The 55,912-nt window shown below is 69.3% G+C and carries 51 protein-coding genes (2 of these 51 cut by a window edge); 27 read left to right on the forward strand and 24 right to left on the reverse strand.

Annotation, left to right across the window (positions count from 1 at the left end):
• The 8 genes from ftsW to lpxC all read left to right on the forward strand — a co-directional run.
• Nucleotides 1–153 carry the final stretch of a putative lipid II flippase FtsW gene (gene ftsW / locus QMK61_RS11860; protein ID WP_302072420.1) on the forward strand. 1,098 nt of this gene lie to the left of the window's left edge, so only the last 153 of its 1,251 coding nucleotides appear in the window; the start codon falls outside the window, past its left edge; it ends in the stop codon at nt 151–153.
• Nucleotides 153–1,226, forward strand: a complete 1,074-nt coding sequence (gene murG / locus QMK61_RS11865; protein ID WP_302072421.1) for an undecaprenyldiphospho-muramoylpentapeptide beta-N-acetylglucosaminyltransferase — start codon at nt 153–155, stop codon at nt 1,224–1,226. The genes ftsW and murG overlap by 1 nt, the downstream gene beginning before the upstream one ends.
• A complete protein-coding gene (murC, locus tag QMK61_RS11870) occupies nt 1,223–2,665 on the forward strand; it encodes a UDP-N-acetylmuramate--L-alanine ligase (protein ID WP_302072422.1) in 1,443 nt (480 codons plus the stop codon). Before murG ends, murC begins: the two co-directional genes overlap by 4 nt.
• Entirely contained in the window at nt 2,662–3,612 is a 951-nt protein-coding gene (locus QMK61_RS11875; protein ID WP_302072423.1) for a D-alanine--D-alanine ligase, read from the forward strand. Before murC ends, QMK61_RS11875 begins: the two co-directional genes overlap by 4 nt.
• Nucleotides 3,609–4,343, forward strand: a complete 735-nt coding sequence (locus tag QMK61_RS11880; protein WP_302072424.1) for a cell division protein FtsQ/DivIB — start codon at nt 3,609–3,611, stop codon at nt 4,341–4,343. Before QMK61_RS11875 ends, QMK61_RS11880 begins: the two co-directional genes overlap by 4 nt.
• A gap of 10 nt (nt 4,344–4,353) precedes the next feature.
• On the forward strand, nt 4,354–5,589 hold the full coding sequence (gene ftsA, locus QMK61_RS11885) for a cell division protein FtsA (protein WP_302072425.1): 1,236 nt from the start codon (nt 4,354–4,356) through the stop codon (nt 5,587–5,589).
• 145 nt (nt 5,590–5,734) lie between these two features.
• Entirely contained in the window at nt 5,735–6,916 is a 1,182-nt protein-coding gene (gene ftsZ / locus QMK61_RS11890; protein WP_302072426.1) for a cell division protein FtsZ, read from the forward strand.
• A 468-nt stretch (nt 6,917–7,384) separates the two neighbouring features.
• On the forward strand, nt 7,385–8,299 hold the full coding sequence (lpxC, locus tag QMK61_RS11895) for a UDP-3-O-acyl-N-acetylglucosamine deacetylase (RefSeq protein WP_302072427.1): 915 nt from the start codon (nt 7,385–7,387) through the stop codon (nt 8,297–8,299).
• Between the two features lie 200 nt (nt 8,300–8,499).
• Here lpxC and QMK61_RS11900 read toward each other — a convergent pair whose 3' ends face one another.
• Nucleotides 8,500–8,982, reverse strand: coding sequence for a DciA family protein (locus tag QMK61_RS11900; RefSeq protein ID WP_302072428.1), 483 nt, complete (start codon nt 8,980–8,982; stop codon nt 8,500–8,502).
• A 27-nt stretch (nt 8,983–9,009) separates the two neighbouring features.
• Between QMK61_RS11900 and QMK61_RS11905 the strand changes: the two genes are divergently transcribed.
• Together QMK61_RS11905 and secA are read left to right on the forward strand one after the other, a co-directional pair.
• Entirely contained in the window at nt 9,010–9,942 is a 933-nt protein-coding gene (locus QMK61_RS11905) for a M23 family metallopeptidase (RefSeq protein WP_302072429.1), read from the forward strand.
• A 198-nt stretch (nt 9,943–10,140) separates the two neighbouring features.
• Nucleotides 10,141–12,867 carry a preprotein translocase subunit SecA gene (secA, locus tag QMK61_RS11910; protein ID WP_302072430.1) on the forward strand — a complete coding sequence of 909 codons (2,727 nt, stop codon included), beginning with the start codon at nt 10,141–10,143 and terminating at the stop codon, nt 12,865–12,867.
• Between the two features lie 73 nt (nt 12,868–12,940).
• Here secA and QMK61_RS11915 read toward each other — a convergent pair whose 3' ends face one another.
• The 7 genes from QMK61_RS11915 to lptD all read right to left on the reverse strand — a co-directional run bounded on the left by QMK61_RS11915 (nt 12,941) and on the right by lptD (nt 20,948).
• Nucleotides 12,941–13,726 (reverse strand): class I SAM-dependent methyltransferase, encoded by a 786-nt coding sequence (locus QMK61_RS11915; RefSeq protein WP_302072431.1) that lies wholly within the window; start codon nt 13,724–13,726, stop codon nt 12,941–12,943.
• A 229-nt stretch (nt 13,727–13,955) separates the two neighbouring features.
• The gene (locus QMK61_RS11920; RefSeq protein ID WP_302072432.1) at nt 13,956–14,804 is read right to left on the reverse strand and encodes a symmetrical bis(5'-nucleosyl)-tetraphosphatase; all 849 of its coding nucleotides are present in this window, start codon (nt 14,802–14,804) and stop codon (nt 13,956–13,958) included.
• A 15-nt stretch (nt 14,805–14,819) separates the two neighbouring features.
• A complete protein-coding gene (gene apaG, locus QMK61_RS11925) occupies nt 14,820–15,203 on the reverse strand; it encodes a Co2+/Mg2+ efflux protein ApaG (protein WP_302072433.1) in 384 nt (127 codons plus the stop codon).
• Nucleotides 15,204–15,259: 56 nt separating this feature from the next.
• Nucleotides 15,260–16,048, reverse strand: coding sequence for a 16S rRNA (adenine(1518)-N(6)/adenine(1519)-N(6))-dimethyltransferase RsmA (rsmA, locus tag QMK61_RS11930; RefSeq protein WP_302072434.1), 789 nt, complete (start codon nt 16,046–16,048; stop codon nt 15,260–15,262).
• 24 nt (nt 16,049–16,072) lie between these two features.
• Nucleotides 16,073–17,101: a 4-hydroxythreonine-4-phosphate dehydrogenase PdxA gene (gene pdxA, locus QMK61_RS11935; protein WP_302072435.1), complete on the reverse strand. Its 1,029-nt coding sequence runs from the start codon at nt 17,099–17,101 to the stop codon at nt 16,073–16,075.
• A gap of 25 nt (nt 17,102–17,126) precedes the next feature.
• Entirely contained in the window at nt 17,127–18,494 is a 1,368-nt protein-coding gene (locus QMK61_RS11940; protein WP_302072436.1) for a peptidylprolyl isomerase, read from the reverse strand.
• A 33-nt stretch (nt 18,495–18,527) separates the two neighbouring features.
• Nucleotides 18,528–20,948 carry an LPS assembly protein LptD gene (lptD, locus tag QMK61_RS11945; RefSeq protein WP_302072437.1) on the reverse strand — a complete coding sequence of 807 codons (2,421 nt, stop codon included), beginning with the start codon at nt 20,946–20,948 and terminating at the stop codon, nt 18,528–18,530.
• A 197-nt stretch (nt 20,949–21,145) separates the two neighbouring features.
• Between lptD and msrB the strand changes: the two genes are divergently transcribed.
• Nucleotides 21,146–21,568, forward strand: coding sequence for a peptide-methionine (R)-S-oxide reductase MsrB (msrB, locus tag QMK61_RS11950; RefSeq protein ID WP_302072438.1), 423 nt, complete (start codon nt 21,146–21,148; stop codon nt 21,566–21,568).
• 3 nt (nt 21,569–21,571) lie between these two features.
• Here the strand turns inward: msrB and QMK61_RS11955 are convergent, their stop codons facing one another.
• Genes QMK61_RS11955 through QMK61_RS11965 form a run of 3 tightly spaced genes read right to left on the reverse strand, consistent with a single transcriptional unit; the run spans nt 21,572 to nt 23,671 of the window.
• Nucleotides 21,572–22,492 (reverse strand): histone deacetylase family protein, encoded by a 921-nt coding sequence (locus QMK61_RS11955; protein ID WP_302072439.1) that lies wholly within the window; start codon nt 22,490–22,492, stop codon nt 21,572–21,574.
• Between the two features lie 11 nt (nt 22,493–22,503).
• A complete protein-coding gene (locus QMK61_RS11960; RefSeq protein ID WP_302072440.1) occupies nt 22,504–23,070 on the reverse strand; it encodes a cob(I)yrinic acid a,c-diamide adenosyltransferase in 567 nt (188 codons plus the stop codon).
• Between the two features lies 1 nt (nt 23,071).
• Nucleotides 23,072–23,671: a hypothetical protein gene (locus tag QMK61_RS11965; protein WP_302072441.1), complete on the reverse strand. Its 600-nt coding sequence runs from the start codon at nt 23,669–23,671 to the stop codon at nt 23,072–23,074.
• A 99-nt stretch (nt 23,672–23,770) separates the two neighbouring features.
• Between QMK61_RS11965 and ubiH the strand changes: the two genes are divergently transcribed.
• The 3 genes from ubiH to QMK61_RS11980 all read left to right on the forward strand — a co-directional run bounded on the left by ubiH (nt 23,771) and on the right by QMK61_RS11980 (nt 27,125).
• Nucleotides 23,771–24,997: a 2-octaprenyl-6-methoxyphenyl hydroxylase gene (gene ubiH, locus QMK61_RS11970; protein ID WP_302072442.1), complete on the forward strand. Its 1,227-nt coding sequence runs from the start codon at nt 23,771–23,773 to the stop codon at nt 24,995–24,997.
• Nucleotides 24,994–26,193 carry a UbiH/UbiF/VisC/COQ6 family ubiquinone biosynthesis hydroxylase gene (locus QMK61_RS11975; protein ID WP_302072443.1) on the forward strand — a complete coding sequence of 400 codons (1,200 nt, stop codon included), beginning with the start codon at nt 24,994–24,996 and terminating at the stop codon, nt 26,191–26,193. The genes ubiH and QMK61_RS11975 overlap by 4 nt, the downstream gene beginning before the upstream one ends.
• Nucleotides 26,194–26,330: 137 nt before the next feature.
• Entirely contained in the window at nt 26,331–27,125 is a 795-nt protein-coding gene (locus QMK61_RS11980; protein ID WP_302072444.1) for a dienelactone hydrolase family protein, read from the forward strand.
• 307 nt (nt 27,126–27,432) lie between these two features.
• Here the strand turns inward: QMK61_RS11980 and QMK61_RS11985 are convergent, their stop codons facing one another.
• Complete coding sequence (locus tag QMK61_RS11985; RefSeq protein ID WP_302072445.1) at nt 27,433–28,437, reverse strand: polyprenyl synthetase family protein; 1,005 nt, start codon at nt 28,435–28,437, stop codon at nt 27,433–27,435.
• 171 nt (nt 28,438–28,608) lie between these two features.
• On the opposite strand from QMK61_RS11985, the gene ssb reads away from it, so the two are divergent.
• The 6 genes from ssb to QMK61_RS12015 all read left to right on the forward strand — a co-directional run bounded on the left by ssb (nt 28,609) and on the right by QMK61_RS12015 (nt 35,597).
• A complete protein-coding gene (gene ssb, locus QMK61_RS11990) occupies nt 28,609–29,133 on the forward strand; it encodes a single-stranded DNA-binding protein (protein ID WP_302072446.1) in 525 nt (174 codons plus the stop codon).
• A 242-nt stretch (nt 29,134–29,375) separates the two neighbouring features.
• Nucleotides 29,376–30,485 (forward strand): enolase C-terminal domain-like protein, encoded by a 1,110-nt coding sequence (locus QMK61_RS11995; protein ID WP_302072447.1) that lies wholly within the window; start codon nt 29,376–29,378, stop codon nt 30,483–30,485.
• A 1-nt stretch (nt 30,486) separates the two neighbouring features.
• Nucleotides 30,487–31,410 (forward strand): hypothetical protein, encoded by a 924-nt coding sequence (locus QMK61_RS12000; protein WP_302072448.1) that lies wholly within the window; start codon nt 30,487–30,489, stop codon nt 31,408–31,410.
• Nucleotides 31,407–32,057: a gluconate 2-dehydrogenase subunit 3 family protein gene (locus QMK61_RS12005; protein WP_302072449.1), complete on the forward strand. Its 651-nt coding sequence runs from the start codon at nt 31,407–31,409 to the stop codon at nt 32,055–32,057. Before QMK61_RS12000 ends, QMK61_RS12005 begins: the two co-directional genes overlap by 4 nt.
• On the forward strand, nt 32,047–33,690 hold the full coding sequence (locus QMK61_RS12010) for a GMC family oxidoreductase (RefSeq protein WP_302072450.1): 1,644 nt from the start codon (nt 32,047–32,049) through the stop codon (nt 33,688–33,690). Before QMK61_RS12005 ends, QMK61_RS12010 begins: the two co-directional genes overlap by 11 nt.
• Complete coding sequence (locus tag QMK61_RS12015) at nt 33,687–35,597, forward strand: glycoside hydrolase family 15 protein (RefSeq protein ID WP_302072451.1); 1,911 nt, start codon at nt 33,687–33,689, stop codon at nt 35,595–35,597. Before QMK61_RS12010 ends, QMK61_RS12015 begins: the two co-directional genes overlap by 4 nt.
• A gap of 130 nt (nt 35,598–35,727) precedes the next feature.
• Here the strand turns inward: QMK61_RS12015 and QMK61_RS12020 are convergent, their stop codons facing one another.
• Nucleotides 35,728–36,744, reverse strand: coding sequence for an SDR family oxidoreductase (locus QMK61_RS12020; protein ID WP_302072452.1), 1,017 nt, complete (start codon nt 36,742–36,744; stop codon nt 35,728–35,730).
• Nucleotides 36,741–37,133 (reverse strand): sensory rhodopsin transducer, encoded by a 393-nt coding sequence (locus tag QMK61_RS12025; RefSeq protein ID WP_302072453.1) that lies wholly within the window; start codon nt 37,131–37,133, stop codon nt 36,741–36,743. The genes QMK61_RS12020 and QMK61_RS12025 overlap by 4 nt, the downstream gene beginning before the upstream one ends.
• Nucleotides 37,134–37,309: 176 nt before the next feature.
• Between QMK61_RS12025 and QMK61_RS12030 the strand changes: the two genes are divergently transcribed.
• Nucleotides 37,310–39,898, forward strand: a complete 2,589-nt coding sequence (locus tag QMK61_RS12030; protein WP_302072454.1) for a glycoside hydrolase family 3 C-terminal domain-containing protein — start codon at nt 37,310–37,312, stop codon at nt 39,896–39,898.
• 149 nt (nt 39,899–40,047) lie between these two features.
• The gene (locus tag QMK61_RS12035) at nt 40,048–41,670 is read left to right on the forward strand and encodes a carboxylesterase family protein (RefSeq protein WP_302072455.1); all 1,623 of its coding nucleotides are present in this window, start codon (nt 40,048–40,050) and stop codon (nt 41,668–41,670) included.
• Nucleotides 41,671–41,826: 156 nt separating this feature from the next.
• Here QMK61_RS12035 and QMK61_RS12040 read toward each other — a convergent pair whose 3' ends face one another.
• From QMK61_RS12040 to QMK61_RS12055, 4 genes are all read right to left on the reverse strand, one after another.
• Entirely contained in the window at nt 41,827–42,939 is a 1,113-nt protein-coding gene (locus tag QMK61_RS12040; protein ID WP_302072456.1) for a macro domain-containing protein, read from the reverse strand.
• A gap of 13 nt (nt 42,940–42,952) precedes the next feature.
• Nucleotides 42,953–43,567, reverse strand: a complete 615-nt coding sequence (locus tag QMK61_RS12045; protein ID WP_302072457.1) for a DUF4433 domain-containing protein — start codon at nt 43,565–43,567, stop codon at nt 42,953–42,955.
• A 207-nt stretch (nt 43,568–43,774) separates the two neighbouring features.
• The gene (locus QMK61_RS12050) at nt 43,775–44,059 is read right to left on the reverse strand and encodes a helix-turn-helix transcriptional regulator (RefSeq protein ID WP_302072458.1); all 285 of its coding nucleotides are present in this window, start codon (nt 44,057–44,059) and stop codon (nt 43,775–43,777) included.
• A 255-nt stretch (nt 44,060–44,314) separates the two neighbouring features.
• Nucleotides 44,315–44,635, reverse strand: a complete 321-nt coding sequence (locus QMK61_RS12055; protein ID WP_302072459.1) for a helix-turn-helix transcriptional regulator — start codon at nt 44,633–44,635, stop codon at nt 44,315–44,317.
• Between the two features lie 282 nt (nt 44,636–44,917).
• Between QMK61_RS12055 and QMK61_RS12060 the strand changes: the two genes are divergently transcribed.
• The gene (locus tag QMK61_RS12060; protein WP_302072460.1) at nt 44,918–47,332 is read left to right on the forward strand and encodes a TonB-dependent receptor; all 2,415 of its coding nucleotides are present in this window, start codon (nt 44,918–44,920) and stop codon (nt 47,330–47,332) included.
• 54 nt (nt 47,333–47,386) lie between these two features.
• Nucleotides 47,387–49,471, forward strand: coding sequence for an Atxe2 family lasso peptide isopeptidase (locus tag QMK61_RS12065; protein WP_302072461.1), 2,085 nt, complete (start codon nt 47,387–47,389; stop codon nt 49,469–49,471).
• Nucleotides 49,472–49,479: 8 nt separating this feature from the next.
• On the opposite strand, the gene QMK61_RS12070 is transcribed toward QMK61_RS12065, so the two are convergent.
• The 5 genes from QMK61_RS12070 to QMK61_RS12090 form a co-directional block, all read right to left on the reverse strand.
• Nucleotides 49,480–51,228, reverse strand: a complete 1,749-nt coding sequence (locus QMK61_RS12070) for an asparagine synthase C-terminal domain-containing protein (RefSeq protein WP_302072462.1) — start codon at nt 51,226–51,228, stop codon at nt 49,480–49,482.
• On the reverse strand, nt 51,228–51,953 hold the full coding sequence (locus QMK61_RS12075; RefSeq protein ID WP_302072463.1) for a lasso peptide biosynthesis B2 protein: 726 nt from the start codon (nt 51,951–51,953) through the stop codon (nt 51,228–51,230). The genes QMK61_RS12070 and QMK61_RS12075 overlap by 1 nt, the downstream gene beginning before the upstream one ends.
• Nucleotides 51,946–52,086 carry a benenodin family lasso peptide gene (locus QMK61_RS12080; protein WP_302072464.1) on the reverse strand — a complete coding sequence of 47 codons (141 nt, stop codon included), beginning with the start codon at nt 52,084–52,086 and terminating at the stop codon, nt 51,946–51,948. Before QMK61_RS12080 ends, QMK61_RS12075 begins: the two co-directional genes overlap by 8 nt.
• Nucleotides 52,087–52,233: 147 nt before the next feature.
• Nucleotides 52,234–52,995, reverse strand: coding sequence for a glucose 1-dehydrogenase (locus QMK61_RS12085; RefSeq protein ID WP_302072465.1), 762 nt, complete (start codon nt 52,993–52,995; stop codon nt 52,234–52,236).
• A 144-nt stretch (nt 52,996–53,139) separates the two neighbouring features.
• Nucleotides 53,140–53,769 carry a GntR family transcriptional regulator gene (locus QMK61_RS12090; protein ID WP_302072466.1) on the reverse strand — a complete coding sequence of 210 codons (630 nt, stop codon included), beginning with the start codon at nt 53,767–53,769 and terminating at the stop codon, nt 53,140–53,142.
• 306 nt (nt 53,770–54,075) lie between these two features.
• Here QMK61_RS12090 and QMK61_RS12095 point away from each other — a divergent pair, with 306 nt between their 5' ends.
• From QMK61_RS12095 to QMK61_RS12105, 3 genes are all read left to right on the forward strand, one after another.
• The gene (locus QMK61_RS12095) at nt 54,076–54,249 is read left to right on the forward strand and encodes a hypothetical protein (protein ID WP_302072467.1); all 174 of its coding nucleotides are present in this window, start codon (nt 54,076–54,078) and stop codon (nt 54,247–54,249) included.
• Between the two features lie 114 nt (nt 54,250–54,363).
• Entirely contained in the window at nt 54,364–54,510 is a 147-nt protein-coding gene (locus QMK61_RS12100) for a hypothetical protein (RefSeq protein ID WP_302072468.1), read from the forward strand.
• Nucleotides 54,511–54,533: 23 nt separating this feature from the next.
• The gene (locus QMK61_RS12105) at nt 54,534–55,646 is read left to right on the forward strand and encodes a DUF6624 domain-containing protein (protein WP_302072469.1); all 1,113 of its coding nucleotides are present in this window, start codon (nt 54,534–54,536) and stop codon (nt 55,644–55,646) included.
• 144 nt (nt 55,647–55,790) lie between these two features.
• Here QMK61_RS12105 and QMK61_RS12110 read toward each other — a convergent pair whose 3' ends face one another.
• Nucleotides 55,791–55,912, reverse strand: partial view of a GNAT family N-acetyltransferase gene (locus QMK61_RS12110; protein ID WP_302072470.1) — the end only. It continues 370 nt past the right edge of the window; only the last 122 of its 492 coding nucleotides appear in the window; its start codon lies beyond the right edge, outside the window; the stop codon is at nt 55,791–55,793.

Below are 55,912 nucleotides of genomic sequence, written 5' to 3' on the forward strand. Positions count from 1 at the left end.
ATGGCCGGCGTGCTGCTGCGCGCCACCTTCGAGATCAACCGCGCGCTGGACGCGCGGCAGGGCACCCAGCGCGTGGCGGTGTCGCTGGCGGCCGAGGCAGGCCCGGTCGCCGCCACGGCGCCGGCGCCCGAGCGCGAAATGGAGGTGGCGTGATGGCCGACGTCCGCCCCGTCGTGATCATGGCCGGCGGCACCGGCGGCCACATCTTCCCCGGCCTGGCCGTGGCCGACGAGTTGCGCGCGCGCGGCGTGCCGGTGGCGTGGCTGGGCGCGGTCGGCGGCATGGAAACGAAGGTGGTGCCGGCGCACGGCATCGAGCTGCACACCGTGGCGGTGGGCGGCCTGCGCGGCAAGAACCTGAAGACCCGGCTGCTGGCGCCGTTGATGCTGGCGCGCGCGCTGCTGTCCTCGCTGGCCGTGCTGCGCCGGCTGAAGCCGCGCAGCGTGCTGTCGATGGGCGGCTACGCGGCCGGCCCCGGCGGGGTGGCCGCGCGCCTGCTCGGCCGTCCGCTGCTGGTGCACGAGCAGAACGGCGTGGCCGGCTACACCAACCGCAAGCTGGCCGCGCACGCCAGGCGCGTGCTCGCCGGTTTCGCCGGCACGCTGCCGGATGCACAGTGGGTGGGCAACCCGGTGCGCGCCGCGATCGCCGCGCTGCCGCCGCCGGCCGAGCGCATGGCCGGCCGCGACGGTGCGCCGCGCCTGCTGGTGCTCGGCGGCAGCCTCGGCGCGCGAGCGCTGAACCTGGCCCTGCCACAGGCGCTGGCGCTGCTGCCACCGGAGCGTCGCCCCGTGGTGCGCCACCAGTGCGGCACGCGCGGCCTCGACGAGGCGCGCGCGGCCTATGCGCAGGCGGGCGTCGCCGCCGAGGTGACGGCTTTCGTCGACGACATGGCCGGCGCCTACGCCTGGGCCGACCTCGCCGTGTGCCGCGCCGGCGCACTCACCGTGGCCGAACTCGCCGCGGCCGGGCTGGGCGCGGTGCTGGTGCCGTTCCCGCACGCGGTGGACGACCACCAGACCCGCAACGGCGAGGCGCTGGTCGCCACCGGCGCTGCCGAACTGATCCAGGAACGCGATTTGGACATCACCCGACTGGCGCAGCGCCTCGACGCGCTGCTGCACGACCGCGCGCGCCTGCGCTCCATGGCCGCGGCCGCCCGCACGCTGGCCAAGCCCGACGCGGCGGCGACCATCGCCGACGCCTGCCTGGAGGTGGCCGCATGACGCCCCGCAGGTTGCTCGCGCACGAGGACTTGATGAGCACCTTCCGCCGCGTGCACTTCATCGGCATCGGCGGCGTGGGCATGAGCGGCATCGCCGAGGTGCTGCACAACCTGGGCTATGCGGTGTCCGGCTCGGACAAGGCCAACTCGCCCACCGCGCAGCGGCTGGCCAAGCTGGGCATCGACGTGCACGTCGGCCACGCGGCCGCGCACGTGGACGGCGCCGACGTGGTGGTCACCTCCAGCGCGATCAAGGCGGACAACCCGGAACTGGTCGCCGCGCGCGCCGCGCGCATCCCGCTGATCCCGCGCGCGGAGATGCTGGGCGAGCTGATGCGCTTCCGCCGCGGCATCGCCATCGCCGGCACGCACGGCAAGACCACCACCACCAGCCTGGTCGCCAGCGTGCTGGCCGAGGCCGGCTACGACCCCACCTTCGTGATCGGCGGCCAGCTCAACGCCGCCGGCGCCAACGCGCGGCTGGGCACCGGGCAGTACCTCGTGGCCGAGGCGGACGAATCGGACGGTTCCTTCCTGCTGCTGTCGCCGGTGATCGCTGCGGTCACCAACATCGACGCCGACCACCTGGAGAACTACCACGGCGACTTCGCCGAGGTGAAGAAGGCCTTCGCCGACTTCCTGCACCGCCTGCCGTTCTACGGCCTGGCCGTGCTGTGCGTGGACGACCCGGAGACGGCGAAGCTGGCGAAGGATACCGCGCGCCGCATCGCCACCTACGGCATCGCGTCGAAGGACGCCGACGTGCGCGCCTCCAACGTGGAGCAGCGCGGCTTCGAAATGCATTTCGACCTGCATTTGCCCGGCCGCGACGGCGCCTTGCCGGTGACGCTGAACCTGCCCGGCCGGCACAACGTGCTGAACGCGCTCGCCGCGGCCAGCATCGGCTGGCAGCTCGGCGTGGAGCCGGTGGCGATCGCCCGCGCGCTGGCCAACTTCCAGGGCGTGGGCCGGCGTTTCCACCGCCGCGGCGAACTGGCGCTGGACCGGGGCAGCGCGCTGCTGGTGGACGACTACGGCCACCATCCGCGCGAGATCGCCGCGGTGTTCGACGCGGTGCGCGGTGGCTGGCCGGAGCGTCGCCTGGTGGTGGGCTTCCAGCCGCACCGCTACAGCCGCACGCGCGACCTGATGGACGACTTCGCCAACGTGCTGGCCGAGGCCGACGTGCTGGTGCTCACCGACGTCTACCCCGCCGGCGAGGCGCCGATCGCCGGCGCCGACGGCCGCGCGCTGGCCCGCGCCGTGCGCGCGCGCGGCAAGGTCGATCCGGTGCTGGTGAAGCATCCGCGCGACCTCAAGCACACCCTGCCGGCGCTGCTGCGCGACGGCGACCTGCTGCTGCTGCTCGGCGCCGGCGACATCGGCGCAGCGGCGGTGGAGCTGGCGCAAGCCGGCGAACTGAGGACGGAACAGGCATGAGCACGATGATCACGGACCCTGCACAGTTCGGCCGCGTCGCCGTGGCGATGGGCGGCAGCTCGGCCGAGCGCGAGGTATCGCTGGATTCCGGCCGCAACGTGCTGGCGGCGCTGAAGGCGCGCGGCGTCGACGCGCACGCCATCGACGGCATCCCGGCGCTGCTCGACGCGCTGCGCGCGGGCCACTTCGCGCGCGTGTTCAACATCCTGCACGGCCAGCATGGTGGCGGCGAGGACGGCGTGCTGCAGGGCGCGCTGGAATCGCTCAACGTGCCGTACACCGGCTCGGGCGTGCTCGGCTCGGCGCTGTCGATGGACAAGGTGCGCTCCAAGCGCGTGTGGCAGTCGCTGGGCCTGCCGACGCCGGAGTTCGTGGCGCTGCCGCGCGGGGCGGGCGCCGCGGCCGTGCACGGGGCCGCGCGCACGATCGGCTTCCCGCTGATCGTGAAGCCGGCCTGCGAGGGTTCCAGCGTGGGCGTGACCCGCGTGTTCGAGGAAGCGCAACTGGATAGCGCCGTCGAGCTGGCCGCGAAATACCCGGGCGACCTGCTGATGGAAACCCTGGTCGAGGGCGACGAGATGACCGTGGCCATCCTCGGCCGCCAGGTGCTGCCCTCGATCCACATCGTGCCCAGGGGCGCGTTCTACGACTACAACGCCAAGTACGTGGCCGAGGACACCCGGTATCTCTGCCCGGGCCTCGAGGGCGCCGCCGAGGACGCGCTGCGCGCGCTGGCGCTGCAGGCCTTCGACGCGCTCGGTTGCCACGGCTGGGGGCGTGTCGACGTGATGCGCGACCGCCAGGGCCGCAACTGGCTGCTGGAGGCGAACACCGCGCCGGGCATGACCTCGCATTCGCTGGTCCCCAAGGCCGCTGCCGCCGCCGGCATCGACTACCAGGAACTGTGCTGGCGCGTGCTGGAAACCAGCTTCCGGGAGGGCCCATGAGGGGAAGCTTCCGCCTCGCCGCCTGGTGCCTGGCCATTGCGCTGGTCGCGCTGCCGATCGTCGGCGTGCTGAACGGCTGGTTCGCCGCCGGACGCTGGCCGGTGACCCGGCTGACGGTGCAGGCCGCGTTCCGGCACGTCAGCGCGGAACAGCTGCGCGCCGCGGTGCTGCCGCATCTCGGCAAGGGCTTCTTCGCGATGGACTTGGACGAGGTGCAGCGCGCGGTGGCGGCACTGCCGTGGGTGGGCGCGGTGGAGGCCAGCAAGCGCTGGCCCGACACCCTGCTGCTGCGGGTGACCGAGCGCCAGCCGTTCGCGCGCTGGAACGACGACCGCCTGATCGGCCGCCAGGGCGAGGTGTTCAAGGTGCCCGAGGCGGCGTCCTACACCGCGCTGCCCGGCCTGCGCGGCCCGGACGACCAGCTGTCCGACGTGATCGCCTTCTACGTCGACGCGCAGAAGGCCTTCAACCCCCTGCGCCTGCGGGTGGCGGGCGTCACCCTGACCGACCGCGGCAGCTGGGTGCTGGCCACCGGCAACGGTGCGCAGATCGTGCTGGGCGACCGCGCCCAGGCCGGCGCGCGGCTGCGCCGCTTCATCGACGCCTATCCGCAGGTGATGGCGGGCCACGCCGACGGCTTCGTCTATGCCGACCTCCGCTACACCAACGGCTTCGCGGTGAAGTGGCCGACGCCCGCCCCCGCCGCTCCCGCCGGCAACCCGCGCACATGAGCCTTTTCCTATGAAACCGCGCAACGACAAACAATTGGTGGTGGGCCTGGACATCGGCACCTCGAAGGTGGTGGCGATCGTGGGCGAGTACGAGCCGGGCGAACCGATCGAGGTGATCGGCATCGGCACGCACGTCTCGCGCGGCCTGAAGCGCGGCTCGGTGGTGGACATCGAATCCACCGTGCACTCGATCCAGCGGGCGGTGGAGGAAGCCGAGCTGATGGCCGGCTGCGACATCCGCTCGGTCTACGCCTCGATCTCCGGCAGCCACCTGGAGACGCGCAACTCGCACGGCACCGCGGCGATCCGCGACCGCGAGGTCACCCCCGGCGACCTGGAGCAGGTGCTGGAGGCGGCCAGCGCGGTGGCGATCCCGGCCGATCGCAAGGTGCTCTACAAGGAGTCGCAGGAATACCGCATCGACGGCCAGGACGGCATCCGCTCGCCGGTGGGCATGAGCGGCGTGCGGCTGGAGGCCACCGTGCATCTGGTCACCGGCGCGGCGGCGGCGGTGCAGAACATCACCAAGTGCATCCAGCGCTGCGGCCTGTCGGTGGACGAGCTAGTGCCCTCGGCGGTGGCCAGCAGCAAGTCGGTGCTCACCGACGACGAGCGCGAGCTGGGCGTGTGCCTGGTCGACATCGGCGCCGGCACCACCGACATCGCCATCTACACCCAGGGCTCGATCCGCCACACCAAGTCGCTGCCGGTCGGCGGTGACCAGGTGACCAACGACATCGCCTACGGCGTGCACACGCCGACCGCGCATGCCGAGGAGATCAAGATCAAGTACGCCTGCGCGCTGGCCCAGCTCGCCCACGCCGAGGAAACCATCCAGGTGCCCAGCGTGGGCGACCGCCCGCCGCGCCGGCTGGCGCGGCAGTCGCTGGCGCAGAGCGTGCAGGCGCGCTACGAGGAAATCTTCGAGATGGTGCAGGACGAGCTGCGCCGCTCCGGCTACGACAGCCTGGTCGCCGCGGGCGTGGTGCTCACCGGCGGCGCCGCCCGGATGGAAGGCGCGCTGGAGCTGGCCGAGGAGATCTTCCACAAGATGGTCCGCCTGGGCGTGCCGCAGCACGTCAGCGGGCTGGGCGAGGTGGTGAGCAATCCCCTGCATTCCACCGGCGTGGGCCTGCTGCTGCACGGCGCGCGCTCCGGCGGCATGCGCACCAGCGTGCCGACGATGGTCGGCAGCATGGGCGGCGTGGTGGGTCGCCTGCGCGACTGGATCACGCGGAATTTCTGACCGGGCGGGGCGCAGGCCCCGGCCGGCAAGGGCATGGGCGGCGCAGGAGGCGCCGCCACGGGCGAAGGGACGCGCCCACCACCGTGGGCCGACAGGAGTCGTCCCGCGGCTACAACGACAACGAAAGCTCTACGGAGGACGGGAAATGTTCGAACTGGTCGAAAAAATCGCACCGAACGCAGTCATCAAGGTCATCGGCGTGGGCGGCGGCGGCGGCAACGCCGTGGCGCACATGCTCAACGCCAATGTCGAGGGCGTCGACTTCGTCGTCGCCAACACCGATGCGCAGGCCATGAAGGGCTGCGGCGGCCGCATGCACCTGCAGCTGGGCGCCAACGTCACCAAGGGCCTGGGCGCGGGCGCCAATCCGGAGGTCGGCCGCCAGGCCGCGCTGGAGGACCGCGAGCGCATCGAGGAAATGCTGGAAGGCGCCGACATGGTGTTCATCACCGCCGGCATGGGTGGCGGCACCGGCACCGGCGCGGCGCCGGTGGTGGCGCAGCTGGCCAAGGAGAAGGGCATCCTCACCGTGGCGGTGGTCACCAAGCCGTTCCCGTTCGAGGGGCGCCGGCGCATGCAGGTGGCGCTGAAGGGCATCGAGGACCTCAGCCAGCACGTGGATTCGCTGATCACCGTGCCGAACGAGAAGCTGCTCTCCGTGCTGGGCCGCGAGGTCACCCTGCTGAACGCGTTCAAGGCCGCCAACGACGTGCTGCTGGGCGCCGTGCAGGGCATCGCCGACCTGATCACCGCCCCGGGCCTGATCAACGTGGACTTCGCCGACGTGCGCACGGTGATGAGCGAGATGGGCCTGTCGATGATGGGTTCAGGCACCGCCCGCGGCGACGACCGCGCCCAGGCCGCGGCCGAGGCGGCGATCAACAACCCGCTGCTGGAGGACGTCAACCTCAACGGCGCCTGCGGCATCCTGGTCAACGTCACCGCCGGCCCGAACCTCACCATGCGCGAGTTCGACGAGATCGGCCGGGTGATCCACGACTTCGCCAGCGAGGACGCCACCGTGGTGATCGGCACCTCGCTCGACCCGGAGCTGCAGGACGACGTGCGCGTCACCGTGGTCGCCACCGGCCTCAACCGCGCCGCGGCCCGCCAGCCGGTGCGCCCGGTCGCCACCCAGCAGGAGGTGGAGATGCGCGCCCGCCCGCGGCCGATGGTGCTGCGCACCGGCACCGGCAACGAGGTGGTGGACTACGCCCAGCCCGAGGCGGTGCCCAGCACCGCGCGCAGCGAGGCGCCGGCCAAGTCTGCCGACCCGAACTTCGACTACCTCGACATCCCGGCCTTCCTGCGCCGGCAGGCCGACTGAACGGAGGAGAATCACGCTTATTGAACGATTGCCGGATCGATCGGTCTCTGGAAACCAGTGCGTCGCGCTCCGGCGACGGCGCGTGGAGGCTTCGCGCCGCGGCTGGGCCGCGGCGGGGCACGGGTTTCCCGCGGCGACGGGCCGGTCTGCATCGATGGTGTGAATGCGACTAGACGGTGCGCCTGGATGGCGCAGGACAGGGGGACCGGGCATGGATCAGCCGCCCGGTCCGTCCGAGGCCCCGCTGCCGGCTTTCCCGTCCCGGCACGGGGCCTCGCGTCGACTCGCAAGTGCTTGGCTGGACTATGGTACTTGCCCGGATCGGAATGCGAATGGATCGCATTCTTCGATGAAAGGAAAATGAAGGCTTCAACAGACTGTACGGTACGGTTTGCTTTCTCACAGGTTAAGACTGTGTTAGCATCCGACCCCTGATTGGCTGCTGCCTCTCCATAGGTACCAACAAAAATGATCAAGCAGCGTACGCTCAAGAACATCATCCGGGCCACCGGCGTCGGCCTGCATACCGGCGACAAGGTCTACATGACCCTGCGCCCGGCCGCGCCGAACACCGGCATCGTGTTCCGTCGCACCGACCTCAATCCGCCGGTGGACATCTACGCGCGCCCGGACAACGTGGGCGATACGCGGCTTTCCACCACGCTGGTGAACGGCGACGTGCGCGTCTCCACCGTCGAGCACCTGCTCTCGGCGATGGCGGGCCTGGGCATCGACAACGCCTACGTCGACCTGTCGGCGCCGGAAGTGCCGATCATGGACGGCAGCGCGGGCCCGTTCGTGTTCCTGCTGCAGTCCGCGGGCATCGAGGAACAGCCTGCCGCCAAGCGCTTCATCCGCATCAAGAAGCCGGTGAAGGTGCAGGAAGGCGACAAGTGGGCGCGCTTCGAGCCGTTCGAGGGCTTCAAGGTGGGCTTCTCGATCGAGTTCAACCATCCGATCATCTCCAAGCGCACCTCCAAGGCCGAGATCGATTTCTCCACCACCTCCTTCGTGAAGGAAGTGAGCCGGGCGCGCACCTTCGGCTTCATGCGCGACATCGAGATGCTGCGCGAGCACAACCTGGCGCTGGGCGGCTCGATGGACAACGCCGTGGTGCTGGACGACTACCGCGTGCTGAACGAGGACGGCCTGCGCTACGAGGACGAGTTCGTGAAGCACAAGATCCTCGACGCCATCGGCGACCTCTACCTGCTCGGCCACAGTCTGGTGGGCGCGTATTACGCCCACAAGTCGGGCCACGAGCTGAACAACAAGCTGCTGCGCACCCTGATGGCCGACGCCAGCGCCTGGGAAGAGGTCAGCTACCAGGACGACCCGGCTACCGCGCCCATTTCCTACGCGCATCCCGCCCAGGCCATCTGAGGCCGGACAGACCCCTGCCATCGGACGCCGCGCTCCCAGCGCGGCGTTTTCATTTTGTGATGTCCATCACATTTTGATGGCGGGGCGGTTCACGCCCCGGCGACGCCCCGGGGCGTGACTCCGGCCGGGGCATGGTATAAACCCACGGTCCCGACCCGGCGGCGCGATCGCCGGGCGGTCATGCCGGCACGCCATCCAGGTCAGGAAGCGTCGCCGGGCTGGACCCAAGCAGTCTCGGCGACGGACGCCAGCTGAAGGAACAGTGCCCGCAGTTCGGGGTCTTGGATCGAAGTCGCGGCGGCCTTCAGGTGAAGCGCGGCCGCGGCCGAAAGCGGTTTGGATTGCTCCGGTGCGTTTGCCGCCGGAGGAAGGGGGGCCACTTTCACGACGATCGAGCCGGCCTGCACGCCGATGGCGTGGGCTGCGGCCAGTATCTGCGCCTGCTGCAGGCGCAGGCGCGAGGCCCAGGCTGGCGAGGTGGCCAGGAAAACGAGGCGCTCGCCGCGCCGTTGCGCGAATCTCACCTGTTCGCGCAGGGGCGAAGGCAACGTCTGGCGCAGGGCGCGGTCCAACGCATCCAGCACGCCGGCCTTCCGGGCCAGCGCGGCGAAGGAACCGCAGTCGGCGACGGGCCTGGGTCCGTGGCCGGCGCGGCGGGAGGCGGGGGCGTCGTCGTGCTGCAAGGGGGCAGACAACCGATGTGGAAAGACATGCAAATCATACTCGTCTCCCGTGCCAGGAAGGTGCCGAAAACACTGGACCTGGCCGACCGGCGGCTGCGTTGGCGGCTGCTGGGCATCGCCGCCGCGGCGGTGCTGGGATGCGCGGGCCTGGGCGCCGGCGTGGCGCTGGCCATGGCCAGTCCGCGCAGCCGGGCGCTGGGCGAGATCGACCACCTGCGCCAGCAGGTGAAGCAACAGGACGGCCAGCTCGCCGACATGCGCAAGGACGCCCAGCGCCAGCTCGACGCGCTGGCGGTGAAGCTGGGCCAGTTGCAGGCGCAATCGACCCGCCTCAACGCGCTGGGCGAGCGGCTGGCCCAGGCCGGCAAGCTCGACAACGGCGAGTTCGACTTCGACCAGCCGCCGCCGGTAGGCGGCGTCGAGGATGTCAGCGGCGGCGGCTACATGCTGCCGCAGGCGCTGGGCGCCAGCATCGACCAGCTGGCCAGCCAGTTCGACACCCAGCAGGCGCAGCTCTCGGCGCTGCAGAGCCTGCTGCTCAACGCGCGCATCGATTCCAACCTGAAGCCCGCCGGGATGCCGGTGGCGGGCGGTTACATCTCGTCCTACTTCGGCGTGCGGCCGGATCCGTTCAATGGCCGCATGGCGCGGCATACCGGGCTGGACATCGCGGTGCCGTTCGGCACCCCGGTGCATGCCGTGGCCGAGGGCATGGTGACCTATGCCGGCGTGCGCAGCGGCTACGGCAAGGTGGTGGAGATCGACCACGGCAACGGCTACATGACCCGCTACGCCCACAACAGCCGGCTGCTGGTGCATCCGGGCGAGCGGGTGCGGGTGGGGCAGGCGATCTCGGACGCCGGCTCCACCGGACGTTCCACCGGTTCGCACGTGCACTTCGAGGTCTGGTACAAGGGCCGCGTGGTCAACCCGCTGGCCTACGTGCGCAACCACCGCTGAGCGCACGCGGCACGCCCGGCGCCGGGTCTTGAAACCGCGCCGGCGCGACGCCATCCCCTGACCGGCAGGGCGCCGATGCGGGGGATCGCCGCCGGCGCCCTCGCGTTTGGGATCGCCGGTCGACCCTAGTATCATCACCCCTTTGTCCCGGCTGGGATTTTCCCCGGCCGTGCCTCTTTCTCCTGATCCGGAAGATCGATGTTCAATCGTGCCCTGACGAGCGTTTTTGGCAGCCGCAACGACCGCGTGCTGCGGCAGCTCTCCAAGATCGTCGCGCGCATCAACGCGCTCGAGCCCGAATTCGAGAAGCTGAGCGACGACGCGCTGCGCGGCAAGACCGAGGAGTTCAAGCAGCGCGTCGCCGGCGGCGAGTCGCTGGACAAGGTCCTTCCGGAGGCCTTCGCGGTGGTGCGCGAGGGCGCCAAGCGCGTGCTCGGCATGCGCCACTACGACGTGCAGCTGATCGGCGGCATGGTGCTGCACCAGGGCAAGATCGCGGAAATGCGCACCGGCGAGGGCAAGACCCTGGTGGCGACGCTGCCGGTGTACCTCAACGCGCTGGAAGGCAAGGGCGTGCACGTGGTCACCGTGAACGACTACCTGGCCCGCCGCGACGCCGCCCAGATGGGCAAGCTGTACGGCTTCCTCGGCCTCAGCACCGACGTGGTATGGCCGGGCATGGACCACGCCGACAAGCACAAGGCCTATGCCGCCGACATTACCTACGGCACCAACAACGAGTTCGGCTTCGACTACCTGCGCGACAACATGGCGCTGTCGAAGGACCAGCGCTACCAGCGCGGCCTCAACTACGCCATCGTCGACGAGGTGGACTCGATCCTGATCGACGAGGCGCGCACGCCGCTGATCATCTCCGGTCCGGCCGAGGATTCGCCGCAGCTCTACCTCGCGGTGAACAAGATCGTGCCGCGGCTGGTGCGCCAGAAGGAAGAGGAAGGCGAGGGCGACTACTGGGTCGACGAGAAGCAGAAGCAGGTCCACCTGTCCGAGGCGGGCATGCAGCACGCCGACGAGCTGCTGCGCCAGGCCGGCGTGATCGACCCGGACAGCGGCCTGTACGACTCCAAGAACCTGGCCATCGTGCACCACCTCAACGCCGCGCTGCGCGCCAACGCGATCTACCAGCGCGACGTGGACTACATCGTGCGCGACGGCGAGGTGATCATCGTCGACGAGTTCACCGGCCGCACCCTGGCCGGCCGCCGCTGGTCCGACGGCCTGCACCAGGCGGTGGAGGCGAAGGAAGGCGTGCCGATCCAGCGCGAGAACCAGACGCTGGCCACGGTGACGTTCCAGAACCTGTTCCGCATGTACAAGAAGCTGGCCGGCATGACCGGCACGGCCGACACCGAGGCGTTCGAGTTCCAGAGCATCTACGGCCTGGAGGTGGTGGTGATCCCCACCCACAAGCCGATGATCCGCGTGGACAACCCGGACATGGTGTTCCTCGGCCAGGAGCAGAAGTACAAGGCGGTGATCGCCGACATCAAGGACTGCCACAAGCGCGGTCAGCCGGTGCTGGTGGGCACCGCCTCGATCGACGTGTCCGAGTTGCTGTCGGGCCTGCTGGCGAAGGAAAAGATCCCGCACGAGGTGCTGAACGCCAAGCAGCACGAGCGCGAGGCGGCGATCGTGGCGCAGGCCGGCATGCCCGGCGCGGTGACCATCGCCACCAACATGGCCGGCCGCGGCACCGACATCGTGCTGGGCGGCAGCCTGGACGCGGCGCTGGCCGCGCTGCCCGAGGACGCCACCGACGTCGACCGCGCACGGGTCAAGTCCGAATGGAAGAAGCGCCACGAGCAGGTGCTGGCTTCCGGCGGCCTGCACATCGTGGGCACCGAGCGGCACGAGTCGCGCCGCATCGACAACCAGCTGCGCGGCCGCTCCGGCCGCCAGGGCGACCCGGGTTCCTCGCGCTTCTACCTGTCGCTGCAGGACAACCTGCTGCGCATCTTCGGCGGCGAAGGCCTGGTGCGCTGGATGAAGCGCTTCGGCATGAAGGACGAGGACGCGCTGGAAGACCGCATGATCAGCCGCCAGATCGAGAAGGCGCAGCGCAAGGTCGAGCAGCACAACTTCGACATCCGCAAGAACCTGCTCGAGTACGACGACGTCGCCAACGACCAGCGCAAGGTGATCTACAACCAGCGCGACGAGCTGCTGGAGGAGGAGGACGTCTCCGCCACCGTGGCCGACATCCGCGAGGACGTGGTCGCCCAGCTGGTGCGCAGCTACGTGCCGGCCGACAGCATCGACGATCAGTGGGACATCGCCGGGCTGGACCGCGCGCTGGAGGGCGAATACGGCATCTCCGCCGACCTCAAGCACTGGGTCGAGCAGCAGGCCGAGGTCGACGCCGAGGGCATCCTCGAGCACGTGCGCGGCCTGTTCGACGGGCTGTTCCGCGCCAAGGAGGAACAGATCGGCAGCGAGACCATGCGCCAGCTCGAGAAGCACATCATGCTGAGCGTGGTCGACAACGCCTGGAAGGAGCACCTGGCCAGCATGGACTACCTGCGCCAGGGCATCTACCTGCGCGGCTACGCCCAGGTCGACCCGAAGCAGGCGTTCAAGAACGAGTCGTTCGAGCTGTTCTCGCAGATGCTCGACCGCATCAAGCACGAGCTGATCCAGATGCTGGCGCGCATCCGCATCCGCAGCGAGGAGGAAGTCGCCGCGATGGAGGCCGAGCAGCAGCGCATGGCCGAGCGGCTGCAGCGCCAGATGCAGGCCACCGGCGGCGGCGCCCCGGTCGGCGCGCTGGGCGGGGACGCGGAAGCGCAGGCCGCCGCCGGCATGGCGCCGGCGCCGGTGGTCAACGCGCCCAAGATCGGCCGCAACGACCCCTGCCCCTGCGGTTCCGGCAAGAAGTACAAGCACTGCCACGGCCAGCTCGCCTGATCCCTGGCGAGGCGCGCAAGCGAAAACGGCCGGGTTTCCCGGCCGTTTTCGTTCCGGACGGGCGGCCGTGCGATCAGCCGATGCGGTTCGCCTTCCGGGCGATGAACATCGCCGATTCGAGCTTGAAGTCCAGCGTCGCCGGGTCGACGCGGTAGTAGTCGCGCACCTCGCGCGGCGCGTGCGCCAGCAACTGGCGGATCGCCGCTTCCAGCACGGACGGCGTGCGCATGCGCGCCAGCCAGCCGGAGAATTCGATGTCCAGCCGCCAGTCCTGCTCGTCGAGCCGTTCGAACCCGGCGGCGTCGAGCATGGCGCGCCATTCGCCGCGGCCGTAATCGCGCACGTGCGAGACGTCGCGCAGCAGTTCCAGCGCCTGCAGGTGGGTGTCGAGCAGCGCCGCATGCGGGCCCTGCGGGCCGACCACGTCGATCAGGCACAGCGTTCCGCCGGGCGCGAGCACGCGCGCCGCCTCGGCCAGCGCGGCCGCCGGGTCGTCCCAGTGATGCGCGCTGTAGCGGCTGGCCACGAGGGCGAAGGTGCCGTCGGCGAACGGCAGCCGCTCGGCCGGCCCCTGCCGGGTGCGGATCGAGGCCAGGCCACGCTCGGCCGCGGCCTGCGCCACCGTCGCGAGCATGTCGGCGGACAGGTCGTAGGCCACCACCTCGGCGGCGTGCGGCGCCAGCGCGAAGCCGGCGTGGCCGGCGCCGCAGCCGAGGTCGAGCACGGCGGCGCCGGCGGCCACCCGCGCGGCGAGCCCGGTCAGCTGGCCGAGGTCGCGGCCCTGCGCGTGGACCGCGCTCGACAGGTAGGCCTGGGCCTGCGGCCCGAACTGCTGCGCGACGGTGCCCTGGTGTTCCATGTGCGGCTCCTGGGGTGGGGAACCGTCAAGCTAGCATGGGCGCCGGAGGTCGGCTCGTTCCGAAACGCCATAAGGGCCTGTTGGCCCGCATCCCCGCGTCATCGCTCCGTCGTGGACGGACGCCCACGCCTCCGCTCTTCCTTGGTCTGCGCGCAAACAGCTCCCGGCGCGGGCCACGGGGAGATTTTGAACACTCAAAGACAGGGAAGGCCCGGCGCTTCCGCGGTGCTCAGTCGCCGCCGGGCAGGCGCTTGCGGTGCGGTTCGGCGTCGACCGTGACGTAGGAGGGCTCGTCGGTATCCAGGCGCAGCGCGGTGAGCTTGCCGCCCCATACGCAGCCGGTGTCGATGGCGTACACGCCGAGACCGGCGAAGCGGCCCAGCGCCGACCAGTGGCCGCACACGATGCGGGTGTCGCGCCGGCGCATGCCGGGCACCTCGAACCACGGGTACATGCCAGGCTTCTGCGTGCCCGGCATGCCCTTGCCCTCGAAGTCGATGCGGCCGTTGACGTCGCAGTAGCGCATGCGGGTCAGCGTGTTGATCGCGGCGCGCAGGCGCTCGACGCCCTGCAGGCGGTTGGTCCAGGCCGCAGGGCGGTTGCCGAAGAGGTTGCGCAGCAGCCGGCCGCGCTGCGGGCCGGACAGCTCGCGCTCCACTTCCAGCGCGCAGCGCTGCGCCTGCTTCAGCGTCCAGAACGGGGACAGGCCGGCGTGCACCATGGTCCAGCCGAGCGACTCGTCGTGGTGCAGCAGCTTCTGGCCGCGCAGCCATTCGAACAGCACCGGCGCGTCCTCGGCGAACAGCACCTCGCGCAGCTCGGGATTCACCCGTGCCTGTGCGTCGGGTTTGCGCTCGGCGATGGCGAGCAGGCTGAGGTCGTGGTTGCCCAGCGTCACCACGCTCTGCTCGCGCAGGCCGTGGATCAGGCGCAGGGTGTCCAGCGAGCGGCCGCCGCGGTTGACCAGGTCGCCGCAGAACCAGAGCCGGTCCGCGGCGGGGTCGAAGCGCAGCTTGTCCAGCAGCCGGCGCAGTTCCGGATAGCAGCCCTGGACGTCGCCGATCGCGTAGGTCGCCATGTCAGCCGCGCGCCATCAATGCAGGGTCCGCGGAATGGACAGGGTGAAGCGCGGGATCGCCGCCTCGAAGCGGGTGCCGTCGTCGGCCAGCATCTGGTAGCTGCCGCCCATGGTGCCCACGGGCGTCTCCAGCACCGCGCCGGAGGTGTACTCGTAGTCGTCGCCGGGGCGCATCCACGGCTGCTCGCCGACCACGCCGTCGCCGCGCACCTCTTCCACCTTGCCGTTGGCGTCGGTGATCACCCAATGCCGCGACAGCAGCTGCGCCGGCACGCTGCCCGCGTTGCGCAGGGTCACGGTGTAGGCGAACACGTAGCGGTTGTCGCCGGGCTTGGACTGGTCGGGCACGAAACGGCTTACGACCTGCACGTCGATCGTGTAGGAAGCTTTCTCGGTCATGGGCGGATTGTACGGGTTGCCGCCATGCATGGGCAGCGCGTGCGGCGGCGCGGCGTTCAGGCCACCTTGGCCAGGCGCACGAAGTCGGCTGGCGCCAACGTCTCGGCGCGGGCCTTCGGGTCGATGTCGGCGCGGCGGATGGCGTCGGCGTCCAGCAACTGGCCCAGCGCGTTGCCCAGGGTCTTGCGCCGCTGCGCGAAGGCCGCCTTGACCACGGCGTGCAGCCGCGCCGGATCGGCGTCGTGGCGTTGCGCGGGCTCCAGCGGCACCAGCCGCACCACCGCGGAGTCCACCTTCGGCGGCGGCCGGAACGCGCCGGGCGGCACGGTGAACAGCGGCTCGACCCGGCAGGCCAGCTGCAGCATCACCGACAGCCGCCCGTAGACCTTGCTGCCCGGCTCGGCGGCCATGCGGTCCACCACTTCCTTCTGCAGCATGAAGTGCATGTCGGCGATCGCCGCCGCGTGCTCGACGCAGTGGAACAGGATCGGGCTGGAGATGTAGTAGGGCAGGTTGCCGGCCAGGCGCAGGCGTTCCACGCCGTGGCGGTGCGCCAGCGCGCTGAAGTCCACCTTCAGCACGTCGGCGTGGATGATCGACAGCTCGCCCACCCCGGCGGCGCGCGCCTGCAGCGAGGGGATCAGGTCGGTGTCCAGCTCGATCGCGGTGAGCCGGCCGGCGGCGGCCAGCAGCGGCAGGGTGAGCGCGCCCTCGCCGGGGCCGATCTCCACCACGAAATCGTCCGCGCGCGGCGCCACCGCCGCCACGATGCGCTCGATGTAGCGGCGTTCGCGCAGGAAGTGCTGGCCGAAGCTTTTCTTGGGGCGGGCGGGGGAATGGTTCATGGGGACTGTCGCAAGGTTGGCCCTTCACCCCTTGCCCTCTCCCCGCAGGGGAGAGGGAGAGAGGGCGGCGCTGCGCGCCACGAGGCTCATGGCCAGCCTGGTCGCAGCGACCAGGCTGGCGGGGTCGGCGCGGCCGGTGCCGGCCAGGTCGAGCGCGGTGCCGTGGTCGACCGAGGTGCGGATGAAGGGCAGCCCGAGGGTGAGGTTGACGGTGCGGTCGAAGGCTTCGCTCTTCAGCACCGGCAGCGCCTGGTCGTGGTACATCGCCAGTACCGCGTCGTAGCGCGCACGCTGCGCGGGCACGAAGGCGGTGTCGGCGGGCAGCGGGCCGAGCAGCTGCAGGCCTTCGGCGCGCAGCGCGTCGAGCAGCGGGACGACCACGTTCAGTTCCTCGCGGCCCAGGTGGCCGTTCTCGCCGGCGTGCGGGTTGAGGCCGAGCACGGCGATGCGCGGTTCGGCGATGCCGAACTTCGCGCGCAGCTCGGCGTGCACGATGCGCAGCACGCGCTCCAGCGCCTCGCGGGTGATCGCGGCAGGCACGGCGGCCAGCGGCAGGTGCGTGGTGGCCAGCGCCACGCGCAGCTCGGGGCTGGCCAGCATCATCACCACGTCCGCGCCGGCGCGCCGGGCGAAGAATTCGGTGTGGCCGCTGAAGGGGATGCCGGCCTCGTTGATCGAGGCCTTCTGCAGCGGCGCGGTAACCACGGCGGCGTAGCGGCCGGCCATGCAACCGTCGGCAGCCTCGGCCAGGGTGGCCAGCACGTGGGAGGCGTTGCGCGGGTCCGGTTGCCCTGGCGCTTCGGGTACGCCCAGCGGCACGTGGCGCACGCGCAGGGTGCCGGGCGGCCGTTCGGCGATGCCGTGGCCGTCGTCCTCGTGCAGCGCGATGGCGAGCCCGCAGCGCGCGGCGGCGCGGGCCAGCAGGTCGCGGTCGGTGACGGCGACGAGGTCGGCCGCCAGCGGCGTGGCGGCCAGGCGCGCCAGCAGCTCGGGACCGACGCCCGCGGGCTCGCCCGCGGTGACGGCGAGCCGGGGCAGGGCCGGGGCGTTCACGGCTGCGGCAGGGCGGCCGCCGGCGTCACGGGGACGCCTTGGCGTCGGCGCTGTCCGGATCGGCCAGCGCGGGCACCAGGATCTTCACGTAGGAACTGGAGCGCAGCTGGCGCAGGTAGTCGTCGTAGGCCTGGTCGGCCTTGCGGTTGCCGATCGCCTGGCGCGCCTGGTCGCGCGCGGCCTTCTCGGTGACGTCGCTCTGGCGCTCGCCCAGGCGCTGCAGCAGGTGCCAGCCTTCGGCGGTCTGGAACGGCTGCGAGACCTGGCCGTCCTTGAGCCCGGCGATCTGTTGTCCGATCGCGCTGCCCCAGGCGTCCTGCTGGAACCAGCCCATGTCGCCGCCCTCGTTGGCGGTGGTGTCGTCGTCGGAATCCTGCTTGGCCAGGTCGGCGAAGGAGGCATGCTTGTTGACGATGCGGTTGTACAGGTCGCGCGCCTTCTGCTCGGCCTGCTGCGGCGAGAGCAGCTGGCTGGGCTTGATCAGGATGTGGCGGGCGTGGAATTCGGTGACGATCTGCTTGCCGGGCTGGCGCTGGCCGACCAGCTTCAGGATGTGGAAGCCGGTGGGACCGCGCAGCGCCGGGCTGACGTCGCCGGGCTTCATGCCGGCGATGGTGTCCACGAAGGCGGGCGGGATCTCGTCCATGCGGCGCCAGCCGAGGTCGCCGCCTTCCAGCGCGTCGGGGGCGTCGGAGTAGCGGATCGCGGCGGCGTTGAAGTCCATGCCGCCCTTGATCGCGTCCAGCGCGGCCTTGGCCTTGGCCGCGGCGGCCTGGATGTCGCTGGCGCTGGCGCCGCTGGGGATGCTGATCTCGATGTGCGCCAGGTGCACCTCGCCGGCCTTGTAGCTCGGGCTGTTCAGCAGGTTGTCGACCTCGCTGTCGGTGACCGAGACGGAGTCGCGCACCACGCTCTGGTGCAGGCGCTGCACCACCAACTGGTCGTGCAGCTGCTGGCGGAACGCGGCGAAGCTCTGGCCGCTCTGCTCGACGGCGGCGCGCAGCTGGTCGGGCGACATCTTGTTCTGCTGGGCCACCGCGGCCACGGCCTGGTCCACGTCCTGGTCGGAGACGTGCACGCCCTGGTCGTCGGCGCGCTGCAGCTGCAGCTTCATCAGGATCAGGCGGTCCAGCACCTGCCGGCGCAGCACGTCGATCGGTGGCAACTGCTCGGGATGCTGGGCGTATTGCTGCTGCACCGCGGCCACGGCCTGGTCCAGCTCGCTCTGGAGGATCACGTCCTCCTCGACCACGGCGACGACACGGTCGAGCGACTGGTCCTGTCCGGTGCCGCCCTGGCCGGGCGCGGCGGCCTGCGGCAGCAACTGGGCCCGGGCGAACGGCGTGGCCGCCAGCGCGGTCGCGAACAGGAGTAACGCGAAGGTCTGCTTCATCAGTCGTGGGCCTTCAATCGCCGGGGCGACAAATCATTGATAGCCAAGAATACCACGGCGCAGATAGCTCTCCGCCTGGCCGTTGAACGCGCCCATGCCCTTGAATTCCAGCTCGAACATGATCGCGTTGTCGGTGCCCGGGTTGGCCGTGGTGGTGTCGGTGACCAGGCCGTCGTAGCCGCGCACGAAGTGGCGTCCGAGCACGCTGACGCGCACGCAGCAACCCTCGTACTGCAGGCCGGCCATGGCTTCCACCGTGCGCCGATCCCTGACCGAGTAGGTCCAGTGGCCCAGCAGGCGCCAGCGCGCGGAGACCGGATAGACCATCGAGGCGTCGTATTGTTCCAGCAGGTTGCGGCGGAAGCGGTAGGAGAAGTTCAGCACGCCGTCCAGGCCGATCCGGCGCTGCAGCTGCAGCGAGCCCATGTCGGTCTGGCGGCTGTGCGGGTTCCACTGGTAGGAGCTGTTCAGGCGCCACTGGTCGCTGAGCTGGGTGCCCAGCTCGACCACGTAGTCCGAGCCCGACCAGTCGGTGACCGGCACGCCCGGCAGCTGCACCTTCTGCGGGGTGAAGTAGCGGATCTGGCCGAAGCTCAGCGACAGCCGCTCCACGCCGCTGTCGTCGAGCAGGCGGGTGGTCACCGCGGCGGACAGGTTGTTCGCGTTCATCTGGCGGTCGGCGCCGGAATACTGGTTCGGCGAGAACAGCTGCCAGTAGTCGAACGACATCAGCGTGGTGTCGAACAGCGGCAGGTTGCCCTGGTCGCGGTAGGGCGCGTACAGGTAGTACAGCCGCGGTTCCAGCGTCTGCGTGTAGTGCTCGCCGAACAGCGAGGTGTCGCGCTCGAAGATCAGGCCGCTGTCGATGCTGGCGATGGGCAGCGAGCGGCTGGGCGTGCGGTCGGTGAACGGCGAGACCTGGCCCTGCGCCAGCGGGCCGTAGAAACCGTAGTACTGGTAGCCGTTCTTGAGCTGGTAGGCGGTGTAGCGCCAGGCCAGCTTGGGCCGCACGAACCACGCCGCGCCCTGGAAGTCGGCGCCGAGGTAGGGATACAGGTCGAGCCGGTTGCCCTCCACCACGTCGTCCTTGCGGAACGCCACCGCCTCGCTGTCCAGGCCGGCCTCGAGCCAGCGGTTGAGCGGGATGTCCAGGCTCAGCGTGGCGCGGGGCCAGCGCTTGTACTGCACCACGCTGTCGGGCAGCGAGGGGTCCACGTTCTGGTAGTAGTCGGTACCGAACGAGGCGTTCCACCAGGTGCCCGAGCCGCGCAGGTAGCTGCTGGAGGTCAGCGTGCCGGTGGCGACGGTGTACAGGTCGCTGCCGAAGTCGCGCAGGTAGTTGCGGTCGGAGGCGCGGTTGATGCTGGTGCCGATCGACCAGCCCGGCCACAGCGCGATGCTGTCGTCCAGGCGCACCAGCCAGCGCTTGTTGCCCTGGGTGTCGGTGGCGGTGGGCGACAGCGTGCGGTCGTCGAAGCGGTCGCTGTCCAGGTATTCGAAGTCCAGCGTGCCGCTGGAACCGGGCAGCAGGTAGCGCGTCTGCCCGGCCAGCATCGGGCCGCGCTTGGAGTACAGCCGCGGGTCCAGCGTGGCGTCGTAGTTCGGCGCCAGGTTGAGGTAGTACGGCGCGCTCAGCATGTAGCCGGCGCGGCTGGTGTGGGCGAAGGTGGGGTACAGGAAGCCGCTCATGCGGCGGTTGTCCACCGGGAAGCTCAGCCACGGCAGGTACAGGAACGGCACGTGCGCGAAGCGCATGGTGGCGCCGCGCGCCACGCCGCGGCCGGTTTCCTTGTTGATGGTGAGCTCCCGGGCGCGGATCTCCCACAGGTGGTGGCCGACGTCGCAGGTGGAATAGCTGACCCGGCTGTAGCGGCTGTGCTGGGCATCCAGCATGTGCATGCGGTCGGCGGTGCCGTTGCCGTGCGAGTCCAGCATCTGGTAGCGCAGGTGGCCCTCGGCCACGCCGCGGCTGGCGTCGGTGTTGCCCTGCATGTGGTCGGCGGTGAACAGTTCGCCGGCGGCCTGGCCGCGCACGTTGCCGCGGGCGTCGTAGTCGGTGGTCTCGTCGTTGTAGTCGACGCGGTCGGCCTGCAGCTGCTGGTCGGCGCGGGTGATCTTCACGTTGCCGGCGAGGTGATAGACGGTCTGGTTCGAGCTGTCCACGTGCTCGGCGGCGGCGTGAGTGTCGGCGGTCTCGCGCAGGCGGGTGTCCTGCGGCAGGGTGGGGTCGTAGAACTCCAGCAACGCGTTCGGCCGGCACAGCGCGAAGTTGTCCGGACGCGGCGGGCAGACGAAGGTGCCCAGCGGGCAGGCCTGGGGAGTGTCGCCGGTCTCCACCGTCCGGTGCCGGCGTGTCGTCCCGGTGCCGGCCTCGGCCTGGGCGCCGATCAGGGCCAGGGCGGCGGCGACCGCCAGCAGGCGACGGGGGGGCAGGGAGCGATGCGTGCGCGTCACGGTCGGCAGTCTGTCGGCGGAAAGACGCAGTAAGCTAGCAGAAAGGCCCTGTACGCGGCATGCACATGGCAGCCGGCGGGCCTGGCCGACGTCCGGCGCAGCGCGCGATCCTGCGCCGGAACGGGCGGCGGCGGTGGCGCACCGGCGGGTTCGGGCGGGGGCGTCGCCATGGGGGCGAACAGGTTCGAGGGTGCCGCATGAATCCGAATTCCGAGTTGTCCGCGGACTCGCCCCCCGTGCGCAAGACCGACGCGCAATGGCAGGCCGAGCTCACCCCCGAGCAGTACGCGATATGCCGTTGCGCGGCCACCGAGCCGCCGTTCAGCGGGCGCTGGTACCTCCACCGTGACGCCGGCACGTATACCTGCGTGGCCTGCGCCGCCCCGCTGTTCGCCTCCGCCGCGAAGTACGACGCCGGTTGCGGCTGGCCCAGCTTCTTCCAGCCGCTGGCCGAGGCGGCGCTGAGCCGCCATGCGGACGACAGCCTGGGCATGCGCCGTACCGAGGTGCGCTGCGCGCGCTGCGGCTCGCACCTGGGCCACCTGTTCGAGGACGGGCCGCCGCCGACCGGCCTGCGCTACTGCATCAATTCGGTGGCGCTGGGTTTCGCGCCGGCCTAGCGTTCAACCGGCCAGCGCAGCCACGTGGGCGGCGGCGCAGCGGGCCAGCGCGGCCAGGTCGTAGCCGCCCTCCAGCGTGGAGACCAGCCGGCCGCCGGCGTGTTCGCGGGCGATGTCGACGAGCTTCCCGGTCAGCCAGGCGTAGTCCTCGCTGCCCAGGCGCAGGTCGGCCAGCGGGTCGTCGCGGTGCGCGTCGAAGCCGGCCGAGACCAGCAGCAGCTGCGGCCGGAACGCGCGCAGGCGCGGCAGCAGGCGGCCTTCCCACAGCTCGCGGAAGGCGTACGAGCCGTCGCCCGCGGACAGGCAGCCGTTGACCACGTTGCCCACGCCGCATTCGTCCTCGCCACCGCTCTGCGGGTACAGCGGCCACTGCTGGCTGGAGGCGAACAGCACGCGTGGCTCGCGCTCGAAGATCGCCTGGGTGCCGTTGCCGTGGTGCACGTCGAAGTCGGCGATCGCCACGCGCTTCAGGCCGTGCGCCGTCAGCGCATGGGCGGCGCCCACCGCCACGTTGTCGAACAGGCAGAAGCCCATCGCCCGGTCGGGCGTGGCGTGGTGGCCGGGCGGGCGCACCGCACAGAACGCATGCGCCGCCTCGCCGGCCATCGCCGCATCCACCGCCGCCACCACTGCGCCGGCGGCGCGCAGCGCGGCTTCGGCCGAGCCGGCCGACATCCGGGTGTCCTCGTCCAGCACCAGCGCCTCGTCGCCCGGCCGGGCATCGAGGATGCGCGCCACGTGCGCCGCGTCGTGGACGCGCAGCAGCTGCCCGCGGGTGGCGCGCGGCGCCTCCACGCGGTCCAGCGCGGCGAAGCGGTCGTGGTCCAGGGCGCGCAGCACCGCGGCGAGGCGCGCCGGCGACTCGGGATGGCCGGGGCCGGGATCGTGCTGCAGGCAGGCGGGGTGGGTGTACAGCCGCAGCATGCGGGAGCGGGTCAGGCCTTGGGCTTGCGCCGGCGCTCGTGCTGCCACAGCACCTCGCCGTGGCCGTCGGCCCGGGCCAGCACGCGGCACAGCACGAACAGCAGGTCGGACAGCCGGTTGAGGTAGCGCTGCGCCTGCGGCCGCACCGCCTCGACGCGGCCGAGCGCGATCACCTCGCGCTCGGCGCGGCGGCACACGGTGCGCGCCAGGTGGCAGCACGAGGCCGCCATGCCGCCGCCGGGCAGGATGAAGTCCTTCAGCGGCGGCAGCGGCTCGTTGAAGCCGTCCAGTACCGTTTCCAGCCGCGCGACGTCGACATCCTCGATCATCGCCATGCCGGGGATGCACAGCTCGCCGCCCAGGTCGAACAGCTCGTGCTGCACCTGGGTCAGCGCCTCGCGCACGGCCTCGTCCACGCCGGGGCTGGCCAGCACCATGCCGATCGTGCTGTTCAGCTCGTCCACGGTGCCGTAGGCGGCGACGCGCGGGGAATCCTTGGCGACCCGCGAGCCGTCGCCGAGGCCGGTGGAGCCGTCGTCGCCGGTGCGCGTGTAGATCTTCGAGAGGCGGTTGCCCACGTCAGTGCTGCGTCTGGCCGCCGTGCTGCAGCGTGCGCGACAGCTGCACCGCCAGCACGTGCACCACCGCGCCCAGCGCCACGTACGCCGCCGTGGTGCCGAGGAACGGCAGGTACCAGTCGCCGAGGTTGGCGAGCCACGCGCCGAGGCTGCGCGGCGCCGGCACGCTGCCGCTCAGCCAGTAGAAGCTGCCGTTGGAGATGAGGTAGCAGGCCGCCTCGCTCACCAGCAGCGCCGGTACCGCCAGCGCCAGCGTGGCCAGGCCGATGCCCTGCTGGCGTTTCGCCAGCCAGCTGCCGCCCAGCCACAGCGCGGCGTAGGCCGGGGCCAGGAACCAGTAACCCGGCGACACGCAGTAGTGGGCGAAGAAGTCGATGCCCTGGCCGCTGATCACCACGTAGTCGACCACGAAGGCCTCCAGCAGCAACAGCGGCAACGCCCAGCGGGCCTGCCCGCGCAGCCAGAAGCCGGCCAGGAAGAACACGCCCCACGAGGCATCCCACACTTCATGCCGGAGCAGCGACAGGTGGATGCGGGTGACCGCCATCACCAGGGCGAGTGCGAGGAAGATGCCCATGCGTCGGGCTTGCGTCGAGGCCATGATTGCTCCGGGAAGTCGGGACGGATCCAGGCGCACAGTCTAGCCCAAGCGGAGCGGGGGGCGATGCGTGGGCGGCGCGCGGGCGCGTATCATCGCCGCATGAGTCCACCAGCCCATACCGCCCCCGGCGCCGGCGTGCTGATCGTCGGCGGCGGCCTGGTCGGCGCCAGCCTCGCCATCGCGCTGGATGCCGCCGGCATCCCTGCCACCCTGGTCGAGGCCGCCACGCCGCGCGCCGACGCCCAGCCCAGCTACGACGAACGCAACCTCGCGCTGGCCCGCGCCACCGTCAACGGCCTCGCCGCCATCGGCGTGTGGCCGCACGCCGCGGCGCAGGCCACGCCGATCCGCCACATCCACGTCAGCCGCGCCGGCGAGTTCGGCAGCGCGCGCCTCGACGCGGCGAAGCACGGCGTCGACGCGCTGGGCTGGACCCTGCCCGCGCGCGAACTGGGCGCGGCCCTGCTGCGCCGGCTGGACGCCTGCACCCGGCTGACCCGCTGCGCACCCGCGAAGCTCGAGGCGCTGGAGCCGCACGCCGCCGGCTGGCGTGCACGGGTCCACACGGCCGAAGGCGAGCGCACGCTCGACACGCCGCTGCTGGTCGGCGCCGACGGCACCGAGTCCTTCGTGCGCGCCCGGCTCGGCATCGAGGCCGAACGGCACGACTACGAGCAGGCCCTGTTCGTGGCCACCGTGACGCCCGAGCGCGCGCACGCCCATCGCGCCTATGAGCGCTTCTCCGACGACGGCCCGGTGGCGCTGCTGCCGCTGGCCGAGGGCCGCTGCGGGCTGGTGCTCACCGTGCCGGGCGAGCAGGCCGACGAGGTCGCCGCGCTGGACGACGCCGGCTTCCTCGCGCTGGCGCAGCGCCGCTTCGGCTGGAAGCTGGGTCGCCTGGGCCGACCCGGCAGGCGCCATCCCTACGCCATCCGCCGCGTCGCCGCGCAGCAGTTGACCGGCCCGCGCGCGGTGCTGGTGGGCAATGCCGCGCAGACCGTGCACCCGATCGGGGCACAGGGTTTCAACCTCGGCCTGCGCGATGCGCTGACCCTGGCCGAGCTGGTCGCCGGCGCCGCCGATCCGGGCGACGCCGCCCTGCTGGCGCGCTACGCCGCGCGCCGCGCGCCCGACCGCGAAGGCACGATGGCGATGAGCCACGGCCTGGTCCGCCTCGCCTGCCTGGAACAGCCCGCGCTGGCGCCGCTGCGCTCGCTGGCGCTGCTGGCCTGCGACCGGGTGGCGCCGCTGCAATCGCTGCTGGCGCGGCGCGGCATGGGCTTCCGCGGCGAGCCGCCGCGCGCCGTGCTGGAGCGCCTGCCATGAACGCCGCCGTCGAACGCCGCCGCGCGCCCGCGCTGGACGTCGCCGTGGTCGGCGGCGGCATGGTCGGCGCCGCCGCCGCGCTGGCGTTGGCGAAGGCCGGCTTCGCCGTGGCCTTGCTGGAAGCGCGCCCGCCGCGCCCGTGGAGCGCCGCGGACGAGGTCGACCTGCGCGTGGTCGGCCTGGCGCCCTCGTCGATCGCCCTGCTCGACGGGATGGGCGTCTGGACGCCCATCCGCGACGCGCGCTCCAGCCCCTACGCGCACATGCACGTGTGGGACGGCGAAAGCGGCGCCGCGATCGACTTCGACGCCGCCGACGAGGGCCGCGACCTGCTCGGCCACATCGTCGAGAACGACCTGGTGCAGTGGACGCTGTGGCAGGCGCTGGAGCTCGCCGGCGTGCGCCGGCTGTGCCCGGCGGAGGTGCGCGGCTACGAGGCGCGCGAGGACCGTGTCGTGCTGGAACTGGCCGATGGCGAACGCCTGTCCGCCCGGCTGCTGGTGGCCGCCGACGGCGCCGCCTCGCCGCTGCGCGGCATGGCCGGCATCGCCACCCGCGGCCGCGACTACGCGCAACGCGCGGTGGTGGCGCACGTGGCCACCGCGCGCCCGCAACAGGCCACCGCCTGGCAGCGCTTCCTGCCCACCGGGCCGCTGGCGCTGCTGCCGCTGGCCGACGGGCGCAGCTCGGTGGTGTGGTCGCTGCCGGAGGACGAGGCGCAGCGCGTGCTGGCCCTGGACGACGCGGCCTTCCGCGACGCGCTGGGCCTGGCCAGCGACTTCCGTCTTGGCCGCATCACCGCCACCACGAAGCGCACCGCGTTCCCGCTCCGGCTGCAACTGGCCGAACGCTACCAGGCTGAACGCTTCGTGTTGCTCGGCGACGCCGCCCATGCCGTGCACCCGCTGGCCGGGCAAGGCGTGAACCTGGGCCTGCGCGACGTGGCCGAACTGCGCGACGTGCTGGTCGCCGCGCGCGACGCCGGCCGCGACTTCGCCGCCGCCCACGTGCTGCGCCGCTACGCGCGCCGCCGGCAGAGCGCCGACACGCTCGACGCGCGCGGCTTCGACGCGCTGGCGCGCATCTACGCCTGGCAGTCGCCGCCGCTGGTCGCCGCGCGCGGCCTGGGCGTGCGCCTGCTCGACCGCCTGGCGCCGCTGAAGCGGCGCATCGCCGCGCACGCCGCCGGGCTTTGAGTTTTTTCTCCTCCCCCTGCGGAGCAGGGGGAGGTCGGGAGGGGGTGAAGCTTTTCATTCGAGCCGAAGAGCCCCCCTCCCCAATCCTCTCCTGCACGCAGGGGAGGGAGCCAACCCACCAGGCCGGAGGAATCGTCATGCGTCTCGCCCGTTGCTGCAGTGCGCTGTTGCTCACCGCGTTCGCCTTCGCCGCCCAGGCGAAGATGGTGCATCGCCCCGTGGACTGGACGCTCGACGGCACGCATTTCCACAGCGTGCTGGTCTACGACGACGCCACATCCGCGAAACGCCCCGGCCTGGTGATGGTGCCCAACTGGTTCGGCGTGAACGACGACGCGGTCAGGAAGGCCGAATCGATCGCGGGCAAGGACTACGTGATCCTGCTCACCGACATGTACGGCGCCGACGCGCATCCGCAGCCGGGCAACGCCGACCAGGCGCAGGCCGCGGTGAAGCCGCTGTACGCCCACCGCGCGCTGATGCGCCGGCGCGTGAACGAGGCGCTGGCCCAGCTCAAGGCGCAGGCGAAAAACGCCCCCATCGATACCGCGAAGCTCGCCGCGATCGGCTTCTGCTTCGGCGGCGCGGTGGTGCTCGACCTCGCCCGCAGCGGCGCCGACGTGGCCGCGGTGGCGTCCTTCCACGGCGACCTGTCCACCGACGACCCGTCGCTGGCGAAGCACATCAAGGCCCGCGTGTTGGCGATGAACGGCGCCGACGACAGCTGGACGATGAAGGACGCCGACACGTTCATGGCCGAAATGCGCCAGGACCCCGCCGACTGGCAGTTCGTGGTGCTCGGCCACGCCGTGCACTGCTTCACCGAGGTCGGCGAGAACGAGCCCGGCTGCAAGTACGACGCCAAGGCCGCCGCGCGCAGCTACCGGCTGATGCACCAGTGGCTGGCGTCGGCGTTCGCCGGGACGCCGTGACAGGCGATCACGAGCCGTCGTCCCGGCCTGGGCCCACTGCTGTCCGGAACAGGGGTTGATGCCGGTCAAGCGATTGCACCGAAGATCGGCAAACAGACGTGCGGGCAAGACTGCCGTCTGCTTCGAAGGGGAAGCGGGGCAGCCCCCTCCCCTGCGTGCAGGGGAGGGTTGGGGAGGGGTGCTTTTGGCTTGGAAGCCAAGGCGTGACCCCCTCCCGGCCTCCCCCTGCATGCAGGGGGAGGAGCTCATCCAGCGGCAGAAAATATGCCGGACAGCAGCGGGCCTGCGCCGGGATGACGTGAAAACCTCAAGACGTCCGTCGCACCGAATAGTCCGCCAGCACCGCCAACGCGTCCCGCCACGGCGAAGGCGCCAACCCGGCGAGCGCCTCGTGGGCGGCGGCGGCATGCGCCTCGGCGCGGGCGCGGGTGCGTTCCAGCGCGCCGGAGTCACGGATGGCGGCGACGATGCGGTCCAGCGAGTCCAGCCCGCCGTGCTCGATGGCATGGCGCAGCGAGGCGGCCTGTTCCGCATCGGCGGCCTGCAGCGCGTAGATCAGCGGCAGGGTCGGCTTGCCCTCGGCCAGGTCGTCGCCGATGTTCTTGCCCAGCGTGCCCGCGTCGGAGACGTAGTCGAGCAGGTCGTCGGCGATCTGGAACGCATACCCAAGTTCCATGCCGTAGCGGCGCAGCGCCGCCACCTGTTGCGCCGGCAGGCCGCCGAGCAGGCCGCCCAGTTCGGTGGCGGCGGCGAACAGCACCGCGGTCTTGCGCTCGATCACCGCGAGGTAGGCGGCTTCGTCCACGTCGGCGTTGCCGATGTTGAGCAGCTGCAGCACCTCGCCCTCGGCGATGGTGTTGGTGGTGTCGGCCAGGATGCGCATGATGCGCATGTCGTCCAGTTCCACCATCAGCTGGAACGAGCGCGAGTAGAGGAAGTCGCCCACCAGCACGCTGGCGGCGTTGCCCCACAGCGCGTTGGCGGTCTGGCGGCCGCGGCGCAGGTCCGATTCGTCCACCACGTCGTCGTGCAGCAGGGTGGAGGTGTGGATGAACTCGATGATCGCGGCCAGCTTCACGTGCTGCCCACCCGCGTAGCCGGCCGCGCCGGCGGCCAGCACGTGCAGCATCGGGCGCAACCGCTTGCCGCCGCCGGCGATGATGTGCTCGGCGATCTGGTTGATCAGCACCACGTCCGAGGCCAGACGCGTGCGGATCAGCGCGTCGACGGCGCGCATGTCGGCGGCGGCGAGCTCGCGCACGGCGGCGAAGTCGCGAGGCGTTTCCGGGACGTGTTTGGCGGGCGAGCTCATGGGGAACCTGACGGGGCGTGAAGCGCGATTATAGGGGCTCGGCCGCATGCGGCGGCCAGAGGCCCGTCGCGGGGCGTCGGCATCCGCCTACATCCCCTGGGGGCGCGGCGGGCGGCAGGGGCGTGCTAGCATCCCGGTCCGTGTTTCAGTGCATCCAGCAAGGGCAATCCCATGGCACGTGGAGTCAACAAAGTCATCCTCGTCGGCAACCTCGGCGCCGACCCCGAAGTGCGCTACAGCGCCGGCGGCACCGCCATCGCCAGCCTGCGCATCGCCACCTCCGAGTCGTGGATGGACAAGCAGAGCGGCGAGCGCCAGGAACGCACCGAATGGCACCGCGTGAAGCTGTTCGGCCGCCTGGCCGAGATCGCCGGCGAGTACCTGAAGAAGGGCCGGCAGGTCTACATCGAGGGCTCGCTGCGCACCGACAAGTACACCGGCCAGGATGGCGTCGAGCGCTACAGCACCGACATCGTGGCCAACGAGATGCAGATGCTCGGCGGCGGCAGCGAGGGCGGCGGCGGTGGCGGCGGCGGCTTCCAGCGCGAGCGCCCGCAGGGCGGCCAGCGCCAGGGCGGCGGCAACTATGGCGGGGGCGGTGGCGGCAATTACGGCGGCGCACCGCAGCAGCGCCAGTCCGCGCCGCCGCCGGCCGACAACGGCGGCGGTTTCGAGGACGACGACATTCCGTTCTAGGACGCCGCTTCCGCGCGACGACGACACAAGGCCCGCTTCGGCGGGCCTTGCGCGTTTCCGCCTGCCGTGACGCGACGGCGACGCCGGCCGCACGAAGCATGCACGCGGGCGCCGCCCAAGATGGGGCTCCCTGGACACACGGAGACCCATCGTGACCCGCCATCGCGCACCGTCGTCGATTCTCGCCGGCACGCCTGCGTCCACCGGGACGTGCCTTGCCGGTGCCCGTCCACCCGCCGGTCATGCGCGCAGCCGCTGATCCCGCCATCGCCGCGGTGCGCGCCCGGGCCTACACCATTCCCACGGATGCGCCCGAGGCCGACGGCAGCTTCCGCTGGACTTCGACCACGCTGGTGCTGGTGGAGGTCGAGGCGGGCGGCGCGACCGGCCTGGGCTACACCTACGCGGACGCGGCGGCGGCGACGCTGGTGCGCGACGCGCTGGCGGACGCCTTGCTGCAGCAGGATCCCTGGCCCACTGGCGAACTGTGGCTGCGCATGCAGCAGCGCGTGCGCAACCTTGGACGCGAAGGACTGGCGGCCACCGCGATCTCCGCCGTGGATTGCGCGCTGTGGGACCTCAAGGCGCGGCTGCTCGGCGTGCCGCTGGCGCGCCTGCTCGGTGCGGTGCGCCAGCGCGTGCCGATCTACGGCAGCGGTGGCTTCACCAGCTACGACGAGGCGCAATTGCGCGGACAGCTCGCGGGCTGGGTGCATCGCGACGGCTGCCGCTGGGTGAAGATGAAGGCGGGCAGCGCGCCGGCGGAAGACCCGCGCCGCGTGCACCACGCGCGCGATGCCATCGGCGCGCAGGCCGGCCTGTTCGTGGACGCCAACGGCGCGCTCGACGCCCGCCAGGCGCTGCGCTGCGCCGAGGCGTTCGCGCGCGAGGACGTGGGCTGGTTCGAGGAGCCGGTGAGTTCGGACGACCTCGCCGGCCTGCGCCTGCTGCGCGCGCGCGGACCGGCCGGCATGGAGATCGCCGCCGGCGAATACGTCTACACGCTGGACGACGCCCGCCGCCTGCTCGAGGCCGGCGCGGTGGACGTGCTGCAGGCGGACGTCAGCCGCTGCGGCGGGATCACCGGCTTCCTGCGCATCGCCGCGCTGGCGCAGGCCTTCCACGTGCCGCTGTCAGGACACTGCGCGCCGGCGCTGCACCTGCATGCGGCGCTGGCCGCGCCGGGCCTGCGCCATCTCGAGTGGTTCCACGACCACGTGCGCATCGAGGCGATGCTGTTCGACGGCGCGCCGCATCCCGAAGCGGGCTTCATCGCGGCGGATCCCGCCTGCCCGGGCTGCGGCCTGGTGTTCCGGCAGCGCGACGCCGAACGCTACGCGGTGGCGGCCTGAGATGGGCACGCACAGCGGACACGGGCGACTCGGCGCCGGCGTCACCGCGGGCGTGGCCGGCCTGGCGCTGGCGGCGTGGCTGTCGGGGCGGCGCGCCGCGCGCGGCACGGCGTCGACCGAACCGGTGCGCGCCGCGCGCGCCTGCCACCGCAGCTCGGCGCTGCTGGCCGGCTCGGTGCTGGCCGACAGCGCGATGGAGCACGAGCGCGGCGCCTATGCGAATCCGGCGATGTACGTGCCGCCGCTGATGGCCGCGCTGGTGCTGCTGGCCGGCGCGCACGGCGGCGGCGATGCGCGGCCGCAGCGGCACCGCGTGCGCCACGCGGTCTACGGCGGCGCGATGGCCACCGGCGTCGCCGGCACCGGCTTCCACCTCTACAACATCCTCAAGCGGCCGGGGCGCTGGTCGTGGCACAACCTGTTCCATGCCGCGCCGCTGGGCGCGCCGATGGCGCTGCTGCTGGCCGGCGGGCTGGGCCTGGCCGCCGAGCGCGTGCGGCACGGACGCACCCGCGTCCCGCGCCTGCTGGGCCGGCCGGCAGGACAGGCGCTGGGCCTGCTGGTCGGCGCGGGCCTGCTCGGCACCACCGGCGAGGCGGCGCTGCTGCATTTCCGCGGCGCGTTCCAGCATCGCGCGATGGTCTTGCCGGTGAGCCTGCCGCCGCTGGCCGCCGCCGCGCTGCTGCACGCCGCCGTGGCGCCGCCCACGCGGCGTCCGCTGGCGCGATGGCTGTTGCGGCTGGTGCGCCTGCTGGGCTGGCTGGGCATGGCCTTCCACACGCGCGGCATCGCGCGCCGCCAGGGCGGCTGGCGCAACTGGAGCCAGAACCTGTTCGCCGGCCCGCCGCTGCCCGCGCCGCCCAGCTTCTCCGCACTGGCGGTGGCGGGCCTGGCCGCGCTGCGCCTGCGGGAGAAGCGCGCATGAGCGCCGACACGCGCTACCGGGGCTACGACGTGCTGGACAAGCGCGACACGCCGTCCTGGGACGCGGTCACCCGCGCGGTGATCGACGAGCGCCTGACCGCCGCGGACCATCTGCCGCAGGTGGCGACCGGCGCGGCCTGGCGCGTGCTGCGCGCGCTGTGCACCTGCATCGTGCCGCAGCCGGCCGATCGGCCGGCGGTGCCACTGGCGGCCTTGCTCGACCGCCGGCTCGCCGCCAACCGCGGCGACGGTTTCCGCGATGCGCGCCTGCCGCCGCTGCGCGAGGCGTGGCGCATCGGCCTCGACGCGCTGGACGCGGAAAGCCGCCACGGCCATGGCCGCGGCTTCGCCGACCTCGACGACGAGGCACGCATCGACCTGCTGCACCGGGTGCAGCACGGCGCCTGCGCGGACCCGGCCTGGCGCGGCATGCCGCCGGCGCTGTTCTTCTCCCATCGCGTGCTGCCGGACCTGCTCAGCGCCTACTACGCGCACCCGCAGGCCTGGAGCGAGATCGGTTTCGGCGGCCCGGCCAACCCGCGCGGCTACGTGCGCATGGTCGCCAACCGGCGCGACCCGTGGGAACCGGTGGAGGCGCGGCCCGGCGAGGAGGCGCGCGCGTACCGGGAGAACCGCCGTGTGCGCTGACGCGCGCGAACGACCGCGCGGCGCGCATGGCCGCGCGCCCGACGTGTTCCGCCGCGGCGGCTGGGTGCCGATGCGCGAGTACGACGACCGCGACGCGGTGGATTTCGCCATCGTCGGCACCGGCGCCGGCGGCGCCACGCTGGCCTGCCGGCTGGCCGAGCTGGGCTTCCGCGTGGTGGCGTTCGACGCCGGCGCGTGGTGGCGGCCGCTGGAGGAATTCGCCTCCGACGAGGAACACCAGGCCAAGCTGTACTGGACCGACGACCGCCTCTGCGACGGCGCCGACCCGGTGCGCCTGGGCAGCAACAACAGCGGCAAGGCGGTGGGCGGCAGCACGGTGCACTTCGCGATGGTGTCGCTGCGCTTCCGGCCGGAGTGGTTCAAGGCGCGCAGCCAGCTCGGCTACGGCGCCGACTGGCCGCTGGACTGGCGCGAGATGTGGCGCTACTACGCGCGGGTCGAGCGCGCGCTGCGCATCGCCGGGCCGGTGCGCTACCCGTGGGGGCCGCACCGCGGTCGCTATCCGTACCGCGCGCACGAACTGAACGAGGCGGCGCTGGTGCTGGCGCGCGGCGCCGAGGCGCTGGGCATCCGCTGGACGCCGACGCCGCTGGCCACGCTGTCGGCGCCGCGCGGGCCGGCGCATCCCTGCGTGTACCGCGGCTTCTGTGTGTCCGGCTGCGCCACCAACGCCAAGCAGAGCGCGCTGGTGACCTGGATCCCGCGCGCGCTGGCGGCCGGTGCGGAGATCCGCGACCTCGCCATGGTCGGCCGCGTCGCCGTGGACGGCGCCGACCGCGCCACCGGCGTGGAATACCTGCGCGAAGGCCGCTGGCGCTTCCAGCGCGCGCGCAACGTGGTGGTCGCCGGCTACGCGGTGGAGACGCCGCGGCTGTTGCTGCTGTCCGCCACCGGCCGCCATCCGCAGGGGCTGGCGAACAGCTCGGGGCTGCTCGGGCGCTACTTCACCGTGCACGCCAACCAGGCGGTGTGGGGCACCATGGACGACGAGATCCGCAGCTACAAGGGCCCGCCCTCGCTGGCGATCACCGAGCACTGGAACTACGCCGACGAGGGCAAGGATTTCTTCGGCGGCTACTGCTACATGAGCCAGGGGCCGCTGCCGGTGGTGTGGGCGGTCACCCAGGGCGGGCGCGGCCTGTGGGGCAAGCCGCTGCGCGCGGAGATGCAGAAGTACAACCACCAGGCCGGCCTGAAGATCGTGGGCGAGACGCTGCCGCAGGCGGACAACCGCGTCACCCTGGCTGACACGAAGGACGCGTACGGCCTGCCGGTGGCGCGCGTCACCCACGCGTATTGCGACAACGACCGCCGCCTGATCGCGCACTCGATGGACTTCATGTCGCGCGCGCTGGCCGCCGCCGGCGCGCGCGACCTCTGGCGCGAGACCGACGACACCTGCCACATGGCCGGCACCGCGCGCATGGGCGACGACCCGCACTGCAGCGTGGTGGACGCCGACTGCCGCAGCTGGGACATCCGCAACCTGTGGATCTGCGACGGCTCGGTGTTCCCCACCGTGGGCGGCGTCAACCCGTCGCTGACCATCCAGGCGCTGGCGCTGCGTACCGCCGACCGCATCGCGGCGCTGGCCGGGCGGGGCGAGCTGTGAGCCGCGCCGGCAGCGCCAGCGGCGGGCACGCCATCGAGGACTACGCCGCGGTGGGCGACTGTCACGGCGTCGCGCTGGTCGCCCGCGGCCGCGTCGACTGGTGCGCGCTCACCGCCATCGACGAGGCGCCGGTGTGCCTGCGCCTGCTGGACGAACGGCGCGGCGGCTACCTCGACACGCGCCCCACGCGGCCCTTCGACGCGCAGCGGCACTACCTGTCCGACAGCAACGTGCTGCGCACCGAGCTGTCCACCGCGGACGGCACGCTGGCCTGCACCGACTTCATGCCGATGGGCCGTCACCCGCAGGCGGCCCAGGAGGACACGGTGCACATCGTGGCGCCGCACTGGCTGGTGCGCATCGTCGAGGCGGTGCGCGGCGAGGTGGAGTTCGCGCTGGCGTTCGAGCCCAGCGTGGACTGGGCGCGGCATCCGGCGGAACTCGGCGGGCACGAGCACGGCGTGGCATGGCAAGGCGGCGCGCTGCTCTGCGACCGGCCGCTGCAGGTGCGCGACGGCGTGGCCGGGGGCGTGTTCCACCTGCGCGAAGGCGAGCGCATGACGTTGGTCCTGGCCCCGCGCCTGCCGCCCGATCCGGCGCGCGTGCTGGCCAGCGCGCCGCGCCTGTGCGCCATCACCCGGGCCTGGTGGGAAGCGTGGAGCGCCAGGAGCTGCTACGCCGGCCGCTACCCCGGCGCGGTGAAGCGCAGCGCGCTGGCGCTGAAGCTGCTGGCCTACGCGCCCACCGGCGCGATCGCGGCGGCCGCCACCACCTCGCTGCCGGAGATCACCGACGGCGCGTACAACTGGGACTACCGGTTGTGCTGGATCCGCGACGCCACCCTCACCCTGTTCGCGCTGGCCGCGCTCGGCTACCACGACGAGGCCGAGCGCTTCTCCGAGTTCCTGTTCCACCACGCCACCGGCGACATCTTCCCGACCCAGATCCTGTACGGCCTGCGCGGCGAGCGCGAGCTGACCGAGCGCGAGCTGCCGTGGCTGCAAGGTTGGCGCGGCAATGCGCCGGTGCGTGCCGGCAACGCCGCCTACCGCCAGCGCCAGTTCGACGTCTACGGCGAGATGATGGACTGGATGTTGCTGCGCCACGCGCTGGGCTCGACGCTGGACAACGCGCAGGCCGCGCTGCTGCGCCGCACCGCCGACTTCGTGGCCGCGCACTGGCGCGACCCCGGTCACAGCTTCTGGGAGATCCGCGGCACGCCGCGCCACTACGTGTACGGCATGCTGATGTGCTGGGTGGCGCTGGACCGCGCGCAGTCCCTGCTGCGCACGCGCGACTACGAGCCGGTGATGAGCGCGATCGTGGACGAGATCGAGCGCTGCGGCGTCTCCGCGCACGGCTGCTTGCGCCAGCGCTTCGGCAGCGACGACGCCGACGCGGTGACGCTGCGCGCGGCGATGGTGGACCTGCCGCTGACCTCGCGTTGCCTCGAGGCCACCATCGACGAGGTGGTGCGCCAGCTCGACACCCCGCGCGGCCTTCACCGCTACCGTGGCCTGCGCGGACAGGAGGGCCTGTTCGTGGCCTGCGGCTTCTGGCTGGTCGACGCGCTGCTGGTGGCCGGCCGCGAGGACGAGGCGCGCGAACGCTTCGAGCGCATGCTGGCGCAGGCCAACGACGTGGGCCTGTTCGCCGAGGAGATCGATCCCGGCAGCGGCGCCTTCCTCGGCAACATGCCGCAGGCGCTCTCGCACCTCGGCCTGATCCACAGCGCCACGCTGCTGGAGATCGCCGAGCGCAAGGGCACCGGCGCGCTGCACGGCACGCATGCGCACCGCCTGCACCACGCGCTGGACGTGATGGACGCAGGACAGCGCGATCCCTCGCGCGAGCGCGCGCGCGACCGCGAGGCGGTACTGGACCTGGCGGAGCTCGGGCTGGGCTGATGCCAAAGCCCCTCTCCCGCTTGCGGGAGAGGGATTGGGGAGAGGGCACGGCAGTGCCGTTGCACCTCGCTCCGCCCGGCCCCTCTCCCGGCTGCCGCCACCCTCTCCCACGAGTGGGAGAGGGGTTCGCTCAGTGATGTTGCGGGCGTTGGCGGCGCGCGCGTCGCCACAGGCACAGCGCCAGCATCGCGCCGGCTGTCTTGACCAGCGTGTCGCGGTGCGAGCACAGCCACCACTGCAGGCTGTCGCCGCGCGAGCGGTCGTCGAAGCGGCCGTGCGTACCGAGGTCGGCCTGTACCGCGTGGAACAGGTTGTCGGGGCGGTCGGGCGGCAGCGGCTGGTCGTCCATCTGGCCGGCGTAGCCCAGCCGCACCAGCAGGCGGTCGGCCAGGCTGGGGCACAGCTTGTTGCCGAGGATCGCCTTCACGGCGGGAAAGCCCACGCAGACCTCGCGCCGGCGGTGGTGCGCGGCCCAGTGGATGGCGCGCGCCGCCAGCTCGGGCTGGAATATCGGTGGCACCGGCTGCGGCCGCCGCGGCAGCCGGCAGCGCGCCCACTCGAACTGCGGCGTGTTGAAGGCAGACAGCTGCACCATGGTCACGTGCACGCGACTGCGCTCGTGCATCAGCTCCACCCGCAGCGCGTCGGTGAAGCCGCGGATGGCGAACTTCGCGCCGCAGTAGGCGGACTGCAGCGGGATCGCGCGGTACGCCAGCGCCGAGCCCACCTGCACGATGCAGCCGCGCTCGCGCGGGCGCATGCGGCGCAGCGCGCTCATGCTGCCGTGCACGGTGCCAAGGTAGGTCACCTCGGTGGCGCGACGGAATTCGCCGGCATCGATCTCGCCGACCGGGGCGAACACGGTGGCCATCGCCGCATTGATCCAGACGTCGATCGGGCCCAGCTCGCGTTCGATGCGCCCGGCCGCGTCCTCCACCTGCGCGGCGTCGGCCACGTCCACCGCGCAGGGCAGCGCGCGGCCGCCGAGCGCGCGCACCTCGGCGGCGGCGGCGTCCAGCGCCGGGCTGGCGCGCGCCAGCAGCGCCACCGCGGCGCCATCGCGGGCGAAGCGCTGTGCCACCGCGCGGCCCACGCCGGCCGAGGCGCCGGTGACCACCACCACGTCCGGCCGGCGCGCGCGCCTCATGCCCCGGCCTCCGCGTAGGCCACGGTGGACAGCAACGCCAGCGCGGCCTGGCGCGAGTCCAGCCGGGTGTGCTGCACCACGATCGGCCGGTCCGACTCGATCACGCTGGCGTAGTCGGTGTCGCGCGGCACCGGCGCGGGATCGCGCAGGTCGTTGAAGCGCAGGTGCAGGGTGCGCCGCGCCGGCACCGTCACCCGGTAGGGACCGGCCGGCTCGCGGTCGCGGAAGTACAGGGTGAGCACGACGTGGGCGTCGTCGTCGCCGGCGTTGAGCAGGCAGGCCGTCTCGTGGCTCTCGAAGCGCGGATCGTCCGCGTGCGTGCCGCCGGCCGGGATGTAACCCTCGGCGATGGCCCAGCGGCGGCGGCCGGGTGGCGTGGTGGAAGGCATGGCGACCTCGTGGCGTGGATACGCCGCGAGGCTGCCGGCGCGACGGTCATGCGGCCGTGCACGCGGCGCGGTCGTGGCGTGGACGGGCGTGTGCCCGTGCGCGCTTCCTGCTTCAATGGCCTCTCTGGCGGAGGATGGCGATGAGGCGAGGACGGACGGGCGGTCGGTGGTGGGCCATGCCGTGCATCGGCTTCGGCCTCGCGATGGCGTCCGCGGCGGGCGCGACGCAAGTCGCGGACGAGGCGCAGCGACAGGCCGCCGCCCTGGTGGCACGCATGAGCGAGGCCGAGAAGATCGCCCAGCTCGGGCACCGCGCGCCGGCGATCCCGCGCCTCGGCGTGCCGGCCTACGACTGGTGGAACGAAGGCCTGCACGGCTACGCGCGCAACGGCTACGCCACCGTGTTCCCGCAGGCGATCGGGCTGGCCGCGAGCTGGGATGCGCCGCTGCTGCACGCGCTGGGCGACGCGATCGCCACCGAGGCGCGCGCCAAGTACAACGCGCAGGGCCGCGGCGACCATGGTGGGTACCAGGGGCTGACGATCTGGTCGCCGAACATCAACATCGACCGCGACCCGCGCTGGGGCCGCGGCCAGGAAACCTACGGCGAGGACCCGTACCTCACCGACCGCCTGGCGGTGCAGTTCGTGCGCGGCCTGCAGGGCGACGACCCGGGCGAGCTGAAGGCCATCGCCACGCCGAAGCACTTCGCGGTACACAGCGGGCCGGAAACCGGTCGCGACAGTTTCGACGCGGAGATCAGCGCACACGACCTGGAGGACACCTACCTGCCGGCCTTCCGCGCCGCCGTGGTGGACGGGCGCGCGGGTTCGGTGATGTGCGCCTACAACGCGCTGGACGGCACGCCGGCCTGCGCCTCGCCGCTGCTGCTGCAGGACCACCTGCGCCACGCCTGGGGCTTCCGCGGCTACGTGGTCTCCGACTGCGACGCGGTGGCCGACATCCACGCCTTCCACCACGCCGCGCCCGACGCCGCCACCGCGGCGGCGATGGCGCTGAAGGCCGGCACCGACCTCGACTGCGGCGACACCTACGACGCGCTGGCCGAGGCGCGCCGCCGCGGGCTGGTGGACGCGGCGGCGATCGACACCGCCGCGCGGCGGCTGTTTGCCGCGCGCTACCGGCTGGGCATGTTCCGGCCCGCGGCGGACGACCCGTACGCGCGCATCGGCGCCGACAGCGTCGACTCCGCGGCGCACCGCGCGCTGGCGCTGCGCGCCGCGCGCGAATCCATCGTGCTGCTGCGCAACGACGGCACCCTGCCGCTGGCGGCCGGCACGCGCCTCGCGGTGGTGGGGCCGGACGCCGACCTGCTCGGCGTGCTGGAAGCCAACTACCACGGCGTCGCGCGCGAGCCGGTGACGCCGCTGCAAGGCCTGCGCGCGCGTTTCGGCGCCGACCGCGTGCACTATGCGCAAGGCGCCACGCTGGCGCCCGGCATGCCGGTGGCGGTGCCGTCCACCGCCCTGCGCCACGGCGCGCACGGCGAGGCCGCGGGGCTGCTTGCCGAGGTGTTCGACCATGCCGGCTTCGACGGCGCGCCGCGGCTGCGCCGCACCGACGCCACCGTCGACACCGACTGGGACGGCGTGACGCCGCTGGGCGAGGCGCCGCATCCCTACGCGGTGCGCTGGCAGGGCGCGCTGGTGCCGCCCGGCGCCGGCGACTACGTGCTCGGCGTGCACGTGGAACGCTGCTTCGACTGCCGCGCGCACGACGCCGTGCGCCTGTTCCTCGACGGCAAGCCGCTGCTCGCCGACCCCGGCAGCGACGTCGCCGACCTCGCCGCGAAGGTGCATTTCGACGATACCCGCCCGCACCGCCTGCGGCTGGAACTGCTGCACGGCGGGCAGGACCAGGGCGTGCGCCTGCAATGGCTGGCGCCGGCCGCCGCGCAGCTGGACGAGGCGGCGCGGGCCGCGGCGCAGGCCGACGTGGTGGTCGCCGTGGTGGGCCTGTCGCCGGCGCTGGAAGGCGAGGCGCTGCGCGTGGAAGTGCCCGGTTTCGCCGGCGGCGACCGCACCGACCTCGCCCTGCCGGCGCCGCAGCAGGCACTGCTCGAGCGCATGGCGCGCAGCGGCAAGCCGCTGGTGGTGGTGCTGGCCGGCGGCGGCGCGATCGTGCCCGGCGCGGCCGCGCGGCAGGCACGCGCGCTGCTCGCGGCGTGGTACCCGGGCGAGCAGGGCGGCCATGCGCTGGCCGACGTCCTGTCCGGCGACGTCGATCCCTCCGGTCGCCTGCCGGTGACCTTCTACCGTTCCGTGCGCGACCTGCCGCCGTTCACCGACTACGCGATGCGCGGGCGCACCTACCGCTACTTCCGCGGCACGCCGCTGTATCCCTTCGGCCACGGCCTCAGCTACACGCGCTTCGCCTACGCGGGGCTGCGGCTGGACGCGACGCGCCTGCGCGCGGGCGCGCCGCTGGGCGTGGACGTGGAGGTGTCCGACACCGGCGCACGCGCCGGCGAGGAGGTGGTGCAGGCCTACCTGCAGGCGCTGGATGCGGACGACGCGCCGCGCCTGGCATTGGTCGGCTTCGAGCGCATCGCGCTGGAACCCGGCGGGCGGCGGCGCGTGCACCTGGTGATCGGGCCGCGCCAGCTCAGCCTGGTGGATGCCGCCGGCCGGCGCGCGATCCGCCCCGGCCGCTACCGCCTGTTCGTGGGCGGCGGCCAGCCGGGCGACGCGCCGGGCCAGGCGGCGGAGTTCACCATCGAGGGCAGCCGCGCATTGCAACCTTGACCCCGGCCGCCGGAAGCGGGCCATTCCTCGCATGGAAGGCCGCCGCCGCCCGGGATAACCTTAGGACGTCCGCGCACGAGCCTGCCCCGTGTGCCGCAGCCCCGGTCCCCGCCCGCGCGGCGGGGCCGCGAATCCACAGGAGCCACGCGATGTCCCAGTTACGTTCCCGCCGCGGCCTGCGCCGCGCCACTGCCGCGCTGGCCGCGGCCTTGCTGCTGGCGTCCGCGTGGCCCGCGCTGGCGGGCGATGCGCCTGCCGGCCCCGAGGTGCATGTCGCGACGGGCACGCTCGAAGGCCTGCGCGAGGACGCGCACGGCGTCGGCTTGCGCGTGTTCCGCGGCATTCCCTACGCGGCGGCGCCGACCGGGCGGCTGCGCTGGCGCGCGCCGCAGCCGGCGGCGGCCTGGCAGGGCGTGCGCAAGGCGCAGCGTTTCGGGCCGCGCTGCATGCAGCGCGGCCTGTTCGGCGACATGGTGTTCCGCTCCGACGGGATGAGCGAGGACTGCCTGTACCTCAACGTGTGGACGCCAGCCCAGGCGTCGGGCGCGAAGCTGCCGGTGCTGGTGTACTTCTACGGCGGCGGCTTCGTCGGCGGCGACGGCTCCGAGCCGCGCTACGACGGTGCCGGCCTCGCCGCGAAGGGCATCGTCACGGTGACGGTCAACTACCGGCTCGACGTGTTCGGCTTCCTGGCGCTGCCCGCGCTGGCGGACGAGTCCCCGCACCATGCGGCTGGCAACTACGGCCTGCTCGACCAGGCGGCCGCGCTGCGCTGGGTGCACGACAACATCGCGGCCTTCGGCGGCGACCCGGGCGCGATCACCATCGGCGGAGAGTCGGCCGGCTCCATGTCGGTGTCGGCGCTGATGGCCTCGCCGCTGTCCAGGGGGCTGCTGCGGCGGGCGATCGGCGAAAGCGGCGCCGTGCTCGGCAACCTCGCGCCGCCGTCGCTGGCGGCGGCGGAAAAGCAGGGCGAGGCGTTCGCGAAGCACGTCGGCGCGCACTCGCTGGCGCAGCTGCGCGCGATGCCCGCCGCCACGCTGCTCGAGGCCTGCGGCGACAAGGGCGTGGCCGAATTCGGGCCGGACGTCGACGGCTGGTTCCTGCCGCGCCCGCCCGAGGCGATCTACCAGGCCGGCGAACAGGCGCACGTGCCGTTGCTGGTCGGCTCGAACTCGCAGGAGGGCTACTACGCCTACCTGCTGCAGGACGCGGCGCCCACGCCGGACGCCTACCGCGCCGTCGTGCGCAAACAGTTCGGCGCGCACGCGGACGAAGCCCTGCGGCTGTACCCCGGCGCCACCGGGGCGGAAGTGAAGGCGTCCGGCACGGCGCTGTCCGGCGACATGTTCATCGCCTTCTCGACCTGGCGCTGGATGGACCTGCAGCGCAGGACCGGCGACGCGCCGGTGTACTACTACTACTTCACCCAGCCGCGGCCGGCCTCGCGCGACGGCAGGCAGCCGGCGGGCACCGGCGCGGTGCACAGCGGCGAGATCGAGTACGCGCTGGGCAACCTGGCGGGCAACCGCGTCTACGCGTGGACCGACGAAGACCGCGCGGTCTCGGCCACGCTGCAGGACTACTTCGCCGCCTTCATCAAGACCGGCGATCCCAACGCGGCAGGCCTGCCGCACTGGCCGGCGGCGGCTCCCGCGGACGGCGGCCTGTGGCGCCAGGAAATCGGTCCGCACACGCACACCTTCGTGGACCGCAACGCGCCGCGCTACGGCTTCCTGCAGCGCGCGCTGCCGCCCGAAGCGCAGCCCTGACCATGGGGCGCCGGCCGCTGGAGGCGGGGTCCATGGCGAGCTTGCCCGGTGTTGCGAAGCCCGCCTGGAAGCCCCGAACTCATGCCGCAAGCTGCGGAAAGCTATCCATAGCCCGCTGTGCGCGGTAACCGCTGGGGTGGCCTAGAGGTTTGGCAATCACGCGGCTTCCGGCAGATCATCGCTCAGATCCAGGCTCATCCAGCCGAGCAGCACCAGGCTTCGAATCGCATGGGCAACGGCGAGCCGCTTCTCATCCGAGTCCCAGGCCTTCTTCCATTCGAGGACATAGCTGTAGAGTTGCTGCTCGCTGATCTTCTGGTCCGGACGCGCCGCTTTGAGTTGCCGGCTGGCATACAAGACGGTCATGACCTCTTCGGCCTGCTCGGTGTTCTTGATACGGCTGAAAAGATCCACCGTCTTGGCGATCTTCCGCTCGTAGGGGCGATAGATGGCCTCGAACTTTGCTCGTTCCTCCCCATACCGGGGCGTTGCTCGTAGCGAGATCATCCGGCCGAGCGGTTGCTCGTGCAGCCAGTTGCGGTTGGTAAGGTCGACCAGGGCGGGATTCACGTCATCGGAAAAGGGGCCGTAGCTGCCTTTGCCGAACTGGAATCCGGTGGGGACGCCCATCTCGGTGATGACGTAGCAGATCTTCTGAAAGATCGTCCGCCCCACCGGATTGGCGTATGGCTGCTCCTGCAACCGTTGCAGGACCTCCATCAACACGATCCATGCCGGGTTGGCCTTCTCGTGCTTCCGGCCTCTGCCGCCCAGCGTCATCTGCGAAGGGCTTGCCAGGAAATCGAGCTCCAGCTGCGAACGCGGTGTGCCATAAGGGGCATAGGCTTCCACGTCGACAGGCAGCTGCGCGAGCTTGCGGTAGATCAGCGGGCCGACCTCCTCCCAGTCCAGTCCGCCATTGCCGCACCCGAGCGGTGGCAGGGCGATGCTGTGAACACCCCAGTCATCCAGGTGCGCAACGAGGTAATCCAGGCCTGCTTCTATGTCGGCGATACGCGAGGGTGAGCGCCAATGGCGCTTGGTCGGAAAGTTCAGGATCCAGGCTCCCGCTACGTCACGGTACAGGTACGGTTCGCCGATGCGCATGCGGCCAGCTTCGCAGCGGGACGCGTAGTCCTTGAACATCGCCGGGAAGCGGTTCTTGAACTCCTGCGCGACTCCTTTCCCCATGACGCCCACGCAGTTGACCGTGTTCACCAGGACTTGCGCCTGGCTGGTAAAGAGGTCGCCGATGAGTGCCTTGAACATGGGTTGCAATCCGTCAACGGAAGAATAAAGCGGGATTGACGCTGATCGGTAGCATAAATCCGAGCGCGGACAGCTTGTCCCGTGCAATAGCGTCCACGACGTGCGCTCCGGTCAGAAAGCGGGGGTGAACCTGGTGGGGAACCAGGACCTCGGCGCACTTGGCGGCCTTCCGCCGAAAGTAGGTGATCCGGTCCGGATCCCGCCAGTCCTCAGCATAGACCAGATCCATATCAATTTCCGAGACTTGGCCTGGGGCGAGGAACCGGACGTAGTTGCTGGCCGCGTTCCGGTCGGTCAGCACCACTCCTGGAAGCGCTAGTACGTCGCACGACACCCGCAGGACGCAAAGCATGGACGCTTGCGCGAGGCGCGCGTACAGCATGGGGTTGCGGGCGTGGAAATAAAGATTGGCATATTGATGTAACCAGAGCCCACCGGGAACCTGTTTTCGGTCGCGGCGTTCCTGCACCTCCGCCATGGCGACAGAGGCATGCGGCAGTCTGGCTGTCGATTCATACGAGAGAATGCCATGGGCCAGAACCGACGGGATGTTGCCCATCGGCATGATGCAGTGCAATTCGACGATGCGTGAGCCCACGCTGCGAGCCGCTTCGAAGTGGATGGCCATTGTGCCCTAGCGGCTCAGTATGGCATCAATCCGAGCGTCGTTCGCAGAGAAGGTCACTAGTCATCGTGGCGCTTCGTGGCAGGTGCATGGCCGCATTCACACGGCGACGCTTCGTAGCTGGGGCCTGTTCGCCGCTCCGGAGCCACATCCCGGCTGCGCGGCTCCGTATTTTGGAATTCGTGCCGGGGCGCGGCCGGCCTGGTCCCGTCAGCGCCTGCGGCGGCCCGGGCCCTTGAAGTCCCTGATCAGCCGGGCGAGCTCGTCATCTTCCGCATAGAAGTAGGCCACGGGCAGCTTGAGGATTGCCGCCAGGCGTTGCAGCGTCTTCAGGTCGGGCTGGTGCACGCCTGTTTCGTAGCGGTTGACGCGCGTGCTGGCGACAAACTCGTCCAGGCCGGCCTCGATGCCCAGGGCACGTTGCGAGATGCCGAGGGCCTCGCGCGCCTCTCGCAGCCGACGGCTATAGACGGGAAGCGATCCCTTGTCAGCCACGTTGGCATGTGTCCCGAACTTCCATGACCGGAAGCTTCCGGATACATGCGCGCCTTTGATACTACGATAAACGTAGTCATCTCCATGCGCAAAGCGGGCACCGCAATTTCGCCGAACCTGGCGGGTACGGGCTCAAGAGGCGGAAGGCTGGAAAGGGGGGGGCTGGCGTCTCGCTGCCGGTGCATGCAGCGGCCGGTCTGCAGATGAAGAGGGAGCACGAATGGGACGGCGCATGGCGGCCGTCGTCCGCGGAAGCTACTTCCGCTTCCTCCTTTTCCTGACCTCGATTCGTCTTTGCACCGGCTTGTCGCTGCGCAAGGATTCCGCGGTCAACCGTGCCGCTTCATCGTCCTCGATGTAGAAGTAGGTGAGCGGCAGTTCCAGGAGGTCCGCGAACAGCTGCTGCATGCCCAGCTTCGGCTGGTTGAGACCGTTCTCGTAACGGCTGATGCGGGCGCTCGCGCTGGACTCCTCGAGCCCGATCGCCACCCCCAGGTCGATCTGGGAAAAGCCATAGCTCTCCCGCGCCTCGCGTAGCCGGCGTCCGTAGATGTTGCCAGGCCGCTTTCCGGTCATACATGCATATCTAATTTCGATATGCAGAAGCATCCGGATAGGCGCTTGACATCGATACTACGTAAAACGTAGTGTTAACGATGCTACGTTTATCGTAGCTGTGGGGCATTTTGGGCGATCGGTGTGCAGGCGAGACCGCACCCGGATCAGCCGGGGGAAGAGAGCGAAACCGCGGTGGCTAAGCCGGGCTGCAAAGCCCGGGTAGCCATGGAATGGGCAATCCGAGTCGGTATTCGAGCAGCGACTGGCAAGACGCCGACCAGGGGAGACAAAGGACGCAGCATGAAGACGAACACGCTACGCAACGCCATGTCCATCGCCTTGCTCGTGGCCATCACCGGCACCGGCGAGCGGGCCGTGGCCCAGGAGACCACGAAGGACACGTCCACGCAGGGCAGGGCGCCCGTAACCGACGCATCGGGCAAGGGCAAGACGCACCCGGACAAGGCACATCCGAAGCAAGGAGCCGAAGCCGCCTCACCGTCCAATGCCACGAACCTGGCGAGCGTGCAGGTCACGGGAACGCGCATCCGCGGCGGCAGCACGCCGTCGCCGGTCATCACGATCGGTAGCGAGCAGATCCAGCAGGAAGGTTTTTCGGACCTGGGCGAGGTGATTCGCAGCGTGCCACAGAATTTCTCGGGTGGGCAGAATCCGGGAGTCGCGGCGGGCGCAGCGGCGGGTGGGCTCAGCGATCAGAACATCACTGGTGGCTCGGGCATAAATCTACGCGGGTTGGGGCCGGATGCGACCCTGACCCTGCTCAATGGCCGTCGCATGTCCTATGGCGGCTTCTCCCAAGCGGTCGATATCAGCACCATTCCGGTTGAGGCGGTAGAACGACTTGAGATCGTCCCAGATGGCGCGTCGGCCATCTATGGCTCTGACGCAGTAGGCGGCGTAGCCAACGTGATCCTCAAGCGCGACTTCGACGGCGTGACCGTGGGTGCGCGCTATGGCGGTGCCACCGACGGCGGGTTAATCACGCGCGAGTACAACGCCACCGCTGGCACTACCTGGGCTACAGGTGGCTTTATCGTGGCAGGGGAGAAAACCTCCAATGATCCGATCTACTCGGATCAGCGTGGCTATACCCAGTCGATGTACCGGCCTTCGACGTTGTGGCAGGGCAACGATCTGCGCAGCGGCGTGTTCAGCCTGCATCAGTCGCTGGGGAATGCCGTCGAACTGCATCTGGACGCGCTCGGGAGCGACCGGAACAGCCATACAGCGATGGCGTACCCCAGCGTTTACTACCCTTACAACGTAAAGACGAAGACCACCCTACTGTCGCCTAGTCTTGAAGTATGGCTACCGGGCGACTGGACGCTGACGTTCAGTGGGGCCGCAGGGAAAGAGAAGAACTCGGTTGCGCAGCCGACGGTGAACAGGGTAGGCGGGGTGGTCACTGCCGAAGGTCTCACCGCGTACAGGAACAAAAGCCTGACCTACGAGATCGGTGCGGAAGGGCCGTTGTTCACACTGCCCGGCGGCGAGGCAAGGTTGGCTACGGGTGCAGGCTATCGATACAACGACTATTTGGACCTATCGGGTCACACGATCTATGTCGAGGGTGACGAGAAAAGCCGCTTTGCTTATGCGGAGTTGAACCTACCGTTGGTAGGGCAGGAGCAGGGCATCGGTGGGGTTGAGCGGCTTGATCTGACAGGCGCAGTTCGCACCGAGGACGGCGATTACGGGAGGGTAACCACACCCAAGCTCGGGGTGATCTATTCGCCCAGCGCCGGCTTGACGCTGAAGACGTCTTGGGGCAAGTCGTTCAAGACGCCTACGCTACTGCAGCGCTATTCCAACCAGACCATCACCTATTATCCGGCCGCGACGTTTGGTACGGGCCACCCCGCGGATGCCACGGTGTTGTTGTTGGGGGGCAGCAACCCTGATTTGGGTCCGGAGCGGGCCCAAACGTGGAGTGCCTCGTTGGCATTCCATCCGGAAGCGTTGCCTGAACTCAATACGGAGCTGACCTGGTTCGACATTGACTATACCCAGCGCATCCTGCAGCCCATCGCCTCTCCTTACGGTTTGTTCGGCAATCCCATCTATGCGGATTTTGTCGATTACGATCCAACCGAGGCTGTGCAGGCGGCGGCACTCGCAGGCGCCAGTAACTTTTACAACTACGTTGGCATGCCGTACGACGCTGGCAAGGTCGTGGCGATCATTGACGACCGGTATGTCAATGCATCCCGGCAACGGATCCATGGGGCCGATCTATCGGGATCGTACCGGTTCGATCTGGGAGTAGGGCGGTTGACCATCCGTGGCTCGGCCAGTTGGTTGGACAGTACCCAGGCGGTGACTGCGGCTCAAAGCCCTTACGGTCTGTCTGGCACATTATTCTACCCGGCCAAGATCAACAGCCGGATAGGGGCAGTCTGGCAGCAGGGCAGTCTCACTGCTTCGCTGTTTGGCAACTACAAGAGCGGAGTGACCAACACCGCCGATGGTAGTAAGGGCGCCTCGTTCACCACTTTCGACGCCACGTTGCGCTATGACACCGGTGCGCGCGATGACGCATGGTCGAATCTGGTGCTGGAGTTGACGGCACAGAACCTGCTCGATCGTGCGCCACCGCTGTATGCGGTCAATTCGCTGACCAATGCCCCTTATGACTCGACCAATTATTCGGCGGTCGGCCGTTTCCTGAGTCTTTCCGTATCCAAGCACTGGTGATGTCGCGCAGTGAGCGCCATGCATTGCTGTATCGGATATAGGAGCGAGGTCGTAATGTCTTTTTCTTTCTACGCCACCATCAGGCGCATCTTGTGTGTAGGGTTGTTGCTGAGCGTGTTTGCTGTAGTCCCTCAAGTGTTCGCAGCATCGCCACGGCAGCTGGTGGAGATCGCAGACTTCAGCAGCCCCGTGGTGTCGCCGGATGGGACGCGTGTTGCGTTCCGGGTGTCTCGGGCATCGATTGAACGCAACACATACGACACCGTCTGGTACGTTCAGCGAATGGATGGATTGTCGCTGCCTCAACGTGTGGGCGACGGCGGTGTTGTATTGCGCGACTCGGTTGGTGTCCCCGTGCCGGCCATGGCCGTTTGGTCTCCGGAGGGGCGCTGGATCTACTACCGTGCCCGCCTGAATGGTCGTGTCGATGTCTGGCGCGCCTCAGTCGACGGTGGTGATGCCGAACGCGTGACCGGTGGTGACGCCGATGTGCGGGACTTTGCGCTGAGTCATAACGGCAAGGTGCTGAAGTACAGCGTCGGGCCGACCCGCGAGGACGTGGCTGCGGCGGAGAAAGCCGACTACGATCATGGCATCCGCGTCGACCGATCCACGCCACTCGGGCAGCCCCTGTTCCGGTCAGGTTATAACGAAGGGCGCCCCACCACCCAGCGTTTGGGTTCCTGGTTCTACCGGGTCGACCTGACTGCCAGTGTGCCTGATCGCTGGAAGGCGATCGACCTGGCGAGCGGTACGGTGCGGGATATCGCGCCGTCCGAAAGACCCCCTGAGGCGCTGACAGCGTCGGATCTTGTCAAACAGGTGCCTCACGTCTGGAAACTGACGCGCGATCGCAAAAGTGGTCGTATCGCGCTGCTGACGCGCACGGGAGCAAGGACGGACCATCCACGGATCGGGCTGGCTATGCTGCCGGCCCGTGGCTCACACCAGTTGGTGAAATGCGAGGCGGAGGCGTGCACCGGCAAGAGAATCAGTGGCGTGCAGTGGCGTCCAGGAACCGACGAAGTGATCTTCACCGTGACGCCCTACGATCATGGGTTCGCCCAGTCCATCTACCGCTGGAATGTAGACACAGGCGTAGTGCATCTGGTCGCCATGTCCAGTGGTATGTTCGGTGGGGAAGAACGCTGGGAGCCCGGGACCTGTGGTGTGTCATCCAAGGCGCTGGCGTGCGTGACGGCCAGTGCCAATCGACCGCCGCGGTTGGAAAGGGTCGACTTGCAGACCGGGGCGCGACAGGTGCTGTTCGACCCCAACAAAGCTCTGGCGCAAGACCTTTCCAAGATTCCAACACAGCTGTTGCGCTGGACGGATGCGAAAGGGAGGACGTTCACCGGTCAGCTCTACTCGGCGCGCCGGAGTGGTGACACACCACCGCCGTTGTTCGTCACCTACTACTGGTGTATGGGTTTCGTACGGGGAGGGGCTGGCGACGAGTGGCCTTTGGCCGCGATGGCGGAGCAGGGCATTTCCACACTTTGCATTAACGCGCCTTCGTTTCCACTCAATGCCGTTAAAGGCTACAGCATGGGGCAGTCGGCTGTGGAAAGTGCGGTGCGTCTGCTTGCATCGCAAGGCCGGATCGACAAATCCAAGGTTGGAATGGGTGGGCTTAGCTTCGGCAGCGACGTGACGATGTGGACGCTCACCCATTCCGACGTGATTGCAGCGGCATCGGTGGCGTCACCTAACATATCATCGATGTATTACTTGTTGGGCAGCAATATCGGCAAATCATTCTTGTCGGTACTGCGATCAAACTGGCAACTGGGTGCCCCGGACGAAACGCCGCGGCAGTGGCAGAAGATTTCGCCAATCTTGAATCTGGACAAGATTCGCGCCCCGATGTTGATGCAATTTCCTGAGCAGGAGTACATCTTCGCACTCGGCTACGCTATTCCGATGATGCTGAGTCATCGTGCGGATGTCTATGTTTTCCCTAACGAGCCACACATCAAGTTCCAGCCCCGACACAAGTTTGCCGTGTACACGCGCAATCTGGACTGGTTTCGATTCTGGTTGCAGGGGTATGAAGATCCGGATCCGTCAAAGGCACCGCAATACATCCACTGGCGCTCCATGCGGTCGAGTCTGCGGCAGGAGTACATTGTGCAATAGGATGCACCCTAGGGTTGATGGCGGACCCAGTTCTCGACCATGCACAGGTCGAACATTCTCAAGAATGTTCTATCGCGCGGGAGCAGGGGTTTTGAAAAGAAGGTACTGATGGCGCATGTGTCTAGGAAACCTTGTGACCTGAGTCGGCCTGACAGCAGGAAGTCTTCGATTTGATGCTTGTTCCGTTCATACACGGCGCCCAGGTAGCTCATGTAGGTTGCTTTGCTTTGGCGGTTTAGTACGTCGGGTGGCAAAAGGTCGGAAAAAGCAGTTCGTGCGACCGCACGATTCCTACCCCCGGCGATCCACATCCAGCTCGGTGCGCGGAGACAGGCTTCGATGACAGGTTGTGACAGCAGTGGGAACCGGAGGGACCGCCTGTATCCGCGAGCTGCTTGGCTTTCGAAGAGCTGATTTCCAGCTAGATCGAATATTCGCTCCCGGTCCCCCGGTAATGCATCCATGGGAGCTGCGAACCATGGATGTGCTTCCTGCTCCGCATATGCCGGGTTTGGTGTAAGGAATGTGGGATCTGGGTGGAAGGGGGATCGCAGCGGTCGCCGCAATTTGGAGAGGGTAAGTCGGGTCGCCTTCCAAAATGTACACTGGTGAACGCTAGCCAAGTCCCTTGCGGCGGTGATGGCGGTACTGAATCGATGTGCTCTCCATGCATCAGTACTGGGAGCTGCAGTTCGTAAATAGCAGAACACCGAGTCACCTCCTCCTCCCGTGTAGTAAGCGGTGGCGCCGTGGTATTCGGCGGCGGCCTCCAAGGCCTTATCCACTGCGTACTGCAATAGCCCGGTCGTGGGGGCTACGGAGTTGGGAGGTGGTGTGAAGTCGAAACGTGCGTTATCGAAACCAAGGTGTTCTGTGTGGAGTTCGGTGCTGAGTTGCCTGGCCATCTGGCGAGCGTATTGGCGCTCGTCCACCCCGGGAACCGGGGTAACCAGGTTGCAGCAGATGACGTGCTCATGGCAGTCCCGTAGGCATGCTGCGACGATGGAGGAGTCGAGTCCGCCGGATAGCTCCAGCAATATGGAACGATCCATGCCCGTCCATGCCCGGACGGCGCTCTCGACAGAGTGGCGGACCTGGGCGGCGGCATCGCGCGGGTCACGGTAACGGTGTTCACGGGCGACGAAATCCCAAGGAGACCATGCTTGCTGGACCGATGTCTCGGAACGACTTGTACGCAACGAGCACCCTGGCAGCAGTTCGACAAGTCCAGTGAACCCGGTACGCTCCGTCTTGATACCAGGGTGCCTCAGGCGATGAGCGATGAAGTCCCAGTTGATCTGCTTTCGGTAGAGAAGGACTCGGATCGCCAGTGAAACGTCTGACGTTAGGAAGCCAGTTCCATCCTTTATAGACCAGATGCATGGAAGGTTACCGGCAGCTGATGGGGCACGCGTCATCGTGAACGCGCCGGGGTGCCGTGTATCGGGCTGGATAATGAGGTAAGCGCCCCAATAGGTTTCCAGTATGTGCTTTAGGATCTGTGTTGGATCTGAAAGCCTTGGAAATCCTACGCTGTCACGGACAACGACCCCGTCCTGTGTAAACAGGTGGCCGATGAGTATCCCGCCGTTTGGCAGTGACAGTGTCGATATGCCCTCTGTGCCGAACAGTATCAGGGGACCGGACGTATAGCGGACGCACATGCCCGTTGCATGGAGTGTGTCAGCCAGTCTGGTAAATTTCGCGCTGCTGTGCTCTTCAGCTGGCTTCAGGATAGCGATGTAATCGTTGTCCATCAGATCACCCGTATGGGTGTGAAGGTTGACGTGTGTCCCAAGACATCGTTCAAAACCGTGGTGCCGTGCTGCACCCAGCTGTGTGCGGAGAACGGGGTTCCCGTCACGCCGAAGACAAGTTCAGCGTGCAGCTCACGCTTGGCCAGGAACTTGACCATCGCAATGGAATCGAGGAGGCAACATGTGTCTACGGGGACGTACAAGCGTGCGCTGCGAAAAGCAGCGGCTACTTCCAAGACACGGGCTTCGCTTGGACGAGACATCGAAGATTGGGATGTCCGTCTTTCTCGAAGGGATGCAAGATTCCGGAGGATTCGCTTCAGGCTATGGGTTTTCAGTTGTCGATGTATTGAGCAGACGATTATGAAGGTGTCCAATAGCTCGCCGACGTTTACCCGCTTGGCGTGAACGCCCCCTTCCATCGCACTACACGTGGGAATTTCTGTGGACGAGAGTGCTATGCAATCGGCATCGATTGGTTCGTTGATCAGTATTTTTCGTTCGATCAATTTACGAATGCTACTGTCTTGGGCATCACCATCATTCAGATAAGTGACCAGCGCAGACTCTAGATAACCAGTAAGACGAAAGTAGCGATCGTTCTGGATATCAAGGAAGACCAGATAGTCATCGACTCTGCAATAGGATAGGTCACCGTGCAGTCTGAGTTTTGCACCACTCCGGAGAAGAGGCGCGCCTTTCGGCGCGCCTTGTTGGTTATGCATCGGAGATGCCGCCAAGCGGTTCGCCGCCGAAGGGTTCGTTGCCTTCGCCGGAGCCTTTGGTTTCAATACTGGCAACGCCAAGCTCGATGACGTCTTCCGACGCATCGTTGCGGATGTTCTCGTTCGTGTTCATCTCGATCTCCTACGTCTACGTCATGGCATGTCCCATGACGTGGTCACCGTAGGCGCCGGAAAATTTGATCTTCAAATGATTATTGCTTTGTCATCCGGTGATTAAACTTGAAGCGTGATGTGCGTCACGCCAGGCGTATTCCATGTCTCACTTGCCGCCGGTGACATCGAGGAACGTGCCGGTGATGAAGGAGGCCTCGGCGCTGGCCAGCCACAGGATCGCTCTCGCCACTTCTTCCGGCTGGCCGCCTCGTCCCATCGGGATCGAGTCCCTGATGCGGTCCACCCGTCCCGGTTCGCCGCCGCTGGCGTGCATGTCGGTGTAGATGTGCCCGGGGCGTACGCAGTTGACGCGAATGCCTTCCCGCGCGACTTCCTTGGCGAAGCCGGTGGTGAAGGTTTCGAGGGCGCCTTTTGAGGCGGCGTAGTCCACGTATTCGTTGGGGCTGCCGAGCCGGGCCGAAGTCGAGGAGATGTTGATCACCGAGCCGCCATGCCCGCCATGGCGGTGAGACATCCGTTTCGCCGCCTGTTGCGCGCAGAGGATGGGGCCGATCGCATTGACCGCGAAGATGCGCTGTATCCGCTCGAACTCCAGGTCTTCGAGCCGGGACTGCCGCGCGATGATCGCGGCGTTGTTCACCAGTACGTCGATCCGGCCGAATGCGCGGTCGATTTCGGCGAACAGCCGGGTGACCTGCTGCGGATCCGCGCTGTCCGCGCGCACGGGTAGGGCACGGCGTCCGGCGGCTTCCACGTCAGACGCCACCGCGAGGGCGGCCGGCTCGTCGGAGACGAAGCTGATCGCCACGTCGTAGCCTTGTGCGGCGGCCAGCCGTGCCGTTGCGGCACCCACGCCGCGGCTTCCGCCCGTGACCAGGATCAACGGGGCCTGCGAAGTGGAACTCATGGGCCTGTCTCCATGGGATGGTGGAATGGCTATCTGGTCGAGCCGGGTCGCTGGTGCGACGCCGCCTCGTCTCACGCGGCCAGGCGTGTGTAACCCAGGCTTACCGGGCATGGGGCTCGGCAAGATCCAGCAGAGTTGTCGGCCCTAGTGCCGGTAATCGCTGCGTTCGTTGAGCAGCGCCACGATGCATGGAACGAGTCGCTTCCGGCGTTCGTGGTAGTCGTGCAGCGCGGCTTTCAGGGCCGGCATGTCGTGCGCCTGCCAGTGCCGGTTCAGCGTCGAGAGTTCTTCGAGGCCGTCCTCGACCAATTCCTGTGTGGCCCAGCGTATCGGCGCCAGTCGATCGTTGGCCAGTCTCACGGCGCGATGCAGGGATGTCCGGGCCGTCACGCTGGCGATCGAGTCGAACAACTGCCATGCCAGTCCGATCAGGTCGGCGTCGGTGGACCCCGGCTGCAGCGATTCCGTCTTGCGGGCTGTCGGCGCCGGGCCTTTGTCGCACGCCATCATCAGCAGGCTTTCCATCCAGTCATAGAGGTCGCGCATGTCGACCTCGGTGAGCAGCGGAACATACAGTCCGTCGCGGGCATGGTCGACGATCAAGGCTTCGCCGACCAGGCGGTACAGGGCGAAGCGAACGGGCGTGGAGCTGATGTGGAACTTTTTCGCAAGCGTGGTGGGATCAAGCCGTTGGCCCGGTGTGTAGGTTCCCGATCGCAACGCGAGCCTGATCTGCTCGTACGCGTACACACTCTTGGAATGGGTCGCATCCATGATTACCCCCTGTCTTTGGATGACACCTCCCACGCCGGAGGGTAGGGATCAGGCGTCATCCGCAGGATTCGACTTTCGTCTATCGGAGCGTGTGCGGAGTACGGAAGCGAGGGAAATATTTCAGGCGAATCAAGCAAGTGAAAACATGTCGCGACGCGATGCGCCAAGAGCCGGGCAGGCGCACTTCTTTTTCGTTTTGCGAGGTCCATCACACAAGCGGAGGGGTGTTGCGCTATCTGCTCGGCCACTTTCCGCGGGTTTGACGCTGACGCCCCTGATCATCGTGGTGCGGGAGGTGTTACGAGAATGGGCGCACTGATGCTGGCGCAGCGCAACTATTACGAAGGCGAACAGCAGCTACGTCGGGCGGCCTACCTGCTGCGCGACATGCAGCGGATGGGCTCTGGCTGGCTCCGCTACTTCAGTACCGTGGACGAGTACCAACGGGCGCGCCGTGGGTCGAAGCGACGTCGCGGTTGATCGAGTACTTTGACCCGCTGGAGCATCGAGGCACAGTGCCAATTGGTCAAGTCGGATCTTTTGCGAGCGATGTGCGATTTCCTGGCTGGAACGGATGGTCATCCAAATTCGCACGTGAGCGAGGACGACGTGACGGATGCAAACATCACTGGCAAGTCAGACTATCTCGTCATGAAAGCTGCAATGGAAAGAGACAGTATCGCCGTGGCCGACGAGCTGTTGGCAAGCAACCACGTGCCGCGCTCGCCGGGTAAGTCTTAGATACTTTTGTATTGGGGGCTGACATGTATTCGTGGAAACGCATCTTTGCTTTCGGCTCAATGAGTCTCTTTGCGATGGGCGCCACGGTAGCGCTGCACGCCGCGACTCCGGCGCAGGGGCGCCTCAATGAGCTGCTGGCATCGTCGCGGACGAAGGCGACACCTTCGTCATCGGACTTGTCAACGTTCAAGGGCCTGGTCTTGCAGTCCGGCTGGCCGACCGAGAAGCTGGTTGGGCCTGATGGAATGAAGGAGGCTGCCCGATTGCTGTTGGCCGAGCAGGCGGACAGTGCTTTCCAAGAAGCGGCGCTGGGGATGTTGATGCAGCGCGTCGGCATCGACGTCAGTGCGCTCGGGTTTGCGGAACTGAACGATCGCATCGAGCAATCGCACGGTCGGCCGCAGCAATTTGGGACGATATTCGTGTCGCAAAGCGGGCAGTATGCATTGCCGCCACAGATAAGCGCCCAGGCCGCGGACAATATGCGTGACAGCATCGGACTCGGGCCGGTGGAGATGGAGCTGCAAACGCTCAACGATCTGGCGGCGGTCGGTGTGCAAAGCCCGCGTGCGGCGGGCACATCTCGGCTTTACCAGCCCAGAGTTGATCCTACGAACCCCCGGCTGCGGGCACGGCTCGCGGCCATGGCCACCCAGGATCAGGCGGATCGGAACGCCGTGTACAAGGCAGGACCCGTTGTGGTGGGTCAGACGGCCGGCAAGGAAGTCCAAAAGATGCTGGCCGATGACAAGGACCATACCGCCGCCATCAAGGCAATCATCGAGAGCGGCGGTTTCCCGAGTGGCAGGGAAGTGGGCCGCGATGGCGTCGAAAACGCCTTTTTGCTGATTCAGCACTCGGCGGACAAGGGGTTCATGAAAGCTTCGGTATCACAGGTGCGGCTGGCCATGTTGCGAGGCGACCTGCCGCGCTCGGAATATGCCAAGTTCGTGGACCGCATCTTGATGCTTGACGGCAAAAACCAGATATACGGATCGCAGTTCCATGTCGTCGATCACAAGATGGTGCCGTACCCCATCGAGGACCCGGCGAATGTGGAAAGTCGCAGACGTGCGATGTACATGCTGCCCTTGAAGGTAAAGCAGGCGGAACTCAGCGCCGCGATGGGGGGCTAGGAAGCAGTGACTTCCGGGAGCGCAGTCGTGCCCCGGTCAATATCACGTGGCGAGCTGAATCATGGGGCGGCTCCCGGCCGGGAACCGCCCATTTTGGCAATGTGCCTCGGCATCCGCGGCGGCGGTGATCGCCTCGCCTGACCTTCACAGGGCCGCTTGGAGGTCCGCCAGCATGATCATCAGGATCAAGGGGTCAAGCGGCGACGGATCGAAGCCGAGCCGTTCGTAGAACGCCTTGGCGTCGGCCGAGAGCGCATGCACCAGCA

This window comes from Fulvimonas sp. R45, from assembly GCF_030504985.1.
In the GTDB taxonomy this organism is placed as follows: Bacteria; Pseudomonadota; Gammaproteobacteria; order Xanthomonadales; family Rhodanobacteraceae; genus Rhodanobacter_A.

What these genes read in the sequence shown, in the direction of transcription:
- msrB (WP_302072438.1), top strand. Translation starts at nt 21,146, where the DNA reads ATGAATCCGAATTCCGAGTTGTCCGCGGACTCGCCCCCCGTGCGCAAG.
- murC (WP_302072422.1), top strand. Translation starts at nt 1,223, where the DNA reads ATGACGCCCCGCAGGTTGCTCGCGCACGAGGACTTGATGAGCACCTTC.
- QMK61_RS11975 (WP_302072443.1), top strand. Translation starts at nt 24,994, where the DNA reads ATGAACGCCGCCGTCGAACGCCGCCGCGCGCCCGCGCTGGACGTCGCC.
- QMK61_RS12020 (WP_302072452.1), bottom strand. Translation starts at nt 36,744, where the DNA reads ATGAGGCGCGCGCGCCGGCCGGACGTGGTGGTGGTCACCGGCGCCTCG.
- QMK61_RS12045 (WP_302072457.1), bottom strand. Translation starts at nt 43,567, where the DNA reads ATGGCCATCCACTTCGAAGCGGCTCGCAGCGTGGGCTCACGCATCGTC.
- QMK61_RS12005 (WP_302072449.1), top strand. Translation starts at nt 31,407, where the DNA reads ATGAGCGCCGACACGCGCTACCGGGGCTACGACGTGCTGGACAAGCGC.
- QMK61_RS12085 (WP_302072465.1), bottom strand. Translation starts at nt 52,995, where the DNA reads ATGAGTTCCACTTCGCAGGCCCCGTTGATCCTGGTCACGGGCGGAAGC.
- QMK61_RS12090 (WP_302072466.1), bottom strand. Translation starts at nt 53,769, where the DNA reads ATGGATGCGACCCATTCCAAGAGTGTGTACGCGTACGAGCAGATCAGG.
- QMK61_RS11915 (WP_302072431.1), bottom strand. Translation starts at nt 13,726, where the DNA reads ATGGAACACCAGGGCACCGTCGCGCAGCAGTTCGGGCCGCAGGCCCAG.
- apaG (WP_302072433.1), bottom strand. Translation starts at nt 15,203, where the DNA reads ATGACCGAGAAAGCTTCCTACACGATCGACGTGCAGGTCGTAAGCCGT.
- QMK61_RS11880 (WP_302072424.1), top strand. Translation starts at nt 3,609, where the DNA reads ATGAGGGGAAGCTTCCGCCTCGCCGCCTGGTGCCTGGCCATTGCGCTG.
- QMK61_RS12030 (WP_302072454.1), top strand. Translation starts at nt 37,310, where the DNA reads ATGCCGTGCATCGGCTTCGGCCTCGCGATGGCGTCCGCGGCGGGCGCG.
- QMK61_RS11940 (WP_302072436.1), bottom strand. Translation starts at nt 18,494, where the DNA reads ATGAAGCAGACCTTCGCGTTACTCCTGTTCGCGACCGCGCTGGCGGCC.
- QMK61_RS11875 (WP_302072423.1), top strand. Translation starts at nt 2,662, where the DNA reads ATGAGCACGATGATCACGGACCCTGCACAGTTCGGCCGCGTCGCCGTG.
- ssb (WP_302072446.1), top strand. Translation starts at nt 28,609, where the DNA reads ATGGCACGTGGAGTCAACAAAGTCATCCTCGTCGGCAACCTCGGCGCC.
- QMK61_RS12060 (WP_302072460.1), top strand. Translation starts at nt 44,918, where the DNA reads ATGAAGACGAACACGCTACGCAACGCCATGTCCATCGCCTTGCTCGTG.
- QMK61_RS12080 (WP_302072464.1), bottom strand. Translation starts at nt 52,086, where the DNA reads ATGAACACGAACGAGAACATCCGCAACGATGCGTCGGAAGACGTCATC.
- QMK61_RS12000 (WP_302072448.1), top strand. Translation starts at nt 30,487, where the DNA reads ATGGGCACGCACAGCGGACACGGGCGACTCGGCGCCGGCGTCACCGCG.
- QMK61_RS11985 (WP_302072445.1), bottom strand. Translation starts at nt 28,437, where the DNA reads ATGAGCTCGCCCGCCAAACACGTCCCGGAAACGCCTCGCGACTTCGCC.
- QMK61_RS12075 (WP_302072463.1), bottom strand. Translation starts at nt 51,953, where the DNA reads ATGCATAACCAACAAGGCGCGCCGAAAGGCGCGCCTCTTCTCCGGAGT.
- QMK61_RS12040 (WP_302072456.1), bottom strand. Translation starts at nt 42,939, where the DNA reads ATGTTCAAGGCACTCATCGGCGACCTCTTTACCAGCCAGGCGCAAGTC.
- murG (WP_302072421.1), top strand. Translation starts at nt 153, where the DNA reads ATGGCCGACGTCCGCCCCGTCGTGATCATGGCCGGCGGCACCGGCGGC.
- QMK61_RS11965 (WP_302072441.1), bottom strand. Translation starts at nt 23,671, where the DNA reads ATGGCCTCGACGCAAGCCCGACGCATGGGCATCTTCCTCGCACTCGCC.
- ftsA (WP_302072425.1), top strand. Translation starts at nt 4,354, where the DNA reads ATGAAACCGCGCAACGACAAACAATTGGTGGTGGGCCTGGACATCGGC.
- lpxC (WP_302072427.1), top strand. Translation starts at nt 7,385, where the DNA reads ATGATCAAGCAGCGTACGCTCAAGAACATCATCCGGGCCACCGGCGTC.
- ftsZ (WP_302072426.1), top strand. Translation starts at nt 5,735, where the DNA reads ATGTTCGAACTGGTCGAAAAAATCGCACCGAACGCAGTCATCAAGGTC.
- QMK61_RS12025 (WP_302072453.1), bottom strand. Translation starts at nt 37,133, where the DNA reads ATGCCTTCCACCACGCCACCCGGCCGCCGCCGCTGGGCCATCGCCGAG.
- QMK61_RS12105 (WP_302072469.1), top strand. Translation starts at nt 54,534, where the DNA reads ATGTATTCGTGGAAACGCATCTTTGCTTTCGGCTCAATGAGTCTCTTT.
- QMK61_RS12095 (WP_302072467.1), top strand. Translation starts at nt 54,076, where the DNA reads ATGGGCGCACTGATGCTGGCGCAGCGCAACTATTACGAAGGCGAACAG.
- rsmA (WP_302072434.1), bottom strand. Translation starts at nt 16,048, where the DNA reads ATGAACCATTCCCCCGCCCGCCCCAAGAAAAGCTTCGGCCAGCACTTC.
- QMK61_RS11920 (WP_302072432.1), bottom strand. Translation starts at nt 14,804, where the DNA reads ATGGCGACCTACGCGATCGGCGACGTCCAGGGCTGCTATCCGGAACTG.
- ubiH (WP_302072442.1), top strand. Translation starts at nt 23,771, where the DNA reads ATGAGTCCACCAGCCCATACCGCCCCCGGCGCCGGCGTGCTGATCGTC.
- QMK61_RS12055 (WP_302072459.1), bottom strand. Translation starts at nt 44,635, where the DNA reads ATGACCGGAAAGCGGCCTGGCAACATCTACGGACGCCGGCTACGCGAG.
- secA (WP_302072430.1), top strand. Translation starts at nt 10,141, where the DNA reads ATGTTCAATCGTGCCCTGACGAGCGTTTTTGGCAGCCGCAACGACCGC.
- QMK61_RS11955 (WP_302072439.1), bottom strand. Translation starts at nt 22,492, where the DNA reads ATGCTGCGGCTGTACACCCACCCCGCCTGCCTGCAGCACGATCCCGGC.
- QMK61_RS11995 (WP_302072447.1), top strand. Translation starts at nt 29,376, where the DNA reads ATGCGCGCAGCCGCTGATCCCGCCATCGCCGCGGTGCGCGCCCGGGCC.
- QMK61_RS12070 (WP_302072462.1), bottom strand. Translation starts at nt 51,228, where the DNA reads ATGGACAACGATTACATCGCTATCCTGAAGCCAGCTGAAGAGCACAGC.
- QMK61_RS11980 (WP_302072444.1), top strand. Translation starts at nt 26,331, where the DNA reads ATGCGTCTCGCCCGTTGCTGCAGTGCGCTGTTGCTCACCGCGTTCGCC.
- QMK61_RS11905 (WP_302072429.1), top strand. Translation starts at nt 9,010, where the DNA reads ATGCAAATCATACTCGTCTCCCGTGCCAGGAAGGTGCCGAAAACACTG.
- QMK61_RS12035 (WP_302072455.1), top strand. Translation starts at nt 40,048, where the DNA reads ATGTCCCAGTTACGTTCCCGCCGCGGCCTGCGCCGCGCCACTGCCGCG.
- QMK61_RS12065 (WP_302072461.1), top strand. Translation starts at nt 47,387, where the DNA reads ATGTCTTTTTCTTTCTACGCCACCATCAGGCGCATCTTGTGTGTAGGG.